The sequence below is a fragment of the Flavobacterium chungangense LMG 26729 genome (genome assembly GCF_000735715.2).
Classification (GTDB): domain Bacteria; phylum Bacteroidota; class Bacteroidia; order Flavobacteriales; family Flavobacteriaceae; genus Flavobacterium; species Flavobacterium chungangense.
On the sequence record NZ_JASY01000019.1, the window covers coordinates 1 to 57,671 of the forward strand.

Annotated in this window: 36 protein-coding genes and 1 pseudogene (1 of these 37 running past the window's edge); 21 read left to right on the top strand and 16 right to left on the bottom strand. The window is 35.3% G+C overall.

Annotated elements, in window-relative coordinates; all coding sequences use genetic code 11:
* The 3 genes from JE46_RS20700 to JE46_RS24125 all read right to left on the bottom strand — a co-directional run.
* A partial coding sequence (locus JE46_RS20700) for an FG-GAP-like repeat-containing protein (protein WP_031457197.1) occupies positions 1-3,453 on the bottom strand: 3,453 nt, incomplete at its 3' end.
* A 9-nt stretch (positions 3,454-3,462) separates the two neighbouring features.
* Positions 3,463-3,909, bottom strand: a complete 447-nt coding sequence (locus tag JE46_RS20705; RefSeq protein WP_031457198.1) for a T9SS type A sorting domain-containing protein — start codon at positions 3,907-3,909, stop codon at positions 3,463-3,465.
* An 817-nt stretch (positions 3,910-4,726) separates the two neighbouring features.
* Entirely contained in the window at positions 4,727-4,882 is a 156-nt protein-coding gene (locus tag JE46_RS24125; RefSeq protein ID WP_157505963.1) for a hypothetical protein, read from the bottom strand.
* Here JE46_RS24125 and JE46_RS24575 point away from each other — a divergent pair.
* Positions 4,880-4,996, top strand: a pseudogene (locus tag JE46_RS24575) (AsnC family transcriptional regulator); the annotation flags it as partial. The gene JE46_RS24125 and the pseudogene JE46_RS24575 overlap by 3 nt on opposite strands.
* A gap of 303 nt (positions 4,997-5,299) precedes the next feature.
* Here JE46_RS24575 and JE46_RS20710 read toward each other — a convergent pair.
* The gene (locus JE46_RS20710; RefSeq protein WP_031457199.1) at positions 5,300-6,724 is read right to left on the bottom strand and encodes a SusD/RagB family nutrient-binding outer membrane lipoprotein; all 1,425 of its coding nucleotides are present in this window, start codon (positions 6,722-6,724) and stop codon (positions 5,300-5,302) included.
* A 12-nt stretch (positions 6,725-6,736) separates the two neighbouring features.
* The gene (locus JE46_RS20715; protein WP_031457200.1) at positions 6,737-9,937 is read right to left on the bottom strand and encodes a SusC/RagA family TonB-linked outer membrane protein; all 3,201 of its coding nucleotides are present in this window, start codon (positions 9,935-9,937) and stop codon (positions 6,737-6,739) included.
* Between the two features lie 718 nt (positions 9,938-10,655).
* On the opposite strand from JE46_RS20715, the gene JE46_RS20720 reads away from it, so the two are divergent.
* From JE46_RS20720 to JE46_RS20760, 9 genes are all read left to right on the top strand, one after another.
* Positions 10,656-11,237 carry a TetR/AcrR family transcriptional regulator gene (locus tag JE46_RS20720; RefSeq protein WP_031457201.1) on the top strand — a complete coding sequence of 194 codons (582 nt, stop codon included), beginning with the start codon at positions 10,656-10,658 and terminating at the stop codon, positions 11,235-11,237.
* Positions 11,238-11,283: 46 nt separating this feature from the next.
* Positions 11,284-11,775, top strand: a complete 492-nt coding sequence (locus tag JE46_RS20725; protein ID WP_031457202.1) for an acyl-CoA thioesterase — start codon at positions 11,284-11,286, stop codon at positions 11,773-11,775.
* Between the two features lie 727 nt (positions 11,776-12,502).
* On the top strand, positions 12,503-14,713 hold the full coding sequence (locus JE46_RS20730) for a fasciclin domain-containing protein (protein ID WP_031457203.1): 2,211 nt from the start codon (positions 12,503-12,505) through the stop codon (positions 14,711-14,713).
* 1 nt (position 14,714) lies between these two features.
* The gene (locus tag JE46_RS20735; RefSeq protein ID WP_031457204.1) at positions 14,715-17,999 is read left to right on the top strand and encodes a SusC/RagA family TonB-linked outer membrane protein; all 3,285 of its coding nucleotides are present in this window, start codon (positions 14,715-14,717) and stop codon (positions 17,997-17,999) included.
* A gap of 16 nt (positions 18,000-18,015) precedes the next feature.
* A complete protein-coding gene (locus tag JE46_RS20740; protein WP_031457205.1) occupies positions 18,016-19,530 on the top strand; it encodes a RagB/SusD family nutrient uptake outer membrane protein in 1,515 nt (504 codons plus the stop codon).
* A 7-nt stretch (positions 19,531-19,537) separates the two neighbouring features.
* Positions 19,538-21,229: a fasciclin domain-containing protein gene (locus JE46_RS20745; RefSeq protein ID WP_031457206.1), complete on the top strand. Its 1,692-nt coding sequence runs from the start codon at positions 19,538-19,540 to the stop codon at positions 21,227-21,229.
* 53 nt (positions 21,230-21,282) lie between these two features.
* Positions 21,283-22,758 carry a fasciclin domain-containing protein gene (locus JE46_RS20750; RefSeq protein ID WP_031457207.1) on the top strand — a complete coding sequence of 492 codons (1,476 nt, stop codon included), beginning with the start codon at positions 21,283-21,285 and terminating at the stop codon, positions 22,756-22,758.
* A gap of 18 nt (positions 22,759-22,776) precedes the next feature.
* Positions 22,777-25,962, top strand: a complete 3,186-nt coding sequence (locus tag JE46_RS20755) for a SusC/RagA family TonB-linked outer membrane protein (protein ID WP_031457208.1) — start codon at positions 22,777-22,779, stop codon at positions 25,960-25,962.
* A gap of 27 nt (positions 25,963-25,989) precedes the next feature.
* On the top strand, positions 25,990-27,732 hold the full coding sequence (locus tag JE46_RS20760) for a RagB/SusD family nutrient uptake outer membrane protein (protein ID WP_031457209.1): 1,743 nt from the start codon (positions 25,990-25,992) through the stop codon (positions 27,730-27,732).
* A 213-nt stretch (positions 27,733-27,945) separates the two neighbouring features.
* On the opposite strand, the gene JE46_RS20765 is transcribed toward JE46_RS20760, so the two are convergent.
* The 10 genes from JE46_RS20765 to JE46_RS20810 form a co-directional block, all read right to left on the bottom strand.
* The gene (locus JE46_RS20765; RefSeq protein WP_051872966.1) at positions 27,946-28,593 is read right to left on the bottom strand and encodes an NrtR DNA-binding winged helix domain-containing protein; all 648 of its coding nucleotides are present in this window, start codon (positions 28,591-28,593) and stop codon (positions 27,946-27,948) included.
* Positions 28,594-28,869: 276 nt separating this feature from the next.
* A complete protein-coding gene (locus JE46_RS20770; RefSeq protein ID WP_031457211.1) occupies positions 28,870-29,355 on the bottom strand; it encodes a GNAT family N-acetyltransferase in 486 nt (161 codons plus the stop codon).
* Between the two features lie 90 nt (positions 29,356-29,445).
* Complete coding sequence (locus JE46_RS20775) at positions 29,446-30,933, bottom strand: aminotransferase class V-fold PLP-dependent enzyme (RefSeq protein ID WP_236010638.1); 1,488 nt, start codon at positions 30,931-30,933, stop codon at positions 29,446-29,448.
* A gap of 21 nt (positions 30,934-30,954) precedes the next feature.
* Positions 30,955-32,958, bottom strand: a complete 2,004-nt coding sequence (locus tag JE46_RS20780) for a protein-disulfide reductase DsbD family protein (RefSeq protein WP_031457213.1) — start codon at positions 32,956-32,958, stop codon at positions 30,955-30,957.
* Between the two features lie 515 nt (positions 32,959-33,473).
* Positions 33,474-36,263: a M16 family metallopeptidase gene (locus tag JE46_RS20785; protein ID WP_031457214.1), complete on the bottom strand. Its 2,790-nt coding sequence runs from the start codon at positions 36,261-36,263 to the stop codon at positions 33,474-33,476.
* A 208-nt stretch (positions 36,264-36,471) separates the two neighbouring features.
* Complete coding sequence (locus tag JE46_RS20790) at positions 36,472-37,605, bottom strand: TlpA disulfide reductase family protein (RefSeq protein WP_051872967.1); 1,134 nt, start codon at positions 37,603-37,605, stop codon at positions 36,472-36,474.
* A 122-nt stretch (positions 37,606-37,727) separates the two neighbouring features.
* Positions 37,728-38,924, bottom strand: a complete 1,197-nt coding sequence (locus JE46_RS20795; RefSeq protein ID WP_051872968.1) for a TlpA disulfide reductase family protein — start codon at positions 38,922-38,924, stop codon at positions 37,728-37,730.
* A gap of 72 nt (positions 38,925-38,996) precedes the next feature.
* Entirely contained in the window at positions 38,997-40,406 is a 1,410-nt protein-coding gene (locus tag JE46_RS20800) for a RagB/SusD family nutrient uptake outer membrane protein (RefSeq protein ID WP_035136968.1), read from the bottom strand.
* Positions 40,407-40,420: 14 nt separating this feature from the next.
* Positions 40,421-43,993 carry a SusC/RagA family TonB-linked outer membrane protein gene (locus JE46_RS20805; RefSeq protein WP_031457218.1) on the bottom strand — a complete coding sequence of 1,191 codons (3,573 nt, stop codon included), beginning with the start codon at positions 43,991-43,993 and terminating at the stop codon, positions 40,421-40,423.
* Positions 43,994-44,179: 186 nt separating this feature from the next.
* A complete protein-coding gene (locus JE46_RS20810) occupies positions 44,180-45,331 on the bottom strand; it encodes a FecR family protein (RefSeq protein ID WP_031457219.1) in 1,152 nt (383 codons plus the stop codon).
* A 279-nt stretch (positions 45,332-45,610) separates the two neighbouring features.
* On the opposite strand from JE46_RS20810, the gene JE46_RS20815 reads away from it, so the two are divergent.
* Positions 45,611-46,213, top strand: a complete 603-nt coding sequence (locus tag JE46_RS20815) for an RNA polymerase sigma factor (protein WP_031457220.1) — start codon at positions 45,611-45,613, stop codon at positions 46,211-46,213.
* A 163-nt stretch (positions 46,214-46,376) separates the two neighbouring features.
* Positions 46,377-47,657, top strand: coding sequence for an acetyl-CoA C-acetyltransferase (locus JE46_RS20820; RefSeq protein WP_031457221.1), 1,281 nt, complete (start codon positions 46,377-46,379; stop codon positions 47,655-47,657).
* 43 nt (positions 47,658-47,700) lie between these two features.
* Here the strand turns inward: JE46_RS20820 and JE46_RS20825 are convergent, their stop codons facing one another.
* On the bottom strand, positions 47,701-48,312 hold the full coding sequence (locus JE46_RS20825; RefSeq protein ID WP_031457222.1) for an FMN-dependent NADH-azoreductase: 612 nt from the start codon (positions 48,310-48,312) through the stop codon (positions 47,701-47,703).
* 113 nt (positions 48,313-48,425) lie between these two features.
* On the opposite strand from JE46_RS20825, the gene JE46_RS20830 reads away from it, so the two are divergent.
* The 9 genes from JE46_RS20830 to JE46_RS20870 form a co-directional block, all read left to right on the top strand.
* Positions 48,426-48,800 (top strand): winged helix-turn-helix transcriptional regulator, encoded by a 375-nt coding sequence (locus JE46_RS20830; protein WP_223255424.1) that lies wholly within the window; start codon positions 48,426-48,428, stop codon positions 48,798-48,800.
* Between the two features lie 112 nt (positions 48,801-48,912).
* Complete coding sequence (locus tag JE46_RS20835) at positions 48,913-49,266, top strand: hypothetical protein (RefSeq protein WP_236010639.1); 354 nt, start codon at positions 48,913-48,915, stop codon at positions 49,264-49,266.
* A 241-nt stretch (positions 49,267-49,507) separates the two neighbouring features.
* Positions 49,508-50,203 carry an ABC transporter ATP-binding protein gene (locus JE46_RS20840; protein WP_031457225.1) on the top strand — a complete coding sequence of 232 codons (696 nt, stop codon included), beginning with the start codon at positions 49,508-49,510 and terminating at the stop codon, positions 50,201-50,203.
* 28 nt (positions 50,204-50,231) lie between these two features.
* Entirely contained in the window at positions 50,232-52,529 is a 2,298-nt protein-coding gene (locus JE46_RS20845; protein WP_035136970.1) for a TonB-dependent siderophore receptor, read from the top strand.
* Positions 52,530-52,538: 9 nt separating this feature from the next.
* A complete protein-coding gene (locus tag JE46_RS20850) occupies positions 52,539-53,987 on the top strand; it encodes an ABC transporter permease (RefSeq protein ID WP_031457227.1) in 1,449 nt (482 codons plus the stop codon).
* 1 nt (position 53,988) lies between these two features.
* Positions 53,989-55,341, top strand: a complete 1,353-nt coding sequence (locus JE46_RS20855; RefSeq protein WP_031457228.1) for a DUF3526 domain-containing protein — start codon at positions 53,989-53,991, stop codon at positions 55,339-55,341.
* Positions 55,342-55,413: 72 nt separating this feature from the next.
* Complete coding sequence (locus JE46_RS20860) at positions 55,414-56,070, top strand: hypothetical protein (protein ID WP_031457229.1); 657 nt, start codon at positions 55,414-55,416, stop codon at positions 56,068-56,070.
* A gap of 215 nt (positions 56,071-56,285) precedes the next feature.
* Entirely contained in the window at positions 56,286-56,732 is a 447-nt protein-coding gene (locus JE46_RS20865; RefSeq protein ID WP_031457230.1) for a T9SS type A sorting domain-containing protein, read from the top strand.
* Between the two features lies 1 nt (position 56,733).
* Positions 56,734-57,671, top strand: the beginning of a protein-coding gene (locus tag JE46_RS20870) for an FG-GAP-like repeat-containing protein (RefSeq protein ID WP_031457231.1). 5,827 nt of this gene lie beyond the right edge of the window; 938 of the gene's 6,765 nt are visible here — the first part of the coding sequence; its start codon is at positions 56,734-56,736; its stop codon lies off the right edge, out of view.

Consider the following 57,671-nt stretch of genomic DNA (forward strand, 5'->3'; position numbering starts at 1 on the left):
AATGGTGGTTTCCAATGGCACTGCAGATGCACCGGTCGTTTTGGTTTTGGTCAGTTTTCCCCAATTATCAAATGTATAATCGCTTACTACTCCAAAAGGGCTTGTTGATTGTGTTACCTGACCCAGTCTGTTGTAAACAAAATTAGTTACAAAGTTTTGGTGGTCTGTTTTTTTGACCACGAAACGTTTGGTGGCATCATATTCGTCTGTTATTTTTCGGGCTGTAGGCGCAGGCAATGCATTTGGTGCAGAAACCGTTTTGGTCAGCAGATTCCCTACTGAATCATAAGTCATGTCTTCGATAATGGCATAGGTATTGTGCCCTTTTTTCTCTGTATGTGTTATATTCCCATTTGTGTACGACAGTTTTTCTTCAGAAGTTCGTGTTTCACCTCCATAAGTTGTTGATGTGTTTATTTGATTAGGCCGTCCAATATAATAATCCTTTCCCGTTCCACTGGGATTATTATCATAAGAAGTTGTTGTTATTGTTTTACCCTGAAGTGTATTATTTTGATAATAATCAACCGTTTTAATTGTAACCAAACCATAATCGTTAGGATCATGCTGGTAATTTTCTTCTGTATAAACACCAGAAATTTTATCATCACTGTACACATCATCTAAACGGTAATTTATAACTAATCCATTGGTGTAATCACTGTAATTATAATACTTTTGCGATATTATGTTGCTTTGTGAAAAATTAAAAATATTAGTGTTATCGTTATGTGTAAAAGTTGAGTAAATATATCCTCTAGTTGTTTCATAATTATTAATTGACCAGATTTTAATATCTGAAGGGTTTAAATACCAACTACTACGTGCAGTTTGTGCAAATCCGACAGTTCCATAGTTGTAATTCGAAATATAGCTTCTATATTTAAAATCCTGATATTTAGAGGTTCCATTTACAGTAGCTGTCAGACGGGAAACTAAATAGCAGTTTTCATTTTTTATTAGTGCTATATTTGGGTGATTTGGGAAAGAAAAATATATTGAATTACTTAATACCGAATAAAAATCTGTAGGATAATTTCCTAATCCACCATTTGACGACACCATAGGCAAATAGTCAATAGTTTGTACTATATTACCATTTGCTTCTGATACTGATTTTAATCGGTTATCAGTATCTACATTTTTACTAAATTGATAATATTCAATTTTATTATGATGTCCTCGAACAATTACTAGATCGGTATTTGCACCGTTGTATTTGTAATTGGTAACTAATGGAATCGGGATATCTGGCGAACCAGAAAAAAAGCCGGAAGGTTGTCCTGTAATGGGCGATAGATTATCATTTTTTGAGTCATAAGTCATCGGAAAAGCAGTTGTACTGGCTGTATTTCCTATGTTATTTGTATAGCCTTTTACCCACCATTCTGTATTATGATCATTAATTGTCCAACCCGGCTTGTAATATCTTCTCCAGACCCTTACGATATCTGATTTTCCATCCTTGTTAATATCAATAGCATAATAATTACTAAAGTGGGTTTGAGAATCAAAATGACTCCCAGTATTGGGCCAATACTCTACAATGTTATGCGATTCTTTTACAAAAAAATTGCCTCCTGCCGGGTTTGGATTACTGTAATAAATATGCCATAAAGTTTGTCCTGATCCACCTTCAGAATCAGGTAACATTATATCTGTCTTTCCATCACCGTTATAATCGCCGAAAAGAATTTGCCTTGTATGCGAATAATTAGAAATAGTCCCATAACCAATTCTCTTAGCTTGCGCTCCGGTAGAAGGAAGCTTATTTATTTCAACAATAGAATACTGGCCATGGAGATTTATATTGATGATATCCGATCTTCCATCACCATTCATATCAGCAATGTATCGTTTTCCTGTTGCGCAAATATAATATTCATCATTCCCCTGTAATAGCGTTGATCCACCAGTGGAGAGAGAAACCAATCTGGCATCTCTTCTATAATCACTATTTGTGTTTGAATAAAGTTTCCAATAAAATCCTTCAGAATAACCATTTTGATTAATGTATTCTTCCCACACATAACGTTCGTCTTTAGATAATATCAAAACTTCTGAAATACCATCGCCATCAAAATCTCCAGATAAATATTCATTGGTTCTACTATCTTGTGGAGGAGCTACAGGAGGAACATAACTCTCATCTTCATCCATATAGGAAGGGTCAATATGAATTGTGTTGTTATAAGAAATTGTTTGGATGACAGAGGCAGTTAAACCTGTATAATTTAAATTGTTGTCAACAATATTATATGCAACAAACTGAATTTGCGAATTTGTTGCAGCAGGTTCGATAATTGATTGAAATTGATTTATTTTGTAATTAGACATTATTGTTGCCGGAAATATTAAAGCAGGTCTAAATGTTGGAAAATTTATTGGTGTGTTACCTGTGTTTCCGTTAAACAAATTTGTGAATATTTTTTTGTCTGCCACAAAATCCAATCTGCCATCACCATCAAAATCGCCTGCTATATTAGCTTTGTCAAAAGCCAGCGTATTACTGTATTCCTTTACAGTTCTGGTCACACTATCTGTAGTATTATTATAAGTAAACGTAACAGGATTAGATAATTCACCCGAACCGTTACTTTCTTGTATGCTACTCACTCGCTGATAACCTGAACTAAGGTCTGTTTGATGTTGCAATTGGTATTTTCTAAAAAGATCACCATTGGTTCTAACCATTATGTTATCGAGAATTTGCGTTGCATAAAAAGGGGCGCCGTTAATAAAATCCCGTTCTATTCTGCTACTACTTTTATAATTAAATTCAATTTGGTTTTGAAAGGCGATCCCTGCTGATGAATTTCCACTAAAATCTATTGTTTTAATGTAGAGTTGATTCGTACTATTATAAGTTACGTTGCTGTAATTGTAGTTAATTTCATTTCCGTTTGCATCTTCAAAATGGACGATGTACCATGCATTTGCCGAAATGGCATTCTGGTAACTTCCCGTACCTTTACTAGCATACCAAGTACGTGAACCATCCGGAGCAGTAACTATAAAATGTAGAAAGCCATTTTCAATTTTAAGCTCAATTTTTGAATTGCTTTTAAATTCCGTTTCATAAGTTGACCCGTTTGCCCAGTATACCCCTGTTTTTAAAAGTAAACGCTGGCCGTCAATCGCTAATTTATCATTAGAATCGAAATCAACTCCATCGATAAACCCATCAATATCTTTACGTGTAGCCATTCTTGAAATTGCTGAAATACTATTAATACTCCAACCTTGTCCAGCTATACCCCCTCTGCCTCCACTACTGTAAGTCAAATTTATTACTGGAGCAACATTTTGAATTGAAGGAGGCGTCGCAATTGGTAAATTATATACAGTCGTACCTGAACTCGATATTTGTAATTCGCCTTTAGTATCTGTGAAATTTTGAGAAAATGAAAATTGGGCTAGTAAAATAAAAATGAAAAAGTAAAATTGTTTCATATCTAAATCTTATTGTTTAATGATTTTAATTGTTTTAGGATCACCTGATTTATAATTGAGTAATACAACATAAACCCCGGAAGGATAAGACTGAAACAAAATATTTTGAGTGGTACTATTTTTAGTTGCCGTGTACGTATTTAAAACCTGCCCCGTTATTGAAAATACCTGTATTGAAGTTATATAATTATCATCCGTCAGTTGCCATTTTAAATAGAGTTCTTCTTTTACAGGATTAGGATAATAGGAGAACATATCCTCTGCTGAAAATTTTTCTAAATCTTCATCAACAAGTGCTTCAATTTCTTTGATTTGTTTTCCAGTTTCCGGTGGACAGTTAGTACACAATATCCTGCTGGTCTGATTACCGGCAGTATCATAACTAAATTTTATTTTAGTTTGGGCAATAGACGAAAGTGAAAATAGAAATAGGAGAAATAGTAGTTTTTTTATCATATCTATGGGGTGTTTTATAAAAACTTTAATTGGCGTAAATTCTAACAAAATGATTTACAAAACAATACCTGCATTTAGTGATTTTTAGAGAAAAAAAAACGTGTTCTTTTTTCGCTTCAAGACCATGATAAAATGAATAAAAATAAATTGACAAAAGGGATTAAAAATGATTCTACCCGATAAAAGAAATCCGACATCTTAAGTCTAATGTAAAGTATAGCTAGCTGTAAAATATAAAAAAGAATGATTGGCATCAAATTTTACAGAGCAAAAGCAACAACGGCTATCTGATAAAAAAAGCAACAATTAATACATATTGCATGAATTAAAAAAGCTATACACTAATAAATCGCAGAGAAACTCGTGCAATTATCTTTTATAAGTTTTTAGAATCCTCTACGAGACGTTTTAATTTAGCATGCATAATCGCAAGTGGTACATGCCCAAATCTGCATTCACTGGTAAGTATCAGACGTTCAGCCGGAAAATAATCTAACGCCGGTTTTATGCGTTCACGTATTTCTTCTACAGATTCCAATTCATCACTACGCAGTCAATTACACCAATGGCTAAATCGCCTTGGAAGTCCCAAATATCTCCAGCATGTTGTAACCGAGTTTACAGTGCTCTAACATAAGTTCGTCGACCGGAACCTTTTTAAATGTTTCCACCAGATCGGTGTATTTAGTAAAATAAACTCGTTTCGTCTTGGGTTTACGCCGCAAACATGCAAAGCTATACATACTTTTTTTAACAGGGATTCAATAAGTTCAGTAAGAATTTCGGCTGCCCAGATACTTTCTTCCGGAGACTCTGTCTACATTGGCTCATCAAATTGTACGTGTTTGCATCCAACTGCTATGACTTCGGCTATTTTATCTCTTAAAACATTCGCCCAGGTCCGACATAATGCCTGAGCATCCGGATAAAGATCTTTTCGCTCGTTGACACAAAAATAACATAAGACACACATTATCATAATTTTGTATTCAACAAATTAGGCTCTGTTGAAAGCATTGGCAGTACGCAAAGTACTTTTATAATGGCCGAAATAAAAAATCTTCACAATATTAATGTAGAGAGCTAAATTAATACAGCAAGTGGCTGGGAAATTTACACTAAAAACGAACTGACAATGCTAAACTAACAGTTAAATAATGACTTATAAAAAGGTATTCAACTTACTTTACATTATTTTGTGTCAACCTTTTTCAGGACCATACAAATGTCTAAAACCAAGAGCCAGAGAAATCAATATTTGTCTGGCTCTTTTGTTGTTCAATAAATTGTGTTTCAATTCTCTTTTACAGGAAGAGAAAATGTATTTCAGATTCGATATGCGGAAGAAAATAAAAAGTGGCTATCTATTAATAGCGCTTCAGACTTAGAATTATTTCGCATCAAACCATAATTTTGTGGTCAGCAGGTCTTTTCCCTGTCCAGCTACTGCCGCCTGATAACTAGCTCCGTTTAATGACTGCTCTGTTCCGGGATAAAAGAAACGTGACGGTATTTTTCCGTCTAAAACTGTAGCCGGACCAGCTATCAATACAGGATAATCCAGTCTCCTCCATTCTGTAAATGCGTCAAGACCTTGTCCAAAGAATGCAATCCATTTTTGAGTACCTATCGATTTGGCATAATTTCCTGCATCGTACTTCACTATTGCCTGATTAAGATAATTAGAAATAGTTGTTGCATTGGTAATTCCAAATTGATTAAATGATGCTGTAATTGCATCATTATAATATTGTTCTGCATCTCCGGAAATGTAACCACGGGCAACTGCTTCTGCAAGATTAAACAATGTTTCAGAATAAGTAGCAAATACCGCCGGCGACTGAGAAGTAAGGAAGTAAGTTCCCGGTTTTGATGTTTTAGCAAGACCCTGAGCATTTGCTGCAGCTGCTGATAATCCGTTTCCTCCTCCAACATATTTACCTACACTCGCATCTGATGGTAATTGAGCGTAAACAGGTAAGCGTGGATCAGATAACTCATATAACTTATCCACTACTGTTTTTGAAATACGATAATCATCACGAGTTTCAAACCAGGCAGAAGCCGGATTTTGCTGTGGTGAACTCGTATAAGTAAACTTAAAGATATCATTATTGCTGCTAATTAAGCCTCCGGCATCTGCTGTTGCATCAATTGCTGCTTGCTTAGCTAATACTGGCTCTCTGTCTGAAATTCTTAACGCTATACGCAAACGAAGCGAATTTACCAGTTTTTTCCATTTTGTAATATCTCCTTTATAAGACAAATCACCAGTTACAGTACCGTTTGATGTGCTTAACAGGGACTGGGCTTGTGTCAAATCTTCCAGCAATCCTGTATATACTTCTTTTTGAGTATTATATGACGGATTTACTTTCAGACCTGCTTCTTTATAGGGAATACTTCCATAAGCATCTGTCAACAATAAAAAAGTCCATGAACGCAACGTTAGCGCAATCCCTTTATAATTTGAATTTGCCTGCGCTTCAGGGAAATTAATAATCGTGTTCAAATCTGTAATTAGAGTTGCATATCCCGTATTCCATAAAGAGGTGAACGAACTGTTTGATAAACTGAATATATCCGGTTCTGTATATTGGATTTTAGCCCAATGCTGAACAAATAATAAAGACGAGTCAAAGTTATTTACTGAACCCCAATATAAGTCGGCACCCTGTTTTAAAGATCCTGTTAAAAGGTAAGGTGTTAATGGTGTTTCGGTTGCATTTGGATTTTTATTAATATCATCCAATGAATCGCTGCAAGAGCTAAACGTCAATGCAAAAAGCGATATATAGGCTATTTTTTTTAGCATGATTTTGTATTTTTAAAATTTAAGATTAAGATTAAGGCTGAAATTTCTCGTAGATGGCAATGAGTAAAGTTCCAGTCCTTGTGCATTTCCGGTATTGTAAGCCGTTTCCGGATCAATATTTGGCACATCTTTGTAGATAAAAAACAAGTTACGACCTACAGCAGTAATACTTGCTGATTGTAATCCCAGTTTTCTGGTTAAGCTTTTATTCAAATTATAAGTAAGTTTAACTTCTCTTAATTTTACAAATGTTGAACTGTAAACATAAGCTTCGCTTATATTGTATGACGCTTTGTAATATTCCTGTGCACTAAGTACTGATGTGTTTGGAGTTCCGTCAGCATATACTCCTTTAAATATCATACCATCATCATATATAACTGCTCCAGACGGAACATTACCTGCTGAAGCCAATATTTTCTTAGGTCCGGTGCTAGTAGTGGTTATATAATAATCTAATCCGCCATTTTCAGCACCACGACCCGGCAAGGTTTGTTCCAGTACACCTGTATAATTACCAATTCTGTTTGTTCCTGAAAAAAGTTCTCCACCTACACTCGCATCAACAAGAAACGAAAGTTCAAGATTTTTGTAAGTCAGTGTATTGGTTAGACCCGCTAAATAATCCGGAGTATAGTGTCCTAAAACTTTCTTAGTAGGATCAGCTTTTGGCAATCCATTATCGCCTACTACGATGTTTCCATTAGAGTCACGCTGATACGCTACTCCATAAATGGCTCCGTAAGCTTGTCCTACTGATGCCAAAACATCTACACCGCCTGAAGCAGAACCAATTGTGTAGTTCTGAATCTGTTTATCATAATCCAAAATCTCTACTTTACTTGTATTCTTTGAATAATTTCCGGCTATGTTCCATTTGAAATTTTCAGTCTGAACCGGAGTTCCGTCCAATTGAATTTCGATACCTCTGTTGTTTACTTTACCTGCATTGATCAATTGCGATGTATAACCGCTGGCAGCTGTTGTTTTAATTTCCAGAATCTGATCGAAACTATTGGTGTTATAATAAGCAACATCAAAATGAAGTCTGTTTTTAAAGAAAGTAGCTTCTAAACCCACTTCGGTTGAACGGGTTGTTTCCGGTTTCAAATTCTCATTAAGTTTTCTCTTAGAAGAGGTTTGAATCGGATTTCCTTCAAATGCAGTTTGAAAATCGTAAACTGTATTCAATTGATAAGGATCTGCATCGTTACCTACTTCAGACCACCCACCACGAAGCTTTAAGAAATCAAGGGTATTTCCTTTTAGATTCAGCACTTCAGATAATATCAAACTACCATTAAAAGAAGGATAGAAATAGGACCGGTTACTGCTTGGCAATGTCGATGACCAGTCATTACGAGCCGTAACGTTTAAGTAAGCATAGTTTTTATAACCAAATTGTGCAGAAGCGTAAGCGCTATACACTCTTAATCTCGATAATGTGTTTGATGACAATAAAGGATCTCTTGAATTGTTCAATGTATATAAATCAGGCACAGCCAAACGTGGTGCTTTTTGATAATTGTTTGCATCGCTGTGGTTACGAATATTAAATCCCGCAAGAGCGTCTACACTAAAATCATCGTTTATTTTTTTAGTATAGGTAAAAATACCTTCTGTATTTTGTTCGTTTACAGTGTAAGCATCTTCAGCGTAAGATCCAAAAGGAGTTCCGTTTGTACCGTATTTAATTTTGTATTTTCTTCGGTCGTTATAATAGTCAACTGCTGTACGGAATCTGAAATTTAATCCATCAGCAAGTTTCGCATCCAAATGGATATCTCCTATTAAACGGTTGCGGTTCTGACTTGTTGTATTGTAATACGCTGTCCAATACGGATTGCTGTAATAGCTGTTGTTCCAGTTAACATCTCTGTTATTTCTAAGTGCATTCATATCTACCTGGCGTCCAAACCATGTAAACTGAAGCATTACACCCGCAGCTCGATTACCTGATGGTCCACCAGGTAATGCTGGAGCATCTGTAACAATATAATTTCCTGTTACCCCTACTTTTATATTTTCAGAAATTTGATAATTAGAATTAATCGTAAAGTTTGTTTTGTTTACTTCACTATTAGGAACTGTCCCTAATTGCTTTTGATTGTTTACTCCTAAACGGAAATCTGATTTATCATTTGATTTCGCCACAGAAATACTATTTTCATACGTAACACCAGTATTAAAATAGTTTTTTACATTATTAGGATGAGCCACAAAAGGCACTGCTACACCATTTGAATTAAATTGAGGAATAAGGCGCCCGTCCATTTTAGGGCCCCAGCTTTCATCAGTCTGATCATTAATACCGCCTCCTTTACCATCTTTATAGCTGAATGCTCCGTTTGAACCTTGTCCAAAGGTGTTTTGATAATCAGGCAAAAGCGAGACTTCAGTAATAGTTATACCAGAACTAATCGTTACACCCAATCCTTGCTGGCCTTTTCCTGATTTTGTTGTGATAAGAACAACTCCATGTGCAGCACGCGATCCGTAAAGAGCAGCAGCATTCGGTCCTTTTAGTACATTAATCGATTCAATATCCTGTGGATTCAAATCGGCAATCGCATTTTTGAAATCACGGGAGGCAGCTGCACCACCTGAACTGCTAAATTGCGAGTTGTCTACCGGAATTCCATCTACTACAAATAGCGGCTGATTATTTCCGGCTATAGAGGTTTCACCACGGATAACGATACGCGAAGATCCCATATCTCCCTGTGAATTGGTGATACGTACTCCTGCTAACTTACCACTAAGACCATTTAGGAAATTTGTCTCTTTTGTAGTTTCCAAATCCTTACCCTTAATTGCCTGAGTAGCATATCCTAAAGATTTCTTTTCTTTTGTAATACCAAGTGCGGTTACTACAACCTCTGACAATGCATTTTGTTCCTGAGTAAGATCAATAACAACAGAATTTGCACTAACGACAACTTCTGTTTTTTTATATCCCATATAACTTACAATAAGCGTATAAGGAAATTTTTGTCCTGTTTGAAAATAAAACTTCCCATCAAAATCTGTTTGAACCCCGTGTGTAGTACCTTTAATGTTTATTGAAGCACCAATAACCGGCTCTTTTGTAACAGCATCGACTACTAACCCTTCGAGTTTAGACTGTATTAACGGCTTGGTCTCCTGAGCCTTAACTCCTATGAAAACCAATAAAATACATGTGCATATATATCTATTCAATTTTTTTTTCATTACTTTGTTTTGGTTTAATAAAATAAGTTCAGCCGAAAGCAGATTTATTACACTTTCGCTACTTATAGAGATGTACAATTTCTTTTTAAACTTCACCATTTCTGCTGCAACAGAAGTGGTTTTTTTATTTTCAACACATTCGTTTTTTCATTTTTTTATTTTTGATTATTATTATTTAAACTTATTTTTAGAAGATTAAAAATCTTAAATATTCATCCTATCATTTTTTATGAAACATTAAGATTAAAGAATTTCAGCATTGATTTACAATAAGACACTAATTATCAAATTATTATTACTTCCTCAGGATTCGAATACATGTTAGAATCTTGAGTTTTTATATTTGTTTTTTTTTACCAAATACTACTAATTCTATAGAACAAAAGTATATTAAAAAAGTTAACTTAAAAATTTTAAATGTTTTTTTTGTCAAAAAAAAGTTAAGTCTATTGATTAATATAAATCAAACACCTAAAAATAAAACAGTTAAGTAATTAGATTTAAGTATTTTTAAAACAAGCCAGAATTTAAATGTGAACTGTAACTCGTTGCAGCGATTTGTATTTTGTTTAAGTATTATGTAGATTCATTTATAAGGTTCATTTTTTTATATGATGAATACAATCCGTATTTTCAATCATTTTAAAATAAACTACTTATCCTCATATACCAATCGGTATTTATTTGTTACATTTGTTTTAAAATCATAATAAATCCTATGAATACTTCTGAATTTATACTAGATAAAGTTGCTCCCATTTTTAATAAACAGGGATACATTGGAACCAGTTTGTCAGATATTACAAATGCAACAAGTTTAACCAAAGGTGCTATTTACTGCAATTTTTCGAATAAGGAAGATTTAGCTTTAAAAGCATTTCGATACAATGTAAATATTGCTATAATTCCGCTATTTAAGCTTCTTGAAACTCAGGAAGGAGCTATAAATAAATTGTTTACGATAACCAATTACCATCGTACCTATTATGATTTGGTGAAAGACAGAGGAGGTTGTCCGATGCTTAGGGTTTCTGTTGATACAAAATTTGTAAATCCACTATTATTTAATGAGGCACAAAAACTATCTCAAAAATTCATCACTGGTTTGACCGAAATTCTTCAAGAAGGAATTAACAATAATGAAATTCTGCAGAACACAGATGTGAATAAATACGCTCAACTTATTTTATCTATGATTGAAGGCAGTTCAATTTTGGCCTTTACCCATAACGACGATACTTATATTACCAATGCAATGGATTTTATTGATGACTTCATTATTCAAAAAATAAAAGCTTAAAAAATTTTAACCCTCCACATACCAATTGGTATTTAATTAATTTACTATGAAAAAAGTTTTAAAAACAAAAAGAAAAATCAGATTTCAGGATTGTGATCCTTTTAATCATTTGAACAATTCGAAATATCTGGAATATTTCATTAATGCCCGTGAAGATCAAATTGAAGAACACTACAATCTTGACATCTTTAAATTGATGAAAACAACTTCTTTAAGCTGGGTTGTTGCATCCAATCAGATAAGTTATATAAAACCTGCTTTTACAATGGAAACAGTAATAATTGAATCACAACTGATTCAATACACTGATAACACATTATTGGTAGAAATGAAAATGTGGAACAAGGATGAAACGGAATTAAAAGCATTGCTTTGGATAAAATTTATTCACTACAGCTTTCATACAAAAAAGGTAGCGAGTCATTCAGATGACCTAATGCAGTTGTTCCATTCTGTAGCGGTTCCTGTTGAGCAGACTGTTTTTGAAAACAGATATTCAAAAGTAGTTCAGGAACTAAAATCCAGAATGCATACCTAAATTAAAATTTGATTTGATATAATCAGGAAAAAAATAAAAGAGCTTCATGTTTTTATGAAGCTCTTTTATTTATAAACAGTAGATTTAAAGGAATTGTTATATATAATTTACAAGAACCTTTTTCCAGATAAATTTTAAATGTTTAAAGTTTCAAAAACAAATTATGTTAAGCAAATTAACATAAAAAGTGTTAAAATAAATTTTCATAGCAAATGATAATTTTTCTGAATATTTTCTAAAAAGAAGTGAATTATTTTTTACCTGATACTACCTATCGGGATTAAACCTTTCGGCTTTTTTTTAATCTTCAACTCATAATCACGACGATTTTCTGTCAAAACCTCAGTCTATTAGAGTGTTAACCCCTCTAACCGCGTGCGAATTTTCTTCAAAAACATTCTCTTCTCATTTGTAAAAATAGCTTCCAATATTCTTTTTTTTACATTTTTCTATAATTTTCTCTAAAAAACAGAGGCATTTTAATCATAAGCACCTATAAATACAGAGAACATAAAGCCTTACAAATACTGGAATTTACATATTTTTCAAATATTAACATATAAATTATAATATCAATATTTATTATAGATATAAAAAACACATACTAAAAAAAACAGGATAGTGCAGGATAGAATTAGCAACAGAACCTTTTAGGTTTGACATATTCGTATTTACTAAAAAAAAGTTAAAACTAACTGACCTTTTCAATATAATAAATTAACCAAGAATGAAGAAAAAAATACACCATCTACTTATCTTTTCATTTTTAGTCCTTCTCTCAAGTTGCAGTAAGGATGCTTATGATGATTACTACGAGCGACCTGACTCTTTAGAACCTCCTATCTACCAACAACTAGAAGCTCGTGGAAATTTTAAAAATCTTCTGGTTTTAATTGAAAAAGCCGGATACAAGGATATCTTAGGTAAAGCAGGATATTGGACCATGATGGCTCCGAATGATGAGGCATTTACGAAATTTTTTCAAGAGCAGGGTATTTCAGATGTAAATAAAGTTGATGCTGAAACTGCTTCAAAAATTGTAAAATATGCTCTCATATACAATGCTTTCCGTGCAGATCAGCTTTCTGACTATCAATCAGGTACGGGATGGGTTCCGGATAATGCCTTTAGAAGAAGAACTGCCTTTTACGATGGCTTTCAAAACAAAACCATAAACGGCAAACCCATGGTTGTTGTCGGATCTAACAGAAATGGAGGTTATCTTTCAGGAGACAATAATAACAAATATATCTCTTATTTTGAGAAAGAGTATTTTGCCGCAAAGGGATTAACTTCGAATGACTATAATTTTTTCTTTCCAGGTTCAACTTATACCGACTTTAATTTATTAGGCGGAAGTGTAAAAGAAGCAGATATTGTGGCTGAAAATGGAATTATCCACGAAGTTACCAAAGTATCACTTCCTTTGGTAAATTTAGATCAGTATTTAGAAAACAACAGTCAGTACAGCCAATTCCGTAAGTTACTTGAGGACAATCTGGTTATTTATGCATTTAACCAATCTGCGACTACAACCTACCGTAATTTTTCTGGTAAAAACGACGATGTTTATGTGAAATACTATGACCCCACTTTGCCTTATTCCCCTAATAATGAAAACTTTTTAAAGCAGGCAGATAATGATGGGCAGAGTGATGCTTATACCCTATTTGCACCTGATAATGCATCTTTACAAAAATTCATTGACGAAGTTTTACTTAAGAACTATCCTTCTATTGATAAACTTCCTCAATATATTTTTCAGGATTTATTTAAAGCACACATGGTTCAGGGCGCTGTATGGCCATCAAAATTAGGTTCATTTAACAACGGTTTAGATGAAGAATTAAGATTCAACTTAAATACCGACATAAAAGAAGCCAAAGTATTAAGCAATGGTTTCTTTTACGGAACTAACAAAGTACAGGCATCAAATTTATTTTACAGTGTTTACACCTCTGCTTATCTGGACCCTAAATTTACTTTAGCTACACGATTGTTTAATGATGGTTCTTCATACAGGGAAATCATCAGCAACATCAATCAAAAATACACCTTATTTCTACCTTCGGATACAGTATTACGTGGACTTGGATATGAGTACAATACTGCCAGATCCGAATGGAATTATGTTTCTCCAATTAATGGTGCTGCTTTATCAGGAACACCAGCCAGACTGCGTTTACTGCGTGTTTTATACAATTGTATTGTCCCTACACCTAATGGAGAACTAAATGATTTGTCGGGTTCCGGAATTATACGCTCCGGAGATATGGATATTCCAGGAGAATACATAAAATGGAGCAGCAATAAGGTTTATGCCGCCGGAAATGAAGTTTTAGAAAACATGGCCAATATTCTTGGATATGAAGACCAGCAAAACGGACGTACTTACTATATTGATAAGCTACTTGAATTTAGTGAACAGCCACCAGGAACAGACCTTAAAAATTTAGCTGTGGCCGGTTCAGAATATTTTAATTTCTACAGTTATCTGAAAAATTCGAGTATTGCTTTTGCTGGAGACAAAATTGGAGGAGTAAATGTAGGTAACTCATACACGTTTATTGTTCCAAACAATGCAGCTATTATACAAGCTGTGAAAGATGGAAAACTTCCAGGAAACCCTGCCACCGGTGTGCCTAATTTTGCTCCTGCTTTACTTGGTGACCAAGATCAGGTAGCAGATTTTATCAGGTATCATATATTGGTTAACAAAACTGTTTCTGACGACGGACTTGAAGCAGGACAAATTGAAACTTTAAGAAAAGACAGTAAAGATGAAAAAACTTATGTAAGTGTCATGAGTGATACTGGAGTCTTGACTTTTATTGATAAAGCCAACAGATCTGCCAATTTCATTGCAAATAAAAGTAACAACCTAGCCGACAGAACCTTAATCCATTTAGTAGACAACTATCTTTTATATACAGAATAAAATGAAACAAAATCTAACCAATTTACTTTACCGTTTTTCATTTGCTTTGATTATTCTGGCAGCACTGCCGTCATTGGCTCAGGATTCTAAAAATGCCTTAGTGCGTGGTCAGATTGTCGACTCAAGTGATAATTTACCAATTCCTTCAGCTACTATCGTTGAACAGGACTCAGAAAATCGTACCGTTGGAGGTGTTTTATCTGACATAGACGGAAATTTTGCAATACATCTAAAAAACCCAAATAATAAATTATTAATTTCAACTATTGGATATAAATCGAAAGTGGTTTCTGTTAACGGCAAAACCACAATAAAAATTGCTTTAGTTTCTACTATAACTTCTTTGGACAACGTTGTAGTTACAGGACAAAAAAAGGTAGAAACCGGACTACTTAACATTGCCGATAGAAATAAAACAACCAGCTCTGTTACTATTAAAGCAGCAGATATAGCTAACTCTCAGGCTGCTTCTATTGATGAGCAATTACAAGGACGTATTGCAGGTGTGGATATTATTTCATCAAGTGGTGACCCTGGTGCAGGAATGCAGATTAAAATCAGGGGAGCTTCTTCAATTTCAGGATCTTCAAGCCCATTAATCGTTGTTGACGGAATGCCTTATGAAACTTCTATCCCGGCAGATTTTAACTTTGGTACTGCTGATGATGATGGTTATGCAGCATTACTAAATATTGCTCCTTCGGATATTGATACCATCACCATCGATAAGGATGCAGCAGCAACTGCTTTATGGGGGTCACGCGCAGCAGGTGGTGTTATTATCATCAATACGAAGCGTGGTGGAATCAGTGCTCCAAAAATTAGCTACACTTTTGTAGGTACTCGTTCAAAAGTTCCTGATGCAATTCCGATGTTAAACGGAGATCAATACTCACAATTGATTCCGGAAGAATTCATGAACCGAAACGGTGTGCCTTTAAACACACAAAATATTAAAGAATTTCAATACGACCCTCAGGAGGTTTATTATTACAAAAACTATAGTAACAATACCGACTGGACAAAAGCAATATCTCAAATTGGTCTTATACACGATCACAACCTTTCTTTACAAGGCGGTGGACAAAGAGCAAGATATTTCAGCTCGGTAGGGTATTACAACTCTAAAGGAGTAACTATAGGTACTGGCTTTGAACGAATCAGTACTCGTTTAAATTTAGATTATGTAGTTTCAGACCGTATTCGTTTTAAAACTGATATAGCGTATACACACTCCAGTACAGACCGTAATTATGTCAATAATTTTTCGGGTACTGACAAGGATTTACTTAGAAGTGTTTCCTACGGAAAAATGCCAAACATGGGAATTTTTGAATATGATCAATCCGGAGTTCTTACTCCTAACTATTTCTCTCCGGCCCAAAACGTTCAGGGAGGATACCCAAGCACTTATAATCCTGTTGCTATGGCGGAATTTGCTACTAACAATCAGGTAAGTGACAGAGTAGTACCCCATTTTAACATCAATGTTGATATTATACCAAAAAAATTAATCTCAACATTTGATTTACAATTTGATTTTAACAGTACAAAAGCGAAATCTTTTCTGCCTCAAAATGCTACAGGCCGTCCAATTACAGAAACAGTAGTCAACAGAGCTTCTGATGTGGATGTTGATATGGCTAATATAACGACCAAGACCAATTTCATTTACACCCCTGATCTTGGTGAAAAACAAAATTTATCGGTACTTTTATCTTTACAATCGAATGATTCCCGTTACGAGTCACATCAGGTAATTACCTCGAACACAGCATCATCTTTACTTACAGATCCATCCAATCCGTCAAGAACACAAAATTCAGAATTAAATTTATATACCAGTAATAGCCAGACAAGAACTGTTGGTAGTTTATTGAATGCTCAATATGGTTTATTAGACCGTTATATTCTAAACGTAGGTTTACGTGCAGATGGTAATTCAAGATTTGGTCAGGAAAACAGATACGGCTTATTTCCTTCGGCATCTGCCCGTTGGAGGATTTCGGGAGAATCTTTTATGAAAAATGTGAGCTGGATTGACGACCTTAGTTTAAGACTTAGTTATGGACAATCAGGAAAAGCTCCCAGGTATGATTACCTTTATTTTAATGTGTATGGAAATTACAGCACAGAATACTTAGGACTTAACGGTGTATATCCTCAAAATATTCAACTGAGTAACTTCCGCTGGGAAACTTTAATTGGAAAAAATTTAGGATTCAATCTTCAAATGTTTAATAAGCGTGTTATACTGGATGCAGAATTTTACAGAAACACCACAAAAGACATGATTTTCCTGGATCTTGATATCACCACCGTTTCAGGATACAGCAAAATGGATCAGAATGTTGGGACTATGGACAACCAGGGATGGGAATTAGGTCTTTTTACTACACCAATTAAATCTGGTAAGTGGAAAGTAGAATTCAATTTTAACATTGCCAGCAATGAAAATATGATTCGTGAAATTTCTCCATACTTCCCTAATGAAAGTGGAAATACGGATCGTAATGGAGAATACAAACGTTTTCTTCAAAAAGACAGCCCTTTTGGATCTTTCTACGGATATAAATTCAAAGGAGTTTATACTGACAAGGAAGCAACTCTGGCAAGAGATGCAAATGGAAATGTAATTACAGGTCCAAATGGACAAACGGTATATATGCGTTTTAATTATCCAAATACCGACTATACTTTTCAACCTGGTGATGCTATTTATGAGGACATCAATAAAGATGGTAACATAGACAGTCGTGATGTGGTATATTTAGGAAACAGCAACCCTAAATTTACTGGTGGATTTGGACCAAATATAATTTTTAACAACCAGTTCAAATTATTACTGTTCTTTAACTTTCGTATGAATTATGATATTGTAAACGGAACGGATATGACCACAACCAACATGTATGGATGGGGTAATCAAAGTACGGCAACATTATCGAGATGGCGTAATCCTGGTGATGTAACCGAAATGCCAAGAGCAATTTACGGAGCAGGGTATAACTGGTTAGGATCTGACCGATATGTAGAAGATGCTTCTTTCCTTCGCCTTCGTTCGGTTACTTTTAGTTATTCTTTTGGAAAAAAACTATTAAAAAGTTTAAGAATGGATGAAATAAGAACTTATGTAACTGCAGACAATTTATATACATGGACAAACTATAGAGGTCAAGATCCTGAAGTGAGTATGAAAGCCGGAGATCCATTCGGAATTGCTATTGACAACTCCAGAACTCCTCCTACAAGTCGTGTATCATTAGGTATTACAACACGTTTCTAAATAAAAAAATTGATTTATGCGAACTACAATAAAATCTACAATAGCAATCCTTCTAATTTTTGTTACTGCAACATCGTGTGACAATTATTTAGATTTAAAACCTGAAGACGGAATCGTACGTGAGGAATTCTGGAAAACTAAAGAAGACATCCAGGCTGCCGTTATAGGAATCTATTCTTCATTATTAAAAAGACCTCCTGGAGCGCAAATTCCAACAGGGGGAACCGATTATAATATCAGTGAATACTTGTTTATGTATGGAGAAATCAGAGCCGATATGATAACTCCGGGAGGAAATATTACAGAGGAACAAAGAGATATTACAACTTCAAATATCCTGTCATCGAACGATTTGACAAGCTGGTCCGCATTTTACCGTGTTATCAATTACTGTAACACTGTTATTGAACTCGCCCCTGCTGTAAGAAATAGTGATCCAACTTTGACACAAACACAATTGAACAATTTTCTTTCTGAGGCTTTAGCCATCAGAGCCTATATGTATTTTACCCTGGCCCGTACTTTTAAGGATGTACCTCTTAAACTGACTGCAACACTTTCTGACAAGGATAATTTTCAAATAGCAAAAACACCACAAAATGAAATTTTTGCACAAGTTATCAAAGACCTTATTTTAGCTGAAGAGTATGCCGTTGTCGATTATGGAAATGCCGCTTCTAATAAAGGAAGAATTACAGTTTATACAATTAATGCTATGCAGGCTGATGTTTATCTTTGGATGGATAAATACGCCGAAGCCCTGGCTGCTGCGACTAAAGTGACTGATTCAGGTAAATTTGAATTAATTCCTGCTTCCAATAGCTGGTTCAACAATGTATTTGCTGTTGGAAATACCACTGAAAGCATTTTTGAGTTTCAATACACGAAACAAAACCTTAATCCTTTTTACGACATGTTTTTTCAAAGACCGGAATTCCTGGCAGCTCCACATGTGATAGAGGATGTATTTGGTATTGACTTTAACAATCCGTTGAACAGGGATGTAAGAGGTGAAAGATGCGCTTTGGTTCCCGGACTTAATTTTATCTATAAATACACCGGACTTAACAATAATGATTTTAAAACTCCACAAGAATCTGACACACATTGGTTTGTATACAGATATTCAGATGTTTTACTTTTAAAAGCAGAAGCTTTAACGCAATTAGGAGAAGGAGATAAAGCCCTTATTATTATCGATGATATCCGTACCAAACGCAAAGCCATCAGTTCAACTTCACAAACCGTGACTACTACAAGCAAATCAGAAATGACTGATTATATTTTAGCAGAGCGTGCCCGCGAATTTGCTTATGAAGGAAAGAGATGGTTTGATGTTCTGCGAAATGCCAGAAGAAATAATTATGAGCGTTTAGATTTATTGATTAGTATGGCACTGATTAGCGCTCCGGCAGATCAGCAGCAATCTATTATAGCTAAACTTGAGGATCCAAATAGTCATTATTTACCTATTAATGAATACGAATTATATACTAATAAAGCACTTGTTCAAAATCCATTTTATAAATAATTAAGTCATGAAAAGATACGCTGCATTCCTAAAATTGATGAGACTTACTTTAGTGGTTTTTTTAACCCTGGCATTTCTTAACTGTACTTCTGAAAAAATCAATGAACGTACTGATGAAACGGTAAACATTACTGATTTTTTAAGACAAAATGATGAATATTCTATGTTCCTGGAAATGTTAGAACTTACTAACTATTCTTCATTCATGAATACTTATGGTACCTACACTTTATTCCTGCCAAGCAACAATGCGATAAAAAACTATTTAACTGATGTTGGTGCAGCTGCTGTAAAAGACGTACCATTAGAAGATTTAAAAGAACTTGTAAAACTGCATATTCTTGATCAGGAAGTAGCTACTACAGCATTTACTGATGGTAAAATTGCAACTCCGAGCCAGCAAGGACAATTTATTATTACCGGGGCTGCCAATGTTGGCGGAATTTCAAGCATCACTGTTAACAAGACATCAAGGATTATGTCTTCAAATGTAAAAGTAGGAAACGGGATAATCCATATAATAGACAAAGTATTGCGTGTTGCCGATAAAACTTTGGCCCAGACTATTGAAGCTGATCAATCGCTTTCATTATTTACCGAAGCTTTAAAAGCAACCGGATGGTATGACAAATTAAATATGCCGTTAACTTCAACTACTGTTGAAGGAAAAACAACACTTTCAGGACATTTGACTGTATTAACAGAAACAAATGAAGTATTCAAAGCAGCCGGTATCAATAGTCTTGCTGATTTAAAAGCAAAATACAGTCATCTAAACGATCCTTTAAATCCTGAGGACAGTCTGAATCTCTTTGTAAGCTACCGTGTTTTACCAAAACTTCAATACTTAGCTGATTTAGCTGTTTCTCCATCACTTGAAACCAAAGCACCACTGGAAGTAATTAGCGTAAAACTGGCTACAGGTAAAATTTTACTAAACGAGGAAACTTTTAATGGTGTTTTAGAAAAAGGAATTCCGGTAAACCGTACAGGAAGTGATGTAACAACTTCAAACGGAGTGGTTCATACTGTTGAACAGAACTTCTTTATCAAAAAAAGAAACCCGGCTCCGGTTTATTTTGACTTGGGTGACCAACCGGAATTCAGAAAACTGAGTGCTGTTTTTAGAAAACCGGGTAATTATGTATCGCTTGCCAAATCACTTTTTACAGAAGTAACCTGGGATGGTGTTGATGCCCTTACTTATGTTTGTGCTGCTAAAGGAAGTTCCAGCTATCAGGATCGCGCATGGAAAGGGGATGTAATTGAAATATTCCGTTTTAGAAATGGTAATACTCAAAATATTGCTTTTAAAACACCGGTCATTATAAAAGGTAAATACAAAGTTTGGGTATCTTACAGATGGAAAAGCGCTAAAAACCCAACAGTTAGAGCTTATTTTGATGGTGTTGCATTGCCAAGGCTGATTAACTTTCAGGAGCAGGGTGTTAATAATATTGACGAAAGAGTATTGGAATCACAAGGCTATAAAAGCCACATTAGTCCATTTACCAATAGGTTCAACAGCAGGCTTTGCGGTGTTATCGATGTACAAACAACCGGAAGACATACTATCACTTTTGAATCACTTTCTAATCCTGGAGATACTGCATGGATGGATGTCGTGGAATTCCGACCAATAAATATGGATCAACTGTATCCTAGACTTCAATCTGGAGGAGAAGGTTTTGTGGAGTAATAATCACACAAGCAATTGAAAAGCATTCTAATCAAAATTTTAATCATCTAAAAATGACCATATCAAAATTAATTAATAAAAAACTTTTTGCTGGCATTGTGACATTAGCATTATTTTCGTGTTCTGATCCATGGTCAGACCGGGAAAATAATGGAGATGACAACCTAAATATCACTCTTAGCGAAGCCATCGCGAGCAACCCGGAAACATCAAAGTTTGCAGAATTGTTAGTACAATCAGGTTATGACAAAATTTTGTCGGGCTCAAAAACTTATACTGTTTTTACTCCTACAAATGAAGCCATGACTCAGGTTGACGCTTCGCTATTAAATACTCCTGAAAAGGTTACTGCTTTTGTACAAAACCATATTGCACTAACAGCCTATTCTTCTATAAGGAAAGATGCCTCAGAAAAAATTAAAATGCTGGGTTCTAAATATTTGCTATTTAAAGGTAATGCAACAATTGGTGATGCCACTATTGTTACCGCCGATAAATATGCTGCAAATGGTGTTTTTCATATTATCAACCGTTCACTTGCACCAAAAAAGAATATTTGGGAATACATCAATTCGCAAACAGCTTCTTCTTCAATGAGTAATTATCTGGTAAGCTTAAATGAATTAAACATTTACGATTCTGACATTACTGCAAAAGAAAATGCTGTACCTGGGGTGCTTGCAGATTCCTTAAGTAATTCTTTTTTAAAAAATGTATACAATGTAAACAACGAAAAGAACTCTTACACACTATTTTTAATTGAAGATGAAGGTTATAATGCTGAAGTAGATAAACTCAGACCGTATCTAAATAAATCTACTGCAGATTCTACCACAACATATTCCAGCTATTTCACGGTGAGGGATATGGTTTTTCCTAAAGCGTATATGCCAAATGAATTACCGGACAAATTAACTTTAACTACCCGTTTTGGAGTGAAAGTAGAGATAGACAAAACCCAAATTGTGGGAGAACCTGTTGTCTTGAGTAATGGAATCGTTTACCGCATGAAAAAAGTAGATGTTCCGTTGACTGATCGCTTAGTTACTACTAAAATAGAAGGAGAAAATAATACTTCTTTCGCCCCATCTAACCTACGCAGCAAGATTTTTTACCGTGAACAAAAGGATCTCAACAACATTTTTTTCAAAGATGTTATGGTATATAATTCTGGAGCAACATTATTTCAGCTGAATTACAAAGCAACCGATTTATTTAGTACTAAATACGATGTATACTGGAGAGCTGTTAATATTAACAATTACAGTTCAAATGCTACTGTTTTTCAGCAAAGGTTAATTGTAGGAACTGTCATAAGAGATAATGTGAATTATCCGGATGAAGCTATTAAAAATTTCGGTTTTAAAAACGTTGAAATAGGAGTTTACACTGATGTATATTTAGGAGAATTCACCTTAACAAACGCTCAGGACATAGACAAGATTACTCTTTTTGGAGCCAATACAACTACAGTAGGTAATAACACCATGATCCTTGATTATTTAAAATTTGTTCCTGTCGTTAAATAATATTTTATAAAAATAGATATGTTAAAAAATTTACAACTAACCTGTGCAATAAGCATCTTCTTTGCCGGAAGCCTTAGTGTATCCCTATATGCTCAAAACGTTCAGGATTCAACTGCAACTACTGTAACTGCTCCTAAAATAAAAAAGGGAATAATAGTAAAAGGTATTGTTAAAGATGCCAAAACTAAAGCAGGTTTATCAGGGATAAATGTAGTAGTTAAAGACTTTTCTGCAGCCATTACCAATGATGACGGTAGTTTTGAAATCAATGTACCTGATTTACAAGCGCTGTTGACTATAAGCGGACAGGAATTCCAAACCAAAGTCTTTCCTCTTAAAAACAGAAATTCAGATTTAGAAATATTTTTGTACGAAGCGTATTATTCTCCTATTTACCAAATAGCCAATTTACCTACCGGAACTGAATTCCAGTACGGAAGCACCAAAGCGGTAAATGTGGTTAATTTTAAAACCAATCAATGGTCCAGTCCCATTAAAGAGTCTGTTGGCGATTTTCTTCAGGGAAGAGTAGCCGGTCTTAACAGTATTAGAAGATCCGGAGTTCCGGGATCAGGGGCTTATTTAAACCTTCGCGGTTTTACTTCTTTGTATGGAACAAATAAACCGTTGATTATTGTTGACGGAATGATTTATGACGATGAAGATTATGGTTCCGGAATTATACAAAACAACTCTTCCTCTCCTTTGGATAATCTGGACGTAAAAGACATTGAAAATATCACTGTCCTTAAAGATGACAGTGCGCTGTATGGAGCCAAAGGAGCTAACGGTGTACTTATTATCAATACCACGCGTCCGACAGAACTGACTACAAAAATTGATTTTACGATGTACGGGAGTGCCAATCAGACACCTGACCAATTGCCTGTTATGGGTGCAGATGCCTACCGTACGCATATTTCGCAGTTAGAAGCTACCCGTGGACTTTCGCAAGATCAAATTGCAGCTCTTCCTTACATGAATGACAATCCTCTGCTTCCGGGATATTACAAATATCATAATGAAACCAACTGGCAGGATAAAATTTTCAAGTCGAGTGTTAGCCAAAACTATTTCCTTAAAGTGCGTGGAGGGGATGATATTGCAAAATATGGTTTGTCTGTAGGATATCTTAATAATCAGGGAATTGTTGAAAACACCGAATCAAAACGTTACAGCACCCGTTTAAATGCAGCTTTGCGTTTAACTGAAAAGCTTTATGTAGATGCCAACATGTCTTTTATCAATAATCTTCAGGAACAGAGAGATCAGGGATTTGCTTACAAAACTAGTCCAATTTATCTGGGTCTTACAAAAGCACCTTTTTTAGCAGCCAATGCTATAGATGATGCCGGAAATGTTTCTCCAAACCTGGCAGATACGGATGATTTTAATGTCAGCAATCCAAGAGCAATACTAAATGACGGAATTGGAACCAACAAAAACTATCGTTTCTTTGGAAACCTGAATTTTAGATATACAATCAATAATACATGGAATTTAAATACCCTTTTTGGACTTACTTATAACAAAGAGCGCGAAATTTTCTTTATTCCGGACAAAGGAGTAGCCGATGTTATTCTGCCTACTGCCATAGCAAAAAACCGTTCCGGTAGTGAGGTACAAATTTTAAACAGCATTTATACTGATACTTACGCCAATTACTTTAAGAAATTTAAGGATGATCAGCAAGTAGATGCTCGTTTTGGTTTTAGAACACAAAGTAATCATTCTGAAAGTGATTTAGGTTTGGGATACAATTCTGCTACTGATGATTTTACAAGCGTAGGAGCCGGATCTAACCTATTGCGCCAGGTTGGAGGAGCTTTAGGAGAATGGAATTGGCTAAACATATATGCCAGTGCAAATTACAATTACCATAATAAATACTTCCTGACAACCAGTTATGCGGTTGATGGTTCAAGCCGTTTTGGAGATAAAGAGAACGGGAATAATAAGTTCTCTCTTATGACGGCTATAACAGGAGCATGGATGGTTTCTGCTGAAAATTTCATGAAAAATTCAAAAACCATTGATTATTTAAAATTGAGAGGAACAATCAGTGAAGGCGGTAATGACGATATCGGAAATTTTACAGCTCAAAAATATTATGTTTCACAAAACTTATTGGGTGTACAAGGTTTGGTAAGTGGTAATATTGGAAATCCAAACCTGCAGTGGGAAACCGTTAAAAAATTTAATGTTGGTGCTGACTTAGGTTTGTTTAATGAACGTATTAATCTTTCTATGGATTTTTACAGAAAGAAAACAGAGGACATGATTGTTTATGAATCTGTTAGCAATGTAACCGGTTTTGATTATGTAGTTTCAAACAGTGGTCAAATGAAAACTTTAGGGGCAGAATTATCTTTGAATAGCCGTGTAATAAGCTCGCCAGATTTTACTTTTGATTTTGGACTGAATTTAGCCACATATAAAAATAAGGTACAAACCCTTCCAAATGGTGATATCCTGACTCAGTTTGGTGGAGCGACATATATTACCTCAGTAGGAAATGATGCTAATTTATTTTATGGTTTAAAAACTAATGGTGTATATTCTACTACTGCAGATGCCAACGCTGACGGATTTTCAAAACGTTTAAGTAATGGTCAATTAGTTCCTTTTGCCGGTGGAGATATGCGGTTTACAGACACAAACGGTGATAAAGTAATTGATGATAAAGACCGTATGATAATTGGTAATCCAAACCCGGATTTAACAGGAAGCATTACAACTAATTTTACCTATAAACGCTTCAGCCTACAGGGACTATTTACTTTTTCAGTAGGAAACGACCTTTATAATGGGGTACGCTACAACCTTGAAAAGATGAGTGGATACGAAAACCAAAGTACTGCTATAGCAAACCGCTGGAGAGCCGAGGGACAACAAACTGATATACCAAAAGCTACATGGGGAGATCCTATGGGAAATGCCAGTTTTTCTGACCGATGGATCGAAGACGGTTCTTACTTAAGGTTAAAAACTTTAGTATTGGGTTATGATTTTAATGTCGAAAAAATGAATTATATAAAAGCCATAAAAATTTATGCTACTGCCAATAACTTGTTTACACTGACAGATTATCTGGGCTATGATCCAGAATTCAGTGCGACCTCATCTATATTTGGTCAGGGTGCAGATATCGGATTAGCACCTCAGTTTACAAGTTTTCAATTAGGATTACGTTTAGGCCTTTAATTATTTTACACTTAGATAAGAATACAGATGATGACAATTAGTATAAAAACAAAAAAAAGCATTCTATTAGGAATACTGGCTCTAACATTTAGCCTGAATTCCTGCTCTGACTATCTGGATGTGCAGCCTGAAGACAAGCTTATTGAAGAGCAAATGTATCGTAATATATATGATGCTGATGCCGCTGTAATGGGGGTTTACGGAAAATTTATGGCACTTGCAGAGAAAAACGTTATTTTGAATGAAATGCGTGCTGACCTGATGACAACAACCAGAAATTCAAGTCCATACCTTAAAGAAATTTCAGAACATAATGTTTCAGCTGACAACCCGTATGCCAATCCTAAAGATTTTTTTGTGGTGATTCAAAACTGTAATAATGTGCTTAAAAATTTCGATATGATGCTCGAAAAAAAGCGTTTTACTCAGGAACAGTATGACCAGCGTTACTCTGATGTGGGAGCAATTCGCAGCTGGGTTTATCTTCAGTTAGGAATTCACTATGGAAACATTCCTTACATCACAGAACCTATTGAAACAATAGAAGATGCAAAAAACATTTCTAAATATCCCCGCATATCATTTAATCAATTATTAGATCAATTGATTTTATTTACCGAAAATTTGCCTTATAAGGATTTATATGCTTCAGGAAGTTCTTTGGTAATTAACATTGACGGCTACAATACAGCAAAATTCTTTATCAACAAAGAATGTTTACTGGGTGATTTACATCTTTGGAAAGGAAATTACAACGCTGCTGCTATACATTACAAAAATGTTATGGAAACCGGAACTAAAGGAGGTGCAGACACAGAACTATATAATACTTACAGGGTAAAATTTGCAGAGGTTACAACACATGACGATTTAGCGGTTGGTTATTTAAGATATTCTGAACAAGACGCTACAACCTTAATCAATAGCAATACACAAGGCTGGAGATCCATTTTTGCCAGGGACAGAGATGCATTGTGGAACACAGAATGGATTTGGTCTTTGCCTTTCGAAAATAATTTTGCTCCTAAAAACCCATTTATCGGTTTATTTTCCAGCAAAAATGGCGATTATCTAGTCAAACCATCCAACACAGCTATTGCCCTATGGGACAGTCAGAAACAAAGTAATGATATCCCTTACGATGCCCGTGGACCAAAATTTACCTATAATATTATAAATGGCGATCCCGTAATTATGAAATACCTTTACAGCAGTGAAGCAGTAGCTACAACCGGAATTGCTAATACAAAAGGTCAATGGTTTTTATACCGTGCAGCTAAATTGCATCTGCGTTATGCAGAAGCTGCCAACAGAGATAACCAGCAAAAAGTAGCGTATGCCATTTTAAATAATGGCATAAGAAGGGCTTATACTCCAAATCCTGCACCTACAGATGTTACTGATGTACAGCAAACCAAATTGCCATTCCCGTATGATTTCGATGCCCGTATGGGGGATTATCCATTTTATAGAGGAAACTGGCATCGTAATGATGGAATTCGTGGCCGTGCTTTCATGAAATTTGTCGGAGCAGTTGGAGATGATATAATTACGACCGAAAACAATATTATTCAGGAAGATGCATTAGAATTAGCTTACGAAGGAAACCGTTGGGAAGATTTGGTTCGTGTGGCTTTACGCCGAAATGACCCATCGTTTTTAGCTGAAAAAGTATACCAAAAACTGAGCAGCGAAGGAAATAGTAAAGCAGACGAAGTACGCTCTAAACTAATGAACGTTAACAATTGGTATTTACCATTTACGTGGTAATATCTTATTAAACAAATAGTTTCAAAATATTACAAATAAAAAGACCTTAGTGGTAAACAAATTACTCCTAAGGTTTTTTATTTTTCTGAAGCTATTCCAGCAATCCACTATATCTTTGCCTGCTTAAAGAAAGCAGTCAAAGGATACCGTTTCTTTCTGGACTAGGGCAGCTGTTTTCAAAAAGAGATTATATTTTAAAGGATTATATTTAGGTTATTTAAAATCCAAAACAAAATCCTTTGAAGCACATTTGTTGAAAAAAGCAGCATTAAATTTGTAGAGTTTATCTCCTTTCTCAGAAACATTTTCTTTTTTTTCTTTCAAAGGCACTACTACTTTTTGCTTTAAAAATTTTCTGCTAAAACTATCCTTATCCGTTTCTATGCCCAAAATTCCCTTATAAAGATTCATTAATTCTGATATCGTAAATTTCTCCGGCAGAAGATTAAAATCAACAGGAGACTCACGAACACATTTTTCTAACTGATACAAACTATAATCTAAAATTAAATTGTGATCCTGAATTAAATCAGGTACATCTGTAATCATAAACCATCTTTGGTATAAATCAACTACACCAAATTTTACCCGATAATCTTCAATATTAATAACCGTGTAATATCTTAAAGTTTGAGAATTTGTACCGGCTCCCTCTGTCAGCTGTTTCAGGAACACATTTTCAAAATTACCAAATTCATTCAGTAAATCCAGGGCAGTCTCATCTGCTTTTTTAGCATCCTTAGCAATTCCGGATATAAGCCCCCATTTTGTCCCTACTCCTTTATTCCCCTTAGATAAGAGCACCTTAAGGCTTCCGTTATCATAGCCGAAAACAACACAATCAATCGTGACCTCATTCATAATTAATCGTTTTAGTATTAATAAAATAGTATTGACAATATGTAAATAAAATTTGCTAAAAAGAACTCTTTATAACATTTGTCGTCACAAACTTATTCGATTAAAATAAAATAACCATCCTGAACCGTGCTGGTACACGGAAATTTTAATTTCATTTACAATCTGAAGAAATACAAGGATTTGGAAGACTTTTATGAAAATTGTATGATCTAAAACTCGTATAAAAAAAACTCCAAAATCAATTTGACTCTGGAGCTACTTTTATTAGAATGCATTCTAAAAAATCAATGTCATATCGTGCCAGACTTCTCCGCCATGAACAGATTGGGAAACGCCCAAATCAGCAAATCCAAAACGTTTATAATATTGAATTAAATGCGATTTACAAGTCAGGATAACACCGTCACGCCTTTCCTTTTTAGCCTGCATAATCAAATGATTCATAAGCTGGCCAGCATAGCCCTGATTGCGATATTCTGGTGCCACAGCAATCCCAAAAACACTTTGCCATTTACCATTTTTATCGTGTAATGATGCTTCACTAAACAATGTATCACTTATGGTATTTTGATTCGTAACCATTCCGTTTACAAAGCCAATTAACTTTCCCTCAGCTTCCAGAAGCCAAAAATGCTCTGGATAGATTTGAATTCTTTTTGTAAATGATTCTTTTGATGCTGCCTCTTTAGGCGGAAAACAAATGTTTTCAATTTCAGTAATAACATCAAGATCATTTAAAGTAGCATTTCTAAAAGTTATCATAGTTGTAAAATTTTAGTAAAATTAAACAAAGTCCCGTTTTAAACAATAAGCCTCCAAAGTCAAAATGATTTTGGAGGCTTCTGTTCTTATTTATAAAACAAACCAATCTCTCACATCTTCTGCAATCGTTTCTTCTGCCATAAGATTTTCAAATTCATTTGTTGACGGATTATACTGATACTCTTTTTGCCACTCTTCATAACAAAGTGCCACTTTTTGAATGGCATTACAAATAAACAACAGCTCTTCGTCTTTCAGTGTGGGATGAAGCGACACTCTTACCCAGCCCGGTTTGTTGCTTAGGTTTTTCTGCAGAAGTTCTTCGGTCATCTTTTTAGACTTTTCCTCACCTAAATCAAACAAATAATGCGCATACGTACTGGCACATGACCAGCCACCACGAACCTGGATTCCGAAACGGTCATTTAAAAGTCGGACGATTAAATTGTAATGGATGTTTTCAATCGTAAAAGAAACACAGCCAATTCGCTCGCTTTTTAAATCACCCAGAATGGATAAACCCTCTATTTTTTGAAGTTCTGAAAAACAAAGATTCAGCAGTTCTTTTTCTCTGTTTTGGATGTTCTCCACTCCAATTTGTTCTTTCAGTTGGAGACATAAAGCCGTACGCATCACCTGTAGAAAACCCGGAGTTCCGCCATCTTCTTTTACTTCTATTGCATCACTGTAATCATAGCCGCCCCACGGATTCGTATATTTTACATTTCCTCCGCCCGGATTATCCGGAAAATTAGCTTTATATAGCTTTTCATTAAAAACCAAAACCCCACAGGTTCCGGGTCCGCCTAAAAATTTATGAGGCGAAAAGAAAATCGCATCCAACTGCTCTTCGGGATCTTTTGGATGCATATCGATTCTAACATACGGTGCAGAAGCTGCAAAATCAACAAAACACAAACCGCCGTTCTGATGCATGATTTTTGCCAGTTCATGATACGGCGTAATAATTCCGGTAACGTTGGAACAGGCCGTAAAAGAACCGATTTTTAAAACTCTGCTTTCGTATTTCTTAAGTTCTGATTCGAGTATTTTCGGATCAACCAAATTGTTTTCACCTGCCGGCAGAATCACCACATCGGCAATGGTTTCATACCACGGAACCTGATTGGAATGATGTTCCATGTGCGTGATAAAAACCACTGGTCTTTCTGCATCAAAATTCAGTTTTACATTGTAGATGTTATCCGCAGACCGCAATCCCATGATACGCTGTAACTTATTTAAAACTGCTGTCATTCCGGTTCCGGTGGTAACCAAAACATCGGATTCATTGGCATTCACATGTTTTTTAATCAATTCTCTTGCATACTGATAAGCATAAGTCGATGCTTTACCGGTTTCACTTGAAAAAGAATGCGTATTGGCAATCATCGGCCCTACTTTATTAAGCATAATATCCTCAATCGGAATGTACAATCTTCCGCTGGCAATCCAGTCGGCATAATATAATTTTTGTTTCCCGTAAACCGATTCAAAAGTATGGTTCCCACCTATTATATTTCCTCTAAACGTAGAAAAATGCTGTTCTAATTCAGTTGTTTTTAAAGTAATTTCCATTTTCATTTATTATTTAAGCATTTACTTTTTAAAATTCCGGATTCCGGACTGCAGCCAGCTGTAATATGCTGTAATATCAGGATTGTACGCAGAAGGTTCTGTCAAATTAGCACTGTTATGATCTACGATTACGTAAAAAGGCTGTGCATTGGCTTTATAAGTCTTTATTTGAAGATCGCTCCATTTATTACCAATCGTTTTGATTTTTTTTCCTGTAGTTTCAGAAACATACTGCTCACTTTCCGGTAAGTCTTTCTTATCATCCACATATAGTGAAATCAGTACGATATCATTTTTTAAAATGCCTAAAACTTTTGAATCAGACCAAACCAGTTCTTCCATTTTTCTACAGTTCACGCAGGCATATCCTGTAAAATCCAATAAAACCGGCTTTCCAGTCTTTCTAGCGAATTCCATCCCTTTATCATAATCATGAAACGTAATGATATTATGCGGACCAAATTCTGCGCCTGTTGGCAATGTTTGTTTACTCACTGTTTCCGTGTTTCCACCACCAATTCCGTTTGGAGATTCGCTGTAATGCATTGCCGGAGGAAATCCGCTGATTAGTTTCAAAGGTGCACCCCAAAGTCCCGGAATCAGATAAATAGTAAAAGTTAAAACAATCAATCCAAGACTTAATCTCCCTACTGAAATATGATTTAGCGGAGAATCATGCGGCAACGTAATTTTTCCGAATAAATAAAATGCCAAAGCTCCAAAAACAGCAATCCAGATGGCTAGGAAAACTTCCCTTTCCAGCCAATGCAATTGTAAAACCAAATCGGCATTGGATAAAAATTTAAAAGCCAGAGCCAATTCTAAAAATCCTAAAACCACTTTTACAGTATTTAACCAGCCTCCTGATTTTGGCAAAGCATTCAGCCAGCCCGGGAAAGCAGCAAATAATGAAAAGGGTAATGCAATGGCAATCGAGAATCCTAACATTCCGACAATTGGTGCGATTCCTCCCTTTGAAGCCGCTTCAACCAACAGTGTCCCAACAATTGGACCTGTACAGGAGAATGATACAATTGCCAAAGCCAGAGCCATAAAGAAAATCCCGATTAGTCCTCCCCTGTCTGCCTGCAAATCGACTTTGTTTGCCAAGGCATTTGGAAGCATAATTTCGAAAGCTCCCAGAAATGAGATTGCAAAAACAACCAATAAAACAAAGAAAATCAGGTTGAACCAAACATTTGTAGAAAGTGCATTCAATGAATCGGCACCAAAAATTGCGGTTACAATAGAACCCAATAAAACATAAATAACTACGATTGAAAATCCGTAAATCACAGCATTTCTGATTCCGGCTGCTTTGGTTTTACTCTGTTTGGTAAAATAACTTACCGTCATTGGAATCATCGGGAAAACACAAGGTGTCAATAAAGCCGCAAAACCAGATAAAAAAGCAATGATAAAAATACTCAAAAATCCTTTTGATTCCTGCTTCTTAACCGGACCAGCAACCGCTTTTGAAACTGTTTTATCTGTTGATACAACTGTTTTATCTTCTGTAACTGCAGTATCATTATTAACTACGACAGTTTCTTCAGCAAGAGCCACTTTTGTTACATTCGGAATCTTAAATGCTAACTCTTCTGAAGACGGAGGCAGGCAATTGCTGTCATCGCAGACCATGAATTCAACTTCGGCAGCGATATTAGAAACATCAGCAGAAGTAAATTTTATCTTTTGTGTAAAAAGTGCTTTGTCTTCAAAATATTTAATTTTCATGTCGAAAATTTTATCCTGAACCTCATGCCCTTTTTCCTCAGTAGTTTTACCGATTAATTCGAAATTTTTCTTTGGATTTTTAAAACTAAAAGCAGTTCTCGAAGGACCTCCTTCTTCGATATATTGTCCATATAAATGCCAGCCGGATTGTATTACGGCCTGAGCTTTCAAAACATATTCCTTATCTGAGATTTTCTCTACAGACGTGCTCCATTTTACCGGATTGTACATTTGCCCAAACATGCCCGCACTAAGCAGCAGCATGAAGGTTATGATGGTATTTTTCATTGATTTTTTGATATTTTAATACGATTCGTATATTTTTCAAACACACTTCGACTCCGCTCAGTACAAGCTGGAATCATAGTTCTCAAATTCTTCAAAGGCATTTCATTTTGCCTAAATTCACATAGCTATGTGTGCAAATCCAGATTTGTTATTGATCTTTTTTTACAATTAAATCTATGGCCTATGTGTTTATTTTTTTTTACGCAGATTCTGCAGATTTAGCAGATTTTCACTAACCTTTTATCTATTTTATTAAAAAAAGAGCTGCTTGCCGACAGCCCTTAAAAGTCTTTCACCGAAAATTGCTTACTAATTCAGTTTCTAAAAATGAGATAATGAAAGACGATTGTTGAAATTTTTGTTTCAGGTTTCAGGTTGTGAGCAGTTTGTCATTCCGAGGAACGAGGAATCTCCGCAAGAAACTCCGTAATCAAAATCGCCTATCTTTGTCGAGCTGCTAACGGAGATTCCTCATCCCTCGGAATAACATAAATTGTGTTTAAAAAATTATAATATTACTTTAAAGGATTACCGTCTTTGTCAAGCGAACCAGATTTAATAATGACCATTTTGTCTAACTGAATGTATTTTTTAATGGCATCATTCACCTGTTGCAAAGTTACTTTCTCAATATCTTTAGGATATTGGTCGATGTAATTTGGCTCCAGACCTCTTTCTACAAAACTCAAAATGGTTCTTGCCATTCCGCTTGTAGTAGACATTCCAACTTTAAAACTTCCGATTAAATTCGTTTTTTTGTTTTCTAATTCGACTGCTGTAATTCCGTCTCTTACCCATTTATCAATCTGAACTTTAGTAGCATCCAGTCCTTTTTGGAACAAAGACGGATTGAAAGAAGCATTTACCAGCCAGTAACCTCCCGTTTGAATGTTTCCACCTAAACCTGATGAAATACTATACGTTAACCCATCATTATCACGAACGGTCTGCATTAAACGACCGGCAAAACCGGCACCTAAAGTATAATTTCCAATGTAAAACGGAAGATAATCGGCATCAGCTCTTTTTAAACCTGTGTATTGTCCGATGTACAATTCGGCACTTGGTTTTTCAGCAATGGTAACAACTTCGGTTTTAGGAGCCGCTTTTACTGCATCTTCAAATTTTAAGGTTTCAGAAACACCGCCATTCCAGCTCTTAAATGATTTTTTCAAAGAAGCATTCAAATTAGCTCCATCAGTATCTCCCACAATGACCAAATGCATCGATGCAGGACCAAAATATTTTTTATGAAATGCTTTTACCTCATCAAGGGTTGCATTTTTAATATTGTTCAGATTATCTTCAACACTCAAGCTGTAATTTGGATTTCCTTTAGGATAAATTGCCTGAGAAAGCGCAATATCACCTCTTTCGCCCGGATCATTCAAATTTTGCTGCATGTTTCCTGTAAACTGCTGTTTGAGGTTTTCGAATTCTTTCTGGTCAAATAAAGGATTACGGATTTCTTCTGCCAATAAAGCAACAACTTGATCTAAATCTTTTTTAAGACATTTAAAACCAATATTTATTTTGGTCGTTGAAGAACTTACATTTAAGTTCACCCCTAACTTTTGAAGTTTTTCAGAGAATTTAAATTTATCATTCAGTGTAGTTCCTTTTGATAACATAGAAGCTGCTAAAGAAGAAACCATTGGATTTTTAGTCTCATTAACAAAATTCCCTAATGAAATACTTGCCGCAACAGTCACAAAATCTTTTGCAGATGTTTTTACCGAAACCACATCGATTCCGACTACTTTTTCTCTTTTGAAAGCCGAAGCTGTTTTTTCAATTACACTATTATCTAAAGCAATTTCTGCTGTATTATTGTTTTGTATTGAAATTTCAAAAGAAGTTTCTTCATGTGAATGTCCGTCTTCCGGATGTCTGAAATAAAAAGGACCATTTTCAGGTATGAAATTATTCGCCTGAGCAGCATCCGGATTTTGAGCACCGGATTGTTTCGGAATAAAATAGCCCGTTGTACTTTGATCTTCAACCAAATATTGCTGAGCTACACGCAATACGTCAGCAGGGGTTACTTTTTTCAATCGGTCAACTCCTGTTACAAAATCTGTCCAGTCACCTGAAGCAATGGCTTCGTTTAATTCTGATGCGATAACACCCGATCCGTCACGGGCTAAAATAGTCTGCGCACTGATTTTGGCAACCACACGATTTACCTCATCCTGAGTTACACCTTCTTTCTGAATTTTAGCTACTACTTCGCTTATTTTAGCATCGATATCCTCATGTTTTGATGTTGTTGGAAAACCAACTCCAATCGTAAAAAGACCAACTTCTTTAAAATTTGTCGCGCTGGCATATGCATAGATTCCCATACGGGTATCCACAAAAGTTTTGTTTAAAATTGCCGAAGGACCAGCACCAATGATTTCGCCTAAAATGTTTAAAGCAGGCAAATCTTCATGCAAAGCACCCGGAATTTTATAAGCCTTGCTTACCACACCCAGTTCTCCCGGTTTTTTAACCACGATTTTACGTGCACCGTATTGCTCCGGTTCTTCGGTATAAGGCTGAGGCAATGTATGAGGCGCTTTTGTGATTCCGCCGAAATATTTTTCGATTAATTCAAAAACATTTTCTTTTTTAAAATCGCCAATAATCGTTAAAGTAGCATTATCCGGCCAGTAATACGTATTGTAGAAATTACGCAGAACCTCTATCGGGGCTTTTTCAATATCCGATTTCCAACCGATTGTTGAATGATGATACGGATGTGCAATATAAGCCGAAGCCCAGATTTCTTTATCCAGCAGACTGTTCGGGTCGTTTTCTCCACGTTCGAATTCGTTGCGGACAACGGTCATTTCTGCTTCTTTATCTTCTTTGGTCAATAAAGAATTGCGCATTCTGTCTGCTTCGATCTGTAATGCTAATCCAATTTTGTCACTTGGCAGTGTTTCGAAATAATTGGTTCGGTCGTACCAGGTTGTGGCATTTAATTGTGCGCCTGTGTTTTGAAGCACATCGGTAATAGTTGTACCGCTTTTTTTATTGAAAGTTGGCGTACCTTTAAACATTAAATGCTCTAAAAGATGCGTTGATCCTGTGTTTCCCAACACTTCATGTTTCGAGCCAACACGATACACAATTTGCACGGTTGCAACCGGAGAAGCGTTGTCCTGCAGAAGCAAAACATTCATTCCGTTTGGCTGGTACAAATATTCTTCGATTCCGCCTAACGCTTTAATTTTCTTGAAATTATCCGATTTGCTCTGTGCAGAAACAAGTGTACAGAAAGCCAGTGAGCAATAGCCCAGAAAGATGTATTTTTTCATTTGTGTTTGATATTTTATGAAGAAATTTATAATTCGTTATTTAGTTTAAACACATAGAATCATAGTTTTTGTAACCGTGAAAAGACGTTTCACTTATTCAAAAAAACATAGCTATATGTTGAGAAATATGTTTCTCTTTTGTATCCTTTTTGAAAAGAAATAAATCTATGTTTCTATGTGTTTAATTTTTTTTGAATTATAAGGCAATTTATGATTTACTGAAAATCTCTTTCAGTTTTGACTGAAGTTCGGCTTCTCTAAGGTTTTTAGCCACGATTTTTCCGTCAGGTCCAATCAGATAATTAGTTGGAACCAATTTTACCCCGTACAAAACAGCCGCTTCATTTTTCCATCCTTTTAAATCTGAAACGTGTGTCCAGGTTAAACCATCTTTTTCGATTGCTTTTTCCCAAAGTTTCTTTTTATCATCTAATGAAACTCCCAATACATCAAATCCTTTGTCGTGATATGTTTTATATGCTAAAACCACATTTGGGTTTTCTTTTCGGCATGGACCGCACCAGCTTGCCCAAAAATCAACCAATACATATTTCCCTTTATAATCAGATAATTTTACCACTTTTCCGTTCACGTCGGTTTGAGAAAATTGTGGCGCTGCAACACCTACAGCCGTTTTATTATTAAGTTCGATTCCTTCTTTTATTTTTTTACCAAAATAAGAGCCTTGTACCTCAGGAGTCAAAACTGCAAAATATTCATTTACCTGTTCCGGTGTTCCGTAAGTTACCAAACGATCATCTAAAACTAATGCTCCTGCAACCTGATCTTTGTGAGATTTGATAAATTTAAAAGTCAAGTCATCTGCCTGAGTCTGCAAATCTTTCCATTTTTTATCCATCATTGCCTGCTGCTCAGCAGTAAGCTTTACTTTTCCGTTTTGACTTAAGGAATCTGATAATTTATAAATTGGTCCCGCAACATCCTGAATCTTTTTAAATTCGTTTTTATAATAAGAACCATAAATAGAATCCTGGGTTGCTCCGGACAATTTGGCCATATAAACTGAATCCTTATGCGCTGTAAATCCAATAGTTTCATTAGACAACACAAAAACTTTTCCGTATTCCTGACCTTTTAACTTAATGCTGTATCTCAAGGGCTCTTCCACTTTTCCTGTAAAGCTAAATTTACCGTCAACGATTTTTGCAGAATCCTTAACTACAGTTTGATCACCATCCTGAAACTCTAAGTAAACTGTTCCGTCTTTTTGTCCCGGAATATTTCCGTTTATAGTAAATCCTTCCTCTTTTTTAGAACAGGAAGTAATTGTGGCTACCAGCGCCAACGCTAATAAACCTGATTTTAAAATTATACTTTTCATGTTGCTATTTTTTTATTTGTAAATGCGTTATGCTTATTTTTTTCTCGCAGATTTAGGAGATTCAGAAGACTTTTTAATCTTTCAATCCGGGGCTGATTTTAAAAAAAAAATTAAAAACCAGATTATGATTTCAATAATTCTTTTAATTTTTCTTCTAATGCCGCTCCTCTTAGATTATCACTGATAATAACACCTTTGCTGTCTACTAAATAAGTTGCAGGAATCGCTTTTACATTAAATGCTTTGCTTACTTTATCATCATCATACAAATTTGGCCATTGCATGTTTTCCTGACCTAAAGCTTTCAACCACGCTTTCTGGTCACTATCGATTGAAATGCTTAAAATTTCAAATCCTTTAGAAGCATATTCTGAATAAGCTGTTTTCAGGTTTGGAATTTCCTTTCTGCATGGCGCACACCAGGAAGCCCAGAAATCAATCAGGATGTATTTTTTTCTTGCCACGATCTCTTTTACGCTTAATGGTTTTCCTTCTTTATCATTTAAGGCAAAATTAGATACACTTGTCCCAATCAATGATTTCGGATTTACTTCTTTATCAACCAATTGTCCGTAATAACTTTTTTTTGCTGCTTCAGAAAATTGTTCAAATTCCGGTTTTTGATCCGGTGTAAAATAGCTGTACTGTATCATCATAAAAAAGGGTCCCCACCAGGTATCTTTATGTTTTGAAATCAGATTTTTTGAACTGGATGCTACTTTATCAAAAAATGCTTTTTCTTTTGCTTCAAAACTTTTCCATTCCGGAGTGTTTCCAATAGAATCCATTGCCTTTTTATTTCCGGCAACCCTTGCTTTACCATAAGCTTCCGAAACTTTTTCAGTGCCTTTGTGATACTCTTGGTAGTCTTTTTCTAATTCTTTTCTAAAAGCAGTTTCTTTTTTATAATAATCATGTGATTTGGATCCTGAAACTACTTCATTTTTAAAGTTAATTCTTTTGTCTTCTCCTTCTGAAACAGTTCCTTCAGCTGATAATTTTATTTTAGAATTTTCTACTAAAACCTGTATAAATCCTTTGTTGTTTCCAAATGCAACATAAAAAAAACGAGGTTCTTTTAATTTTCCTGTCAATGTAAATTTGCCGTCTTTAATTGTTGATTCTGCAACTGCAGGTTCTGAAGAATGCGTTGCTCCCGGAATTAATTTTACTGCTGTTCCATCTTCAAGCCCCTTAATATTTCCTTCAATGGTATAAGAAGCTGCTGCCGGAGGTGCTGCTTTTTTCTTTTGCGCAATGCCGGAAATTGTGAGAAGGCAGATGCACAATCCTGCTATTTTAAATTTAATTGTATTCATTTTTGATTGATATTTTTGATATTTTATAAGAAGCTCCCTTTCGGAATACCTACTCAGGAAGCTTTGGGATCTTTATTTTGCTACATTTTGCGTTATAGTTCCGTTACCCGGATTTCTTGTTGCTCCCTGTGGGAAAGGCATCGTCCATAAATGAGACGTTGACGATAAAGTGTAAGTTGTTCCTGCATTTACTTTTGAGAAACTCACTTTATAAGTGCCCTCTGCGTTTAAACGACGTGCATCTGCAAAAGGAATAATCGTTAAAATAAGTTCGTTATTTTTAGTTCTAAAAATAGCGTTTAGAGCAGTTGTTTTATCTGTAGTTACAATATCCTGATAAGATGATGGCTGAATACGTGTTTTACGCACTGTATTTAGAACCTCTAACGCCTGGCTGATTTGATTGGCACGGGCCAGACATTCTGCTTTAATAAGATATACTTCAACAGTTGTGATTCCGCCGTAATTAAACATTCCGGACAAAGTCCTTCTGTAATACGTATCTGCACCAACAGTTCTAAGTTCCCAACGTGATCTAAAACGGACATCGCCAGTTTCAAAACGTTGTGCACGCTCTACCGGAATACTATACTCTGTTGATAAATACGTTCTTTCACCATGACGAAATGTGTAATTTTCAACATAATTATATCCCATTGGAGAGGGTGTATTCGTATAATCATTTGGAATATCAATTACAGCTTTATTCGCAATATAGTAAGCGTTCCAATCGTATAATTTATTATTTTCGGCTAAAGCCAGATCAGCGTACTTCAGGGCTTCTGTATAATTGCTCATTTGCAGATACACACGAGAATAAAAAGCATAACCTGCTCCTAAATTAGGATGTAAAGCCGTTTGTGAAACTTTTGGCAAATAAGGCAGGGCTTCTTTTACATCGTTCAAAATAAAATCATACAGTTCCTGAATGGTTACCTGTTTACTTGGCGCATTAATATCAGCACTAGTAATAAGAGGCACTGATAATTTTGTCCCTGCTGTTGAAGCCAAATACGTATCTGCATAAAAGTTAACCAGATTATAATAGGACATCGCACGTAAAATTTTTGCCTGAGCCCAAACGGCTCTTTTTTGTTCCTCAGTAGCCTCTGTTGTTGTTAAAGCATTGGCAATAATTAAATTGAAAGTTGAAATTCCTTTATATTGCATATAATAGGTGCTTTCATCTTCTTGATTTAACTGGATACGATCTGTCGTTTCATCCCACATGTAATTTGCTTTTGTCAAACGATCAGCGGCCAGAGTAGCTATATCTATAAACTTATCGTTCATCAGGTTTAATGCCTGTGCAACATTTACGCTTTGGTTAGCGTATTCATCGCGAAGAAAAGCTTCATAATCTGCCAATGTTGTTGGAATTTTAGAGCCTTTTGGTGCATCATCCAGATAATTCTCGCAAGAGGTTAAAACCAATCCTAATGCTAAAATGCACAGTATCTTTTTATATATATTTTTCATCATGTAGTCTTTTTAAATTAGAAATTGACGTTTACACCAAGAACAAAGCTTGGAGACTGGTAGCCGCCTATCATGTATTTTGCATCGCTGGTTTTTGCCCATGTATAAACATTTTCTGCATTTAAATTAAAGCGGACATCCTGTAAATTCACTCTTTTAATAAGCTCTTTTGGTAATTGGTACGCCAATGAAATATTGCTCAATCTCACATTCGAAGCATCCAAAATATTGATATCCGCATAACGATAAATATCACGGGAATCTGAAATATAATCAGCTTCATATTCGTATACCGCACGAGGTATATTCGTAAAAGCTTCGTCGCCGGGCTGCTGCCAACGGTTTACGATATTTTTATTTACAGTTGTAATATTGCTTACATAACCACCCAGTGCACCATTATAATTATTCTCTAACATGGGTAAAAATGTATTTCTTATTTTATGTCCTAACTCATAAATAAACAATGCCGAAAGTGAGAAATTCTTGTAGCTTACAGCTGTATGAAAGGACCCACTGTGCGTTGGTACAATTGAACCATAATCATGAATGGCATCTAAATCGTACGGATTGAAAATTACTTTTTCGCCGGCTGCATTATAAACCTGAGGTAAGCCTTTTTCATTTAAACCTGCCCATTTATAACCATAAATAGTATTGTAATCGTTACCTACTCTGGGATAAGCATAAGGAACATCTAGCAGCAGGTAAGATGCCGGTGCTTCTACTTTTACGAAATCGACTTTATTTTTGTTGTAGGCATATAAAACTGAGGCATCCCAGGAGAAAGAAGGTGTTTTGATGATGGTTCCTCTTAAACTGGTTTCGATCCCTTTGTTGGTCATTTCTCCATTATTTATCTTATTAGTATCATAACCAAACCCTTCTGTTGGGATTCCGTTACTGTTTGCTAATAAATCCTGTCCTTTTTTGTTGTACAGATCAAAAGTTCCGCTTAATATGTTACTAAAGAATGAAAAATCTAAACCTATATTAGTTGTCGTTGTTTTTTCCCATGATAATTCAGGATTTGGTCTTGAACTAATATAACCCTGATTTCCTCCAACATTTGGATTAGCATAATAACCTGCCGTTAAATAAGGTGCTGAATCCTTAGCCACATTTCCTCCGATACCATATGAAGCACGAATTTTAAGTGCGTTTATCCAATCAACTGCAAAAAAAGATTCTTTATCAATATTCCAAGCTGCACCAGTTGACCAGGTTGGCTTATTTTGATATTTATTGTCTGTTCCCCATAGATTAGAACGGTCCCAGCGTAAACTTCCTGTTACTGAATATTTTCTGTCATACGTATAACCTCCTGTTCCATAAAAAGAAACATAACGGTTTACCAATTCACGATCTCCTGCGAAATCATTAACTCTCATAGATCCTCCAAAAACAGCCCCGTACACTTTAAGCAAATCTGCCTGATTTACGGGTGTGAAAGATAAAGTCTGCTCATCCCAGCCGTAACGCGTGTTGTCACCATATTCTACTTTTGAGTGACGTATTTCCATACCTGCAATGGCAGTTACGTCATGCACTTTATTAAAAGTCTGATCAAAGTTTAACTGCTGACGGAAGTTGTAAGCATTAGAAAACTGATTCGTTTCTTTTAAAATATCTCCGTAAGGCAGATTATAAACGGCTTTGTTATTAGCAATAGTTGCCAAACCGTTTACTGTAGCCCTAACATCAAAAGATTCTTTTTCTCTTATTAAACTACCTCGGTCAACACCATACTCGTACTGAAACATTGCGTTGTAAGTAAGTGCTTTACTAAACTTTACATTAAATTTTGCAAAAGTTCTGTTCAGGAAGTTTTGCCCTTCATTTATATTTCGTCCAAATTCTTCCATTGGCGTAATATCCATGTTGTAAAGACCATACGTCTGCATGGACTGAAGTGTGAAATTATTGTATCTTGATGCTGCGGTAGAAATAAAATTTGACCCATCATTATTTACTAATTGATTGTACATCTGAGTTTTAAATCCTGGTACAAAAGCATTGTAAGTTTGTGTATTACTTTTGCCGTAATTGATGTAAGCACCTAAATCTAAAGTAAGCCAGCTTGTAATTTCTGTTGAGTTTTTCAGGTTTAAACCAATAGACTTATTATCAGAATACTTGTCTTCCAGTTTATTATCTTTATAAGTCAAAGAAGCATTGAAACTATTCGTTTCAGAAGCTTTCCCTAAACTTACGTTATACTGTGTCATAAATTGACTGCGTTTTGCGTATCTGGCAATATCATCATAATATTTATAACCTTGTCCAGCCAGTGCATTTAAACGGTTATTTGCTTCTGTCTGCGAAATATTCCCTGCATAACCATTGAGCTGTGTCTGCATTCCCAAGCTTGTAAATACAGCATTATTTAGCAATGATTGTGCATAAGCAGCACTGTTTGCTCCTTGCAAATTAGGGTTTTTAGCAGCCCATCCTCTTTCTAAATCAATTATATCTGCTGAACTGGTTAGATTTCCGGTATAATTTCGATAAGGAGTAATGGTTAAATTGCTGGAAACCGAAATATTGGTCTTTCCGGCTTTTGCTTTTTTAGTAGTAATTACGACAACACCATTAGCTGCACGAGCCCCATAAATAGATGAGGCTGCGGCATCTTTCAGTACTGTAATACTCTCAATATCTTCTAAGTTTAAGTTTGGGAGATTTTCCTCTAAACTAAAATAAGGAGTGAATTTTGTATTTTCTATCGGAAAACCGTCAATTACATATAATGGAGTTGTTAATCCATTCATAGTCGTAGTTCCACGGATTTTACCATCCTGATATCCAACAATACGTCCTTCCAATATTTTATCTAAACTGCTTAAACGCTGTTCCTGAAAATCTTTCGCTTTTAAGTTAGAGTATGATCCTGTAGCTTGCTCTGCCGAAATATTTTGATATCCTGTTGTCAGTACTACTTCACCCAATTCAACGGTATCTTCTTTTAGTACAACATTTATAACGCTTTTTCCATCCACTTTAATTTCCTGTCTCACAAATCCTAAATAAGCAAAGGCCAATGTTGTTTCGCTACTAACGGTAATAATCTGATATTCTCCATTAAAATCGGTCTGTACGCCTCTGCCGGAACCATTGTCTGAAACCGCAGCACCCACTAAAGGATTTCCTTTTTCATCTGTAACTTTACCTTTTACGATAAAATCCTGTACATCTTTTACCTCAACTACAGGTTTTTCAACCGGTGCTTTTTTAGGTGTTAAAACAATATGCGAACCGCTTACTTTAAAATCGGTGCCTGAATTTCTAAAAATTGCATTCAGCACCAATTCAATAGAAGCATTGGTTAGGTTAACATCTATTTTACGATCTAAATCAACTGATCTTACGTTATATACAAATCTGTAATCACTGGTATATTCAAGCTTTTCAATTGCTTTTCCAACAGTCATATTACTGGCACTGAAAGAAAGTCTGGCCTTTTGAGAATAGGTCACACCCGCTTGCATAACAGACAAAGTGGTTAATAATAATAATGTCGTCAATTTCATCTTCAAATCAAATTTCAAAAAAGGCTTGTCGAACCTGATTTTGTTCAATAGTTTTTTCATACTTTTAAAATGTTTTTTTAATGTTGGTTGGTTAATTAACTGACCGCATTCCTATACCGGGAAATGTTGGCGCATTTTCCGGTTTTTTTACAGCCGCTTCTCGAACTTTTGTTACATAGGCTTATTCCTTTTTATGGTTCTTAATTTCAAATTTGTTTTTGGATTTATATTTTGATATTTTAAACTCTATTTAATCGTAATTTTATCTCTGTCAATATTATAATCTATTGCATAACTGTCGCTAAAATATTTCAGCACCACTTCAATAGGCTCATTATCAAAACGGGCGTTAAAAATTTCTTTTCCGAGCATTTTATTTCTGTTAATGAAAGTCACATTGTATCGCCGTTCCAGTTTTTTTATAATATCTGCAAACGAGGCATTTTTAAATACTAAACTTCCTTTTACCCAGTCTGTGTAATAATCCGGATTTACTTCTTCTGTTGTAATTACAGACTTCCCTTTTATACTCGATCCTTTAAAACCCGGTTTCAAATACACCTGATTTTCATTTGTTTTCTGACCTTTATAAAGCGAAACTTTTCCTTCAACCAGCACAATATCTGTACTTGTATTATCCATGTACGCATCTGCATTAAACCTGGTTCCCAAAACTTCAACACTTACTTCATGTGTATTTACCGTAAACGGATGCGCCTTGTCTTTGGCAACTTCAAAATAAGCTTCTCCGGTCAAATTCACTTTTCGCCCCTCGCTCTTTAAAAACTGTATCGGATACGTCAATTGAGTTCCGGCGTTCAAATGCACAAGGGTTCCGTCTGATAACTGTATTTCAAATTTTTTACCATAAGGAATCTTAATTGTATTGTAAACTAACTTTCCTTCCGTATAGGCTTTGTTATACAACAGCCTGTTTTTTTCCTGTCTGCCAATTATGTTGCCGTTTTTATCGGTTAGATTTCGGGTATCAGCCGTATCAATTTCCTCTTCTGAATTATTATCTAATTGTAAAACAATTTCATCCTGTCTCGGAATCACAACATTTTGTTTCTCTTTCGGGATATTCGAATTTTTATAAAAATAAAATCCGCCCAGAGCGACAACCAAAATCGCTGCATATTTGTAATAAGAAGAAAACCTTCTTTTATAAAAAACATTATTTTCTTTCTGAATTCTTTCTGATAACTGCCTTCTTATTTCAGCAGAATCGAATGTATTCATAGCGGTGTCAATGGCGTAATTCGTTTTTACAAATTCCCTAAACTCAATTTGGTTTTCTTCATCCTTTAACCACTCCGTCAGTTGTTCAATTTCATCCTGACTGGCCTGATTTGTTATAAATTTAACCATTAATCGTTCTGACTTTTTTACTGTCATTTTATCTTTTTTTTAATATTATTACGAAGCCAAAAAACAAAACCCTAACAATTTGATAAAGTTTTTTTGATTTTACTGATTTTTTTATTTTTCACAAGTCTTTTCTTTCAATAAATTCTACTAATTTGGTAGAATTAAAAAACAAAATAACTTATCTTTGCATTTTTACGCATTTTTATTTGTAATAAAATTCAAATAGAAAATCTGAATACAGGGCTTATTTTGGGAAATATCCGTTCTGATTAAGCCCTAAAATTTTAAATTTATATATTTGTTACTATGAAAACCGATGATTACAACGATAATAATATTCTGATTGAATCTCTTCGAAACGGAGATGAAAGCGCCTACACGTATCTCATCGAAACTTATCATCATAAACTTTGTGTTTATACCAATAGTCTTGTAAAAAATATTTACAGCGCCGAAGACATCGTTCAGAATGTCTTTATAAAAGTTTGGGAGCAAAGAGCGCGGTTAAAATCAGATCATGCCATCAAAAGCTTTCTTTACAAATTAGCTTATAATGAGTTTATCGATTTATACAGAAAAAACCAATCCTTGTTTTCTCTCGAAAAAACGTATCATGATGCCTTAAACTCAGTTGTTCTTGAGGATGATTCTGAATCTTTTCAACGCATAATAAAGGTAGTAAATAAAGAGATAGAAACTTTGCCTCCTAAATGCAAAGAAGTTTTTATTTTAAGCAAAAAGGAAGGTTTAACCAATATCGAAATTGCCGAACATCTTGATGTATCTATCAAAACTGTTGAAGCGCAGATTACCAAAGCATTTTCAATTCTGCGTTCTTCGCTTGAAGAAAAGATAAAAAGTGTTTTGTTTATGTTCTTCGGAAAAAAGAAAAAACTGGGATTAAGCTAAATTGAATCTCTTTTATTCTGAAGTAATTACAGTTATTTCATTTCTCTTATTTACAAAGAACTCTTAACATGATTTTCCTAAAGCTATTTTCCTAAAACAAATCTCATCCTGTTTTATAATTTCCTTCTTATCTTTAATCTCAGGAAATATTAAAAAACGAAATATGAGTACTCCAAATACCATTAGAAAAGTTGCTATTGTTGGTTATAACCGAATTCCATTTGCAAGAGCTAATACAGCTTACGCCGAAGTTGGAAACCAGGAAATGATGACCGCAGCCTTAAACGGACTTATTGATAAATACGATTTAAAAGGTCAGCTGTTAGGCGAAGTAGCCGGCGGTGCGGTTATTAAACATACGTATGACAACAATCTGATTCGGGAATGTGTCATGAAAACAACTCTCGATCCCGCTACTCCAGCCTGTGACATACAGCAAGCCTGTGATACCGGAATAGAAAGTGCCATTTACATTGCCAATAAAATTGCTCTTGGGCAAATTGAATCCGGAATTGCCGGAGGTGTTGATTCAATCAGCGATATGCCGATTGCGGTGAGCGAAAAACTTCGTAAAATTTTACTGAATGCCAGAAAAGCGAAATCATTAGGCGAAAAAATCAAATTATTTTTAAAACTCCGACCAAAAGATTTAACACCGCTCGTTCCCCGAAATGAAGAGTCACAAACCGGACTTTCAATGGGCGGACATACAGAAATAACAGCAAAACATTATAAAATATCCAGAGAAGACCAGGATAATCTCGCCCTTAAAAGTCATTTGAATATGGCGAAAGCTTATGATGAAGGCTTTTTTGATGATATGATTACTCCATTTAACGGACTTGAAAAAGACAATAACCTGAGAAAAGACAGCACTCTTGAAAAATTAGCCAAATTAAATCCTGCTTTTGATAAAGTAAACGGTACATTAACAGCCGGAAACTCAACACCGCTTACAGATGGAGCCTCGTGTATTCTTTTAGCCAGTGAGGAATGGGCAAAAGAACGCGGACTTCCAATTCTGGCTTATATTACTTTTGCAGAAGTTGCTGCGATTGAATACGTTAAAAATCAGCAAAACCTTTTATTAGCTCCATTATTTGCTGCCAGCAAAATGTTAGAAAAAGCCGGATTAAATCTACAGGATTTTGACTATTATGAAATTCACGAAGCTTTTGCAGCACAGGTTTTGGCAACTCTCAAAATTTGGGAAAGTCCGGAACTGAGTACAGCAATCGGTTTAAAAAAAGCATTGGGAACAATAGACCGGGAAAAGTTAAATGTAAAAGGAAGCAGTCTGGCAGCAGCGCATCCTTTTGCAGCAACTGGAGGCAGAATCATTGGTGTGATGGCAAAATTATTGAACGAAAAAGGATCCGGAAGAGGATTTATTTCAATTTGTGCCGCCGGCGGACAAGGAATTACCATGATTATTGAGAAATAACTTAAAAACAAAATCCCGGCAAAACCGGGATTTTATACAAATCTTAAAAAGAAAATTCTTCAACAGCTGCCAAAGCCTTTGGCAAAGCACTTTCAGCAAAATCAGGAATTGCAGTTCCTTCTACACGAAAAGTAGTCACATCTGTCATGCCTAAAAAACCTAATATTGCACGTAAATAAGGATCTGCAAAATCATTACTTTTGTATGGACCTTCAGAAAATATAGCCCCGGACGCAATAGATAAATATACTTTTTTATTCACTACCAATCCTTTTGGCGTGCCATCAGCATAACTAAAAGTCACTCCCGCTCTGGAAACCTGATCGACCCATCCTTTTAAAACCGCCGGAATTCCGAAGTTGTAAAATGATACTCCAATCACAATAATATCAGCGTCAAATAATTCTTTTACTGCATTATTTGAACTTATAATGGCTTCTTTTTGTTCATCAGTATGCATTTCTTCAGGCGTAAAAAATGCTCCAATCTGTGAGGCATCCAGATAAGGCAAAGGTGTTTTCGAAAGATCAAGGGTCTGAACCTCAATCTCCGGATATACATTTCCCAGTTTTTCAATCACTGCATTCGATAATTTATTACTAAAGGAATTATCTCCTTTGATACTTGTAATTATATTCAGAATTCTTTTACTCATAATTTATTTGTTTTGTTTTACAATACAAACTTATTTACATTTACTATCTCTTTTATAGTACTATCCTCAGAGATAGCGCTTTCATTGAGTATAGTAACGTTATAAACATGAAAATGAAAAGCGAAAACACCACTATTACAAAAGAAACTGAGTGCTCAAAAAACAACTGTATGGGTGCTTTATTGCCTGTAAGAGATGCTTTGGAGGTTTTAAGCGGCAGATGGAAACTGCCTATTTTAATTGCTTTATCTGATCGCCCAAAACGGTTCAAGGAAATCTCAAAAGACCTCGATGGCATCACAGACAAAATGTTATCTAAAGAGCTCAAAAATCTGGAAATAAACAAACTGGTAATCAGAACTGTTTATGATACGTTTCCGCCAACCGTTGAATACAGAAGAACAGAACACAGCAAGTCTTTAGTAAATGTAATTCTGGCATTAAAAGACTGGGGAGATTTACATCGAAAAGAAATCATTGGTAAATAATTTTTATGATTAAGCGTTTAAAAAGATAAATAGATTTTGTTTTCTTTTGCAAATAACATTTCTATATTTGCAACTTGGTTGCATTACAACAACTGAGATTTCCAAAATAAGAATGAATAAAAAGAAATTCGTCATAGTTAATCTTTTAATGTCTGTAACAGTATTGTTAGCAATGCTTTTTCAGACGATTCACTCTTACGAGCATATTTACGCACAAATTCAGGAGAAACATTGCGATCATAAATACACTCCCGGTCAAAAACAAATTACACACAGTCATAATGTTGAGAATAATTGTTCTATATGTCATTTTGCATTTAGCACATTTATTCCCAACACATTTTCTACTTATACCTTTCATAAAACACACATTCCTACTGTAGAGGAATTCGCTTACAACCTAATAACTGCAACGTTTTTCAAGGGCAGTCTTTTTTCTTTAAGAGCACCTCCTGCTCTGGCTTAGTTTACTATATTACTTTAAAAAGAATCATTCATTTGCTTTTAACAGAAAGTGAAGAACACTCCTATTCGTACGTCTTTTTCTAACGGAAACTTTTCCGCTGAAATTATATTACGTCTTTTTTCTAAAATTTTACATAGTAAACTGCTTCCTTATTCCGACAAAACGATTTTGATTCAAAAGTACCTTGGTGTTTTTGTGAATCAGATCATTCCTTATTCATAATTCCAAACAAATATAAAAGATGCTTACCGCAGAAAATCTGACTAAAAAATACGGCGATCAAATTGCTTTGAATGCTCTGAATTTAACCATCAAACAAGGAGAAATTTTTGCATTGTTGGGACAAAATGGTGCCGGAAAAACGACTACCATCAATTTGTTTCTGGGTTTTATAAAACCAACCAACGGCGAAATTAAAATAAACAATATTTCGGTTGTTACCGATGCAGATAAGACCAAAAAAGATGTGGCATACATACCTGAAACGGTAATGTTATACCCAAATCTTACCGGACTGGAAAACCTGAAATTCTTTTCTTCCCTTGCCGGATTTAAATATTCAACCGGAGAACTGACTTATTTTTTAACCAAAGCAGGTCTGCAAATTACAGCTCATGATCAAAATCTGGGCGGTTACTCAAAAGGAATGCGCCAAAAAGTGGGTATTGCAATTGCTATAGCTAAAAGAGCAAAAGTGCTATTATTAGACGAACCTACGAGCGGTTTAGACCCGAAAGCTTCCAACGAATTCTCTCAAATCCTGAAAGAACTTTCAGCAGACGGAACGGCTATTTTAATGGCTACACATGATATTTTCAGGGCCAGGGAAGTCGCAACACACATCGGTATCATGAAACAGGGCAATCTGGTTACGATTATCGAAGCCGAAAAAATATCAGCAAACGAATTGGAAGATTTGTATTTACAAACTGTTTAAAAAGGAAAAATTTCCATCTACATAAAAAATGAAACATCTATTTATAGTACTGTTTTTTGTCTTTAGTTCTGCTTGTTTAAAAGCGCAGACGAATACAAAAAGTAACGACAGTATCGCTAAGGATTCCATTAAAACGGAAGCCAAATTAAACGAACTCCAAGCCGTAGAAATCATAGGCCGTTCTACCCGAAAATACAACAGCGATTATTCTTTCGGAGCAACAAAAACGGCTTCGCTTAACAAAGACATTCCACAATCAATTTCTACGGTTACCAAAGAATTAATTGCAGACAAAGCCGCAATTTATCTGGCCGATGCTGTAAAAATGACAAGCGGTGTGATTCCGGCAAGTTATTACAATCAATACACCATCAGAGGGATCAGCCAGAACGAAGAGGGACAAATCATCAACGGAATGCGTACCCGCCAATATTATTTCCTGCAGCCGCTTACCAGTAATATTGAGCGTGTCGAAGTAATTAAAGGACCGTCGAGCGCTACTTTTTCATCTGTAGATCCGGGAGGAAGCATCAATCTGGTGACCAAAAAACCATTAGCCACTGACCGAAAAGAAATAAGCCTGAGTGCCGGAAGTTTTAGCACATTCAGAGGAACTCTTGATTTTACCGGCCCTTTAAATGAATCAAAAACACTATTATATCGTGTTAATGCAGCCTATCAGGAAGCAAAATCGTTTCGTGATTTAGTGGGCAATAAATCGTATTTGCTCTCTCCGTCCTTCAGTTATATTCCGAATGAAAAAACGGCTGTCAATACCGAGTTGATCTTAAGCGACATGACCGGAATTCTGGATCGCGGGCAGCCTATTTTTGGAGCCGTTGCCGGAGTTACAAGTCTGAATAAAACACCAATAAGCCTTAATTTAGGTGCGCCAAGTGATTTTTTTAAATCGAAAGAAATGATTTTCACTACGAATTTCTCTCATAAATTCACTTCAAAAATTGGTTTTAATGCCTCTTACATGAAACAATCCTGGAGAGAAGATTTGCAGGAACACCGAACCACAAACGGATTTGCCGTAGACATGAACAACCAGCCTGTAACAAGTCTTGCAATGATGCAGTTTGTACAGCGCCAGCAATACTGGAATGTGGACAACTTAACAGCCTTTTTAAATTTCGATTTCAAAACCGGAAAACTAAATCATAAACTACTAACGGGTTACGATTTAAGCAGCTGGAACAAAACCAAAGGCGGCGGACAAAACGCAGCAAGAGGTTACCTGTTGAAAGACGGAACTGTTGCAAGCACTTTTGTACCCGCAAATGCATCTAATTATCAAACTATTACAATTGACGGTGTTACTTTACCAAAACCAAATGTAAATTATTTCAATTTAAATAATCCGACTTATACAGTAAGAAGTCCTGATGATTATACTTTGAATATACGAACAGCATTACCATCGGCTTTAACCACTACGAATGCTATTTATATTCAGGATCAGATTCAGTGGGACAAGTTTACGTTTCTTTTGGGATTACGAAACGAATGGTTTGAAGACATCACCAATTACGAGACGAATAACGAATTAACCGTTAAGAAATCGGCTTTACTGCCTCGTGTAGGAATTACATATGCAGTTAATACAGCCATTAATGTTTATACGACTTATCTCGAAGGGTATCAGCCGCAATCGAACACCGTTACGTTGATGCCGCAAACCGGAAGTTTACCTGCCGGAAGTTTGTTTGATCCTCTCGAAAGCAATTTGAAAGAAGCGGGTTTAAAAGCGACTTTTTTAAACAATTCAATGAGTTTTAACGCAGCTGTTTACGAAATAAACCAACGCAATATCCTGATGAATGCCAACGACCCTGTTAATCCTGATTTATTGGTTACCAGAGGTTCTGAGCGCAGCCGTGGTTTCGAATGTGATTTGGCAGGCTACATTACACCAGACTGGCAAATCAATGCTTCGTACAGTTATATTGATGCCAAAATTACCAACGATCGCAATGCTTCCTTAATTGGCGCCAGAAAACAAAACACGCCAAAAAACAGCGCCAACTTATGGACCCGTTATAATTTCAAATCCGATTCTGCTTTGGATAATTTCGGAATTGGTTTCGGAATGCAATATCAAAGCAGCAAAATTCCGTGGTTTACAAGAGATTTTACACTTCCTGATTTTACCATTTTTGATGCTGCTATATACTACAAACCTGAAAGAAGTAATATTCAGGTTGCTGTAAACGCAGGGAACATTTTTAACAGAACTTACTGGTTAGGCGCTCAGAACTATTTGAGGTTATTTCCCGGAGCTCCTAGAAATGCAACGCTTACCGTAACTTATAAATTTTAATCTGCAGTTATGTCATTACACGTAGAAAATTTAATAGCCCAACATTTCAGAAAATCTGTTTTTAAAAATCAGGCTGTTTATATCATTACTCTTTTTATTGGTGTTTTATTGCTGTACGCTGCATTTTCAGGTTGGGAAAATTACACGAATCAAAATGAAACCAGCGAAAAATACCAGCATGAATCCAGGGAAGACTGGTTGAAAAATCCGGATAAAAACCCTCACCGAATGGCACATTACGGAAACTTTGCTTTTCGTAAAAACACTTCGTTAAGCGTTTTTGAATTTGGAATGGAACCTTTTTTCGGAAATGCCATTTATCTGGAAGCTCACAAACAAAATATAGCTAATTTTTCTGAAGCCGGATTTTCAAACAGCATGCTTCGTTTTGGAGAAATCAGTATTGCCATGGTTTTACAAATTTTGCTGCCTCTGTTGATTTTCTTCCTCGGATTTAATTCGGTCGCAGCCGAAAGAGAAAACGGAACATTAAAATTACTTTTGAGTCAGGGCATCAGCTGGAAACAGCTTTTACTGGGAAAAACACTCGGCATTGCATCTGTCATTATGATGCTTTTTATCCCTACGATTATTATTTTGGTTTTCGTTTGGCTATTGCTTCAGAACTTTGCCGTTTCATTTGACGAGACTGTTAAAATGCTCTTGTTTATTGGTTTTCATTTTCTATATCTGTTATTTTTTTGCGCCATTGCCGTTTTGATTTCTGCTTCAAGCAAAACTTCAAAAAAAGCGTTGATTTCGTTAATTGGGATTTGGTTGGTTTTCACAATTATTTTACCGAGAACAACGCAGGCAATTGGTGCTTATATTTACGAAGCGCCTTCTAAAATTAAGTTCAACAGTGATATCGAAAAAGACATTTTAAAACAGGGAGACAGCCATAATCCGAACGACCCACATTATAAAGCGATCAAAGATTCTTTGCTTAGGGTCTACAAAGTCGATTCAGTTCAAAAACTACCCTTTAATTATTCCGGTTTCATTATGACCGAAGGCGAAAGAATAAGTTCGAATATTTACAATAAACATCTTGAAGATTTATTGGAGATTTATAAAAAGCAAAACAGCTTTTCAAAAACAGTTTCGTTTATAAATCCCTACATCGCCATGAAAAATGTATCGATGGGATTGTCGAATACCGATTATGATTCGTACATCGATTTTCAGAAACAGGCAGAAGCGTATCGCTACGATATGGCGCAAAAAATGAATACTTTGCAAATTAAATATATCAGCAACAAAAAGCCGGGACCAAATGACAAACCGCTCACAATTGGCAAGGAACACTGGGCTGACGTACAGGAGTTTCATTATGAACCAAAAGGGATTTTGGCTGTTTTGAAAAGCGAAATCATTTCTATTATCTCTATTATCCTCTGGATTAGCCTGCTTTTTATCTTTATAAAAATTGCTGCTAAAAACCTAAAAGCCATTTAATATGTTAGCCTTATTATTTAAAAATTTCATACGCTCAAAAGGAACCAAAATTGGATTGCTTTTTTTGCTGGGTATCGGGTTCATAAGTCTTTTGATTGGAAATCAGTTTCAGGAAAAACAAGACCGGAATATCAAAGAAGCAGCGACTTATCAAAAAGAACATATTGCAAGAAATGCTGCATATCATTCAGACGAAATGGGACTGCTGCTCTATTACATCAAGTTTTCTCTGGTCAATAAAACGTTCCCGATCAATAGTCTGGCAATTGGACAGCGGGATGTAAATTCGTCGATACAAAGTGTTACGATTCGGGGTCTGGAAGGTCAGAAATACGATTCAGAATTAAACAACCCGAACAATTTGATGTTAGGAAACATTGATTTTAGTTTTGTACTGATTTATCTTTTTCCGCTCCTTATTATTGCTTTTACGTATAATGTGATCTCCGAAGAAAAAGAATCCGGAACCTGGAAAATCGTGGCAACACAAAGCGATAATACGTTTTTGTACATCCTGAAATTGTTTTATATCCGAATTTTAAGTTTGATGGCATTAGTAACGTTTACCCTTTTTATTGCAGTTTTGTTATTGAATATTCCATTAGACAGTTCACTTTTTACTTTTTACATCATCAGTATTTTATACATCCTTTTTTGGTTTGCCGTTTGTTTTTTTATCGTGTCCCTGCAAAAGAATTCCAATTTCAACGCCGTGATTTTATTAACGATCTGGCTGTTTCTGATTATTATCCTTCCGGCAACAATTAATACTTATATCGTGAATAAATACCCTGTTCCGGAAGCTTTGGAGCTGACACTGAAACAGCGAAATGCGTACCACGAAAAATGGGACATGGATAAAACAGCGACAATGGAGAAATTTTATAGTCATTATCCACAGTTCAAAAGATACATTTTGCCTGATACCGAATTCAGCTGGCTTTGGTATTATGCGATGCAGCAAATGGGCGACGACGAATCGTCAGTTCAGTCTAAAGAACTGGAAACAAAACTGAAGCAACGAAACCAAGCCAGTCAAAACATTGCACAATTTATTCCGACGCTGCACACTCAGATTCAGTTAAACGAAATTGCCAAATCTGATTTAGGAAATCAGCTTTTATTTATGGAAAAAACAAACCAGTTTCATGAAAAACTACGATTGTATTTCTACCCGAAAATCTTTGATAATGCCGATGTAAAAAAGGAAAACTGGTCGAAATTTAAGGTGGAAACTTTTGAAGATGATTCGGAAACCAGTTTTGCAAAAACCCTTTTACCACTTGTATTGTTTAATTTGCTGCTGATTAGTTTAGGCTGGATGAATTTCAGGAAAAACCATCAGGGAATTTAAAGATTAATGTTAATTTAGAGGGAATTTTGAAGGTATTTATAGTACTTTCTAATTCCCTCTAAATCAAAAAAAATGAAAAAAATACTTTTAATACTGCTAATTATAATTGTTTTTTACGCCTTAAAACAATTGGTCTACAAACCGTATGCTTGGAAAAAAGCAATCAATACGCCGGAACACAAATTGCAGTTGGGAAGTTTTATCTTTAGCAAACAAAGAGGACACAACGGCAGCCAAAGTTTTGAAAACAAATATTTTATTTTTAAGGTAACTGAAATAAATGGAGATTATGTGAGACTTTCTGTTATTAGGCAACTATCACAACCGGATAAACTTTTGCAATCTGATTTTTCGACTACTAAAGATTCTTATAATAATTTAAAAGAAAATATTCGCAGCATCACAATTACACCTATACTTTCTGAAGATTTATATAAAGGAGACGCGTCTTATATCATAAATGATTACTTATTAGAAAAATATCCTGTTTTAGCTACATCGCGCTACTATTATGAAGATCTTCCGGAAGATAGAAAAAAACCTATTTTATCAAATAATCCGGATGAATTGAACAACTACTTCAATATGGTTTATTCTAAAAAGGAAATCATTAAAAATGGAAAGCTTGTTCCGTATACTTTAAACTATAATAACGAAATTCAATTGTCTCAGCAAATATCAGAAAATATAGATTTGATTCTGAATTGTAGAGTTTTATCTCAAAAATGATTTAAAAACATCTTTTATAAAATAATCATACTCTAATTAAAACGATAATAATTTTAGAATTATATATTTTTAATCGATTAAATTATCAATTTTATAGAATAAAAACTACATTTAATCGATTTTTATCAAAAGTATTTATAGGTATTGTACTACGTATTTATTTGACCTTTATTTGTATTCAATTAACATTGTTGAATTCAACTTAAATACATGAAATGAAATATATAGTAACAATTTTATTGTTTGGAACCTTCTCTTTATCTAATGCACAAGATAAAATTTTGTTTAGCTATGATCCCTTAACAGGAAATCAAATTGTTAGATCACTTTGTCTCAACTGCCAGACAACAGGAAAACCAGCCAAAGAAACTTCCGAAATTACAAATGAAGATTTACTTAAATTTTCTTCAGAAGATGTGATTTCTTATTATCCAAATCCGGTCAGAGAAGAGTTGTATCTAAAATGGGAACTTACTGATCATAACTTTGTAACTGCAATACAAATAACCGGAATTACGGGACAAATATTAAGCACTTACAATATTTCTGGCAATACCAATACTCTAAATATTCCTTTTCAAAGTTACTCTGGCGGTGTGTATATAGTTTCGCTGTCGTACAAGAATGGCGATAACCAAATAATAAAAATCATTAAAAAATAATATGAAACAATTTTACTTTTCAATTTTATTTCTAAGTTTTAGCTTTTTTATTGCTGCACAAACCTCCCCTACCGGTTCTTCTGCAGAAACCGGTGTTACAGCAGGAGATTTAGCCGTAACCTTGTCAGGAGGAGCTTCTTATACTATACCAATTGCTGTTCCTCCGGGAATTAACGGAGTAGTCCCGCAAATTAGTTTATCCTACAATAGTCAGGGAGGTCCAGGCCTTGCAGGTTATGGCTGGAATATTTCCGGGATTTCTAAAATTACCAGAATTCCGAAAACTAAATTTCACGATGAAAAAATAAAATCTGTAGATTTTGGGGATGACCGTTTTGCCTTAGATGGTCAACGATTACTTGTAAAAAATGGCACAGGAGGAATTTATGGGGCCAATGGGACTCAATATGAAACTGAAAATTTCTCTAATATCAAAATAACCTCGTATACAAATCCAAAGTACCCCAATGCAGGACCTATTAATTTTCTAGTAGAATATCCTGACGGATCAAAAGCGTATTATGGGAACCAAGCAGCCACTTATACAGATTTAGAATGGTCAATTAGATCATGGGAAAATGCCCAAGGTGTTTCTATTAAATATAATTATATTTCATCCGGTTTTAATGGCTGGGAGAATATCAGTTCTATTAAATACGGAACCCGCTCTACTACAACACCCATCAATGAAATCAAATTTGTTTATGAAAACAGATCCCGAAAAGAAAGTGCCTACATAGGGAGTCTAAAATACGATCAGGAGTACCGATTAAAAGAAATTCAAACCATAAGTAACAATATAGGATTTCGAAATTATTTGCTTGAATATACTCAAACTACACAAAATTATGACCAATTAAGTAAGGTTACCGAAAAAAACGGTGATAAATCAAAAAGCTATAACCCAACCGTTTTTCAATACAATAACACCGAAAGTGC

Excerpts from the sequence above, each read along its gene's own strand:
- JE46_RS20715 (WP_031457200.1), bottom strand. The coding sequence starts at position 9,937 with ATGAAAAAAAAATTGAATAGATATATATGCACATGTATTTTATTGGTT.
- JE46_RS20780 (WP_031457213.1), bottom strand. The coding sequence starts at position 32,958 with ATGAAAAATACCATCATAACCTTCATGCTGCTGCTTAGTGCGGGCATG.
- JE46_RS20785 (WP_031457214.1), bottom strand. The coding sequence starts at position 36,263 with ATGAAAAAATACATCTTTCTGGGCTATTGCTCACTGGCTTTCTGTACA.
- JE46_RS20860 (WP_031457229.1), top strand. The coding sequence starts at position 55,414 with ATGAAAAAAATACTTTTAATACTGCTAATTATAATTGTTTTTTACGCC.
- JE46_RS20830 (WP_223255424.1), top strand. The coding sequence starts at position 48,426 with ATGAAAAGCGAAAACACCACTATTACAAAAGAAACTGAGTGCTCAAAA.
- JE46_RS20755 (WP_031457208.1), top strand. The coding sequence starts at position 22,777 with ATGTTAAAAAATTTACAACTAACCTGTGCAATAAGCATCTTCTTTGCC.
- JE46_RS20805 (WP_031457218.1), bottom strand. The coding sequence starts at position 43,993 with ATGAAAAAACTATTGAACAAAATCAGGTTCGACAAGCCTTTTTTGAAA.
- JE46_RS20835 (WP_236010639.1), top strand. The coding sequence starts at position 48,913 with ATGAATAAAAAGAAATTCGTCATAGTTAATCTTTTAATGTCTGTAACA.
- JE46_RS20865 (WP_031457230.1), top strand. The coding sequence starts at position 56,286 with ATGAAATATATAGTAACAATTTTATTGTTTGGAACCTTCTCTTTATCT.
- JE46_RS20810 (WP_031457219.1), bottom strand. The coding sequence starts at position 45,331 with ATGACAGTAAAAAAGTCAGAACGATTAATGGTTAAATTTATAACAAAT.
- JE46_RS20750 (WP_031457207.1), top strand. The coding sequence starts at position 21,283 with ATGACCATATCAAAATTAATTAATAAAAAACTTTTTGCTGGCATTGTG.
- JE46_RS20825 (WP_031457222.1), bottom strand. The coding sequence starts at position 48,312 with ATGAGTAAAAGAATTCTGAATATAATTACAAGTATCAAAGGAGATAAT.
- JE46_RS20765 (WP_051872966.1), bottom strand. The coding sequence starts at position 28,593 with ATGAATGAGGTCACGATTGATTGTGTTGTTTTCGGCTATGATAACGGA.
- JE46_RS20725 (WP_031457202.1), top strand. The coding sequence starts at position 11,284 with ATGAAAAAAGTTTTAAAAACAAAAAGAAAAATCAGATTTCAGGATTGT.
- JE46_RS20845 (WP_035136970.1), top strand. The coding sequence starts at position 50,232 with ATGAAACATCTATTTATAGTACTGTTTTTTGTCTTTAGTTCTGCTTGT.
- JE46_RS20730 (WP_031457203.1), top strand. The coding sequence starts at position 12,503 with ATGAAGAAAAAAATACACCATCTACTTATCTTTTCATTTTTAGTCCTT.
- JE46_RS20745 (WP_031457206.1), top strand. The coding sequence starts at position 19,538 with ATGAAAAGATACGCTGCATTCCTAAAATTGATGAGACTTACTTTAGTG.
- JE46_RS20820 (WP_031457221.1), top strand. The coding sequence starts at position 46,377 with ATGAGTACTCCAAATACCATTAGAAAAGTTGCTATTGTTGGTTATAAC.
- JE46_RS20740 (WP_031457205.1), top strand. The coding sequence starts at position 18,016 with ATGCGAACTACAATAAAATCTACAATAGCAATCCTTCTAATTTTTGTT.
- JE46_RS20840 (WP_031457225.1), top strand. The coding sequence starts at position 49,508 with ATGCTTACCGCAGAAAATCTGACTAAAAAATACGGCGATCAAATTGCT.
- JE46_RS20790 (WP_051872967.1), bottom strand. The coding sequence starts at position 37,605 with ATGAAAAGTATAATTTTAAAATCAGGTTTATTAGCGTTGGCGCTGGTA.
- JE46_RS24125 (WP_157505963.1), bottom strand. The coding sequence starts at position 4,882 with ATGTGTGTCTTATGTTATTTTTGTGTCAACGAGCGAAAAGATCTTTAT.
- JE46_RS20855 (WP_031457228.1), top strand. The coding sequence starts at position 53,989 with ATGTTAGCCTTATTATTTAAAAATTTCATACGCTCAAAAGGAACCAAA.
- JE46_RS20735 (WP_031457204.1), top strand. The coding sequence starts at position 14,715 with ATGAAACAAAATCTAACCAATTTACTTTACCGTTTTTCATTTGCTTTG.
- JE46_RS20705 (WP_031457198.1), bottom strand. The coding sequence starts at position 3,909 with ATGATAAAAAAACTACTATTTCTCCTATTTCTATTTTCACTTTCGTCT.
- JE46_RS20760 (WP_031457209.1), top strand. The coding sequence starts at position 25,990 with ATGATGACAATTAGTATAAAAACAAAAAAAAGCATTCTATTAGGAATA.
- JE46_RS20770 (WP_031457211.1), bottom strand. The coding sequence starts at position 29,355 with ATGATAACTTTTAGAAATGCTACTTTAAATGATCTTGATGTTATTACT.
- JE46_RS20775 (WP_236010638.1), bottom strand. The coding sequence starts at position 30,933 with ATGGAAATTACTTTAAAAACAACTGAATTAGAACAGCATTTTTCTACG.
- JE46_RS20800 (WP_035136968.1), bottom strand. The coding sequence starts at position 40,406 with ATGATGAAAAATATATATAAAAAGATACTGTGCATTTTAGCATTAGGA.
- JE46_RS20850 (WP_031457227.1), top strand. The coding sequence starts at position 52,539 with ATGTCATTACACGTAGAAAATTTAATAGCCCAACATTTCAGAAAATCT.
- JE46_RS20720 (WP_031457201.1), top strand. The coding sequence starts at position 10,656 with ATGAATACTTCTGAATTTATACTAGATAAAGTTGCTCCCATTTTTAAT.
- JE46_RS20795 (WP_051872968.1), bottom strand. The coding sequence starts at position 38,924 with ATGAATACAATTAAATTTAAAATAGCAGGATTGTGCATCTGCCTTCTC.
- JE46_RS20815 (WP_031457220.1), top strand. The coding sequence starts at position 45,611 with ATGAAAACCGATGATTACAACGATAATAATATTCTGATTGAATCTCTT.
- JE46_RS20710 (WP_031457199.1), bottom strand. The coding sequence starts at position 6,724 with ATGCTAAAAAAAATAGCCTATATATCGCTTTTTGCATTGACGTTTAGC.